Origin of the sequence: Quadrisphaera setariae (assembly GCF_008041935.1) — a bacterium.
GTDB lineage: Bacteria > Actinomycetota > Actinomycetes > Actinomycetales > Quadrisphaeraceae > Quadrisphaera > Quadrisphaera setariae.
The window spans coordinates 56,940-113,348 of the sequence record NZ_VKAC01000007.1 but is presented as its reverse complement, the minus strand read 5'-3'; the positions used below and the strand labels follow the sequence as shown (position 1 = coordinate 113,348).

The window sequence follows — 56,409 nt, the reverse complement described above, 5'->3', positions numbered from 1 at the left end:
CCGGCCTCGCCCTCGCGGTGCTCGTGGCCGACTGCGTGCCGGTGCTCCTCGCCGACCCGGCCGCCGGCGTGGTGGCCGTCGCCCACGCGGGCCGGCGCGGCATGGACTCGGGTGTGGTGGGGGCCGCGGTCGCGCTCATGGTGGAGGTGGGGGCGCAGCCCTCGCGGACGCGCGCCGTGCTCGGGCCGTCGGTGTGCGGCCGCTGCTACGAGGTGCCGGCGGCGATGCGCCAGGAGGTGGCGGAGCGGCACCCCGTGGTGGCGACGCGCACGTGGACCGGCACCCCCGCCCTCGACGTGGCCGCCGGCGTGCTGGAGCAGCTCGCCGACCTCGGGGTGGCCGCCGAGCAGCTGCCGGGCTGCACCGTGGAGGACGGCGCGCTGGGATCCGTGCGGCGTTCGGGGCCGCAGGCGCCGCGGTGGGCGGGCCTGGCCTGGAGGAGGGAGCGGGCGTGACCCAGGGAGAGGCGCGGGTGGACAGGGCGGCCGAGCTCGCGGAGAACCTCGCGGACGTGCGGCGGCGCGTGGCTGAGGCGGAGGCTGCAGCCGGCAGGCCCGCGGGGTCGGTGCACCTGGTGGTGGTGACCAAGACCTTCCCCGCCGAGGACGTGCGGCTGCTGGCCGGCTGCGGTGCCACCGACGTGGGGGAGAGCCGTGAGCCGGAGGCTGGCCTGAAGGCCCGCGCGTGCGCCGACCTCCCGCTGCGCTGGCACCAGGTGGGGCAGGTGCAGACCAAGAAGGCCGCCGCGGTGGCGGCCTGGGCCGACGTCGTGCACTCCGCGGACCGGGAGCGCCTGGTCGCGGCGCTCGCGCGCGGCCACGCCCGGTCCGTGGAGGAGGGGCTGCGCCCCGAGGGGCACGTCCTGGACGTGCTCGTGCAGGTGGACCTCGCCGACGACGAGGACCGCGACCCCGGCCGCGGCGGCGCAGCCGTCGGCGACGTGCCCGCTCTGGCGGAGGCGGTCGCTGCCAGCGAGGGGCTGCGGCTGGCGGGGGTCATGGCGGTGGCGCCGGCGGGGGTGGACCCCCGGGGGCCCTTCGAGCGGCTCGCGCAGGTGGCGGCCCGGGTGCGGGCGGAGCACCCGGGGGCGGCGGTCGTCTCCGCCGGCATGAGCGGGGACCTGGAGGAAGCGGTCGTGGCTGGCGCGACGCACGTGCGTGTCGGTCGCGCCGTGCTGGGCGCGAGGCCGCCGATCGTGTAACTTCTGTGACTAGCGAGACGAGTGAGGCTCAAGAGCCCGAAGGGGCAGGCGGGTCGCAAGGTGTCGCGCAGGCCGCCGGGGCGGGTGGCCGGAGCACGGACAGGAGGAGCGGGTCATGGCTGGAGCGCTGCACAAGTCGATGGTGTGGATGGGGCTGCGCGAGGACGACCCGCGCTACGCCGAGTCGCGCGACCTCGACGTCGACACCTGGGACGAGGGGGAGGACGAGGAGGTCGTGGACGAGTCCGAGTACCGGGCCGAGGTGACGCCGATCACGCGCGACCGCTCGGTCTCCCGATTCACCCCGGCTCCCGCGGCGGACCTGCGCCGCATCACCACGATCCACCCCCGCACCTACAACGAGGCCAAGGCCATCGGTGAGTGCTTCCGCGGCGGCGTGCCGGTGATCATGAACCTGACGGACATGTCCGACGCCGACGCCAAGCGCCTCGTCGACTTCTCCGCCGGCCTCGTCTTCGGCCTGCACGGCAACATCGAGCGCGTCACCAACAAGGTCTTCCTGCTCTCCCCGGCGCACGTCGAGGTCACCGGTGAGCCGGTCGGCCAGGTCAAGGCGGTCTTCAACCAGTCCTGACCTGCCGGCTCACCGGCGGTGGCGGGCGAGGCGCCCCTCATCCGCCCGCCACGAGGGGGCACCGCTGCCGCGGTGCCCCCTCTTCGGCGCGTCCAGGCGTGTCAGGCGCGCGTGCCCTCCCCAGCGCCCCGGGTCGGGGATGATGGTCCGGTGAGCCTGATCTTCCAGCTGCTGTACCTCGTCGTGCTGCTCTTCTTCGTGCTGCTGATCGGTCGGCTGGTGCTGGAGTGGGTGCAGGTCTTCTCGCGCGACTGGCGACCGCGCGGGGCGGTGCTCGTCATCGCCGAGACCGTCTACACGGTCACCGACCCCCCGCTGCGCGGGCTGAGGCGCGTGATCAAGCCCATCCGCCTCGGCAGCATCCAGCTCGACCTGGCCTTCATCATCCTCGCGCTGGGCTGCTCGCTGCTCATGAGCGTGCTGCAGACCGCGGCCCGCGCGTCGGCCTGACCACCGCGGACGCGCCGGCGCCACGCCCGGGCGCGACCGCCGTCCACACCGCGGAGCGCCTCGTCGGATGCGCTATCGGACACACCGCGTGCTGCTCCTGACCGCACCGGCGCGCGCCGTCGGCTACGGTGGCTGACGACTAGACAGCAGGCCCGGTGCGTGCCACCGCGGGAACTCTCGAAGAGGTGACCACATGGCGCTGACGCCCGAGGACGTCGTCAACAAGCGGTTCCAGCCCACCAAGTTCCGTGAGGGCTACGACCAGGACGAGGTCGACGACTTCCTCGACGAGGTCGTGGGTGAGCTGCGCCGCCTGACGGCGGAGAACGAGCAGCTGCAGCAGAGCCTGACGGCCTGCGAGCGGCGCGTGACCGAGCTCAGCCGGAGCGGCGGGGCCACCGGCCCCGTCCCGCAGCAGGTGGCCCCGGCGCCCGTCGCGGCCCAGGCCCCGCCGGCCCCCGTCATGGGCGGCCAGGGGCTGGAGTCGGCCACCGGCATGCTCGCGCTCGCCCAGAAGCTCCACGACGACTTCGTCCGCTCCGGTGAGGAGCAGCGAGACCAGATCCTCGGCGAGGCCAAGGAGCGCGCGTCGCGCCTGGTGCGCGAGGCCGAGGAGAAGCACCGCCAGACCCTCGGCAGCCTCGAGCAGGAGCGCTCGCTCCTGGAGCGCAAGATCGACGAGCTGCGGATCTTCGAACGCGACTACCGCAACCGCATGAAGTCGTACCTGGAGTCGCAGCTGCGCGACCTCGAGACCCGCAACAGCGCCGGGTCCCAGAACGGCCGCCCGGCTCCGCCGGCCGCCCAGGACGTGGGCTACGCCTTCGGTGGCGGTGCTAGCTGAGCGAGTCGTCCGCCGAGCGCCAGGCCGCTGCGACGCCGCCCCCGTCGGCGGCGTCGGCACCACCTGAGCGCACCGGCTCCAGCCCTTCCGTGCCCGCCGAGGGGACGGACGGGCTCGGCCACGCCCGGCGGGTGAAGGCGCGGCGCCTGCGCCGCTTCCTCGCCGCGGTGGCGCTGGTCGGCCTCGCGGCTGACCAGGTCACCAAGGCGCTCGCCGTCGCCCTGCTCACGCCGGGGGAGCCCGTGCCCGTGCTCGGGCAGGTCCTGCAGCTGGTGCTGCTGCGCAACCCCGGAGCGGCGTTCTCCTTCGCGACCGGGGCCACCTGGATCTTCACGATCATCGCGACCGTCGTCGTCGTCGCCGTCCTGCGGGTCTCCCGCAAGATCGGCAGCCGCGCCTGGGCGCTGGCGCTGGGGCTGCTGCTGGCCGGCGCCACCGGCAACCTCGTGGACCGCCTGGTGCGCGCCCCCGGTTTCGCCCGCGGTCACGTGGTCGACTTCCTGGCCCTGCCGAACTGGCCCGTGTTCAACGTGGCCGACTCCATGATCTGCACCGCGGCGGCCCTCATCGTCGTCCTCGCGCTGCGGGGCGTCGAGATCGACGGGCGGCGGGCCGGTGGCCGCAGCAGCCGCTCAGAGAGGGCGTGACCGTGCCCGACGTGCGCTCCCTCCCCGTTCCTGACGGGCTCGACGGCGAACGGCTCGACGCCGGCCTCTCGCGGCTGCTGGGACTGTCCCGCTCCCGCGTGGCCGAGGTCGCCGAGTCCGGGGGCGTCGAGCTGGACGGCGCGGTGGTCGGCAAGTCCGAGCGCCTGCGCGCCGGCGCGTGGCTGTCGGTGACCCTGCCCGACCCGCCGTCGGCGCCGCGCGTCGTCGCCGAGCCGGTGGACGGCCTGCGGGTCGTCCACGACGACGACGACCTCGTGGTGGTCGACAAGCCCGTCGGCGTCGCCGCGCACCCCTCTCCGGGGTGGACCGGGCCGACCGTCATCGGCGGGCTCGCCGCTGTGGGCTACCGCATCTCCACCTCCGGCGCCGCCGAGCGCCAGGGCGTGGTGCACCGCCTCGACGTCGGCACGTCCGGCCTCATGGTGGTGGCCAAGAGCGAGCACGCCTACTCCGTGCTCAAGGACGCCTTCCGCGAGCGGACGGTCGAGAAGACCTACCACGCGCTGGTGCAGGGCCACCCCGACCCGACGGCCGGCACCGTCGACGCGCCCATCGGCCGCCACCCCTCTTCGGACTGGAAGTGGGCCGTCACCGCTGAGGGCAAGCCCAGCGTCACCCACTACGAGACGCTCGAGGCGTTCCGCTCGGCCACGCTGCTCGAGGTGCACCTGGAGACGGGCCGCACCCACCAGATCCGCGTGCACATGAGCGCGCTGCGCCACCCGTGCTGCGGTGACCTCACCTACGGCGCCGACCCGGCGCTCGCGCAGCGGCTGGGTCTGACCCGGCAGTGGCTGCACGCCGTGGGCCTCGCCTTCCACCACCCGGCGACGGGGGAGTGGACGGCGTTCGCCAGCCCGTACCCGGCCGACCTGCAGGGCGCGCTCGACGTCCTCGCCGACCCCGTCTGACCGACCGCTCGACCCGGCGACCGCGCCGGGCTCGCGCGGCACCTGCCCCTTCTCCGCGACGGTCGAGGGGACTGAGATCGCCGTGGCCGCAGCTCCCTCGATCGACGCGAGCCTGAGGCGAGTGGGCAGGCTGGGACCCGGTGGGCAGTCCGAGACCCGCTTCCCTGCCTGGACCCGGGCCTGAGGCGGCCCACCGGGCCTCGACCTGCCCGGCCCGCTGCTGGGGAGGACCCACCTCCCGCTCGCGGCGGACCTCGCCCTCCACCGGTGAGGTGGGAGTTCGCTGTGGACGGCGATCACCGCGGGTGACAGGACCGGCGGGACGGGGGGAGACTGGTCACGTGCTGGTTGCTTCAGAACACCGCTTCAGGCGGGGGACGGCGCCGGCGCAGTGAGGGCGAGCAGGCGCACCCCGCGCCAGCGGGTCCGGCCCCGCACGCTCCGCCGCCAGGCCGCCCGCACCGCCCGCACCCGACCGTCGTCGTCGTCCTCCTCACCGACAGCCCCACCGACCACCGACCGCCCCGCCTCCACCGCGCGCAGCCTCCTGCGGCTGGTCGACTGGGCCCGCCCTGCCCTGCCCCGCATGGCCCTGGGAACGCTGGCGGCGCTGGTCGCCAGCCTCATCGCGCTCGCCGTGCCGCAGGTGCTGCGCGAGCTCGTCAACGGACCGCTGCTCACGTCGGGGTCGCGCACCGGCGTGGTGGAGGCCGCCCTGCTCGTGCTGGCCCTCGGCGTGGCCGAGGCCGTGCTCATCTGGAGCCGGCGCGTGTTCGTGGCCACGCCCGGCACCACCGTCGAGGCGACGATGCGCCTGGACCTGTTCCGCCACCTGCTCGAGCTGCCGCTGAGCTTCCACGACCGCTGGTCCACCGGGCAGCTGCTGCAGCGGGCCATGGCCGACCTGTCCACCGTCCGCCGCTGGCTGATCTTCGGGCTGCTCATGCTGGTGGTCTCCATCACCACGGTGGTGGTGGGCGTGGGCCTGATGCTGTGGACCGCCTGGCCGCTGGGGCTGGTCTACCTCGCCGGGGCGGTACCGGTCATGGTGCTGAGCCACCGGTTCGGCGGCGAGTACCGGGTGATCGCCCGCCGCGCCCGCGACCAGGCCGGTGGCCTCGCGGGACGCGTGGAGGAGTCCGTCCACGGCATCCGCGTGCTCAAGGCGTTCGGCCGCGGCGACGACGCCCTGGGCGACTTCACCCGAGACGCCGAGCACCTGCGCGGCACCGAGATCCGCAAGGCGCGCACCCTGTCCGGCCTCACCCTGGCGCTCGGGCTGATCCCCGAGGCCGCGACGGCCGTCAGCCTGGTCCTCGGGGTGTGGCTGGCGTCGCAGGGCGCGGTGTCGGTGGGTGCGCTGGTGGCGTTCTTCGCGACCGCCGCCGTGGTCAACGCCCCCGTGGAGCGGATCGGCCAGCTGCTGGCCATGACGCTGGACGCGCGCACCGCGACCGACAGGTACCTCGACGTCCTCGAGACGCTCTCCGACGTGCAGGACCCGCCCCGCCCGGTGGACCCGCCGGCGCCCGGTCCGCGGGGCTCGCGCGTGGAGCTGCGCGGCGTGGGCTTCTCCCACGACAACGGCGAGCGGCCCGTGCTCGACGGCGTCGACCTGGTGCTCGAGCCCGGGTGCACCACGGCGCTGGTGGGCCTGACGGGCAGCGGCAAGACCACGCTGGCGCAGCTGGTGCCGCGCCTGGTGGACCCGACGCAGGGCCAGGTGCTGCTCGACGGGGTCGACGTGCGCGACCTGCGCCGGGAGGACCTGCGCTCCGCGGTGGCGGTCGCCTTCGAGGACCCGGTGCTCTTCTCCGAGTCCGTCGCCGAGAACGTGCTGCTCGGGCTGCCCGCCGGGGCTTCCGGACCCGACGAGCGCGAGCGGGAGCGCCTGCTCGTCGAGGCCCTCCGGGTGGCCAGCGCCGACTTCGTCGACCACCTGCCCGACGGGGTGGACACCCGCGTGGGGGAGGAGGGGCTGAGCCTGTCCGGCGGGCAGCGCCAGCGCCTGGCCCTGGCGCGGGCGGTGGCCTCGCACCCGCGGGTGCTCGTCCTGGACGACCCGCTCTCCGCCCTCGACGTCACCACCGAGGCCGTGGTCACCGAGCGACTGCGGGAGGTGCTGGCGGGGACCACCACGCTCGTGGTCGCCCACCGCACCTCCACGGTGGCCCTCGCCGACCGGGTGGCCGTGCTGGAGGACGGGCGCATCACCGGCGTCGGCACCCACGACGAGCTGCTGCGGCAGCACCCCCACTACCGCTACGTGCTCACCGCCCTGGACGGCACGGAGGACGACGACGACGAGGAGGGCGCCGCATGAGCACCGCCGCTGCTCCGACCCAGGCTGCGCGACCAGCAGACCTCGACGACGAGCGCGGCCAGTCGCTGCCGCTGCTGCGCTCGGTGCTGCGCCCGGTCCGCAGCCGGGTCTGGCTGCTCGTGCTCCTCGTGGTGGTGAGCCAGGCGGCGGTGGTGGCGGGGCCGGCGCTCGTGGCCGTCGGCATCGACACGGGCCTGCCGGCGCTGCGCGACGGAGACGCCGTCCCCCTGGTCCTCGTCGGCGGCGGGTACCTCCTGGCCGCGCTGGTCGGCGGGCTGCTGTCCGCGGCGGTGGTGCGCCAGTCGGCGGCGGCCAGCCAGACGGTGCTGCTGGACCTGCGCCGACGCGTGTTCCGCCAGACGCAGCGGCTCGACCTGGAGTTCCACGAGCGCTACACCTCCGGGCGCGTCATCTCCCGGCAGACCTCGGACATCGAGGCCGTCCGCGACCTCCTCGACAGCGGCGTCACCGTGCTGGCCACCAGTGCGCTGTCGATGGTGCTCACCGCCGTCTCGCTCGTGGTGCTCGACGGCCCCTCCGGCGCGGTGCTGCTGGTGGCGGTGGTGCCCGGCGTGCTGCTGACGCGGTGGTTCCAGCGGCGCTCGCAGGAGCAGTACCGGCGCACGCGCGTGGTGGCCGCCCGCGTCATCGTGGCGTTCGTCGAGACGATGACCGGAGTCCGCGCCGTGCAGGCGTTCCGCCGCGAGCGCAGGTCCGCCGCTGCCTACGCCGCGCTGACCGAGGACTACCGGGCCGTGCAGGACCAGGCGATCCGCGTCAACGGGGTCTTCGACCTGTGGCTCACCATGATCGGCAACGTGACCGTGGCGGTGGTGCTGCTGGTCGGGGGCCTGCGGGTGCTCGACGGGGCCCTCGACGTCGGCGTGCTGGTGGCCGCGGTGCTGTACGCGCGGCGCTTCTTCACCCCGCTGCGCGACGTGGGGATGTTCTACAACTCCTTCCAGTCCGCGCAGGCGGCGCTGGAGAAGCTCGCGTCGCTGCTCGCCCAGGAGCCGCGCCTGACGGACCCGGCCCACCCGGTGCCCCTGCCGCACCCGATGGGTGGTCTGGAGCTCGACCACGTGACCTTCGGGTACGCCGACGGTCCCGACGTGCTCCACGACGTGCACGTGAGCATCCCCGCCGGGCAGACCGTGGCGCTGGTCGGCTCGACGGGGGCGGGGAAGTCGACGGTGGCGAAGCTGGTGGCGCGGTTCTACGACGTGCGCCGCGGCGCGGTGCGACTGGACGGCGTGGACGTGCGCTCCGTCGCCCCCGGCGACCTGCGGCGGGCGATCGTCATGGTGACCCAGGAGGCGTACCTGTTCTCCGGGTCCGTCGCGGAGAACATCGCCGTCGGCCGCCCGGACGCCACGCGCGCCGAGATCGAGGCGGCGGGGCGCGCCGTCGGCGTGCACGACCTCGTCATGACCTTCCCCCAGGGCTACGACACCCCGGTGGACAGCCGCGGCGTGCGGCTCTCGGCGGGGCAGCGGCAGCTGGTGAGCTTCGCGCGGGCGTTCCTGGCCGACCCCGCGGTGCTCGTGCTCGACGAGGCCACCAGCTCCCTGGACGTCCCGGGCGAGCAGCACGTGCAGGAGGCGCTCGAGCGGCTGCTCGCGGACCGCACGGCCGTGGTGGTGGCGCACCGGCTGTCCACCGTGATGACCGCCGACCGCGTGCTCGTGGTGGAGGGCGGTCGCGTGGTGGAGGACGGCTCGCCCGCCGAGCTGGTGGCGCGCGGTGGGCGGTTCGCCCGGCTCCACGAGGACTGGCAGGCCTCGATCAGCGCCGCCGTCTGACCTCCTCCGAGGCGGCGGTCGAGCGCGGTGCTCGACCACCACCTCACCGGCGCGCGCCTCCAGCGGCGACGTGAAGACCCCGACGCTGGTGACCTCGTCGCCGCCGAGGTCGACCAGCGTGCAGGACACGCACCGTCGACCTGCTCGACGAGGGGTACGTCCTCGGACTGGATGGTCCGGGCGACCTCCCGGGCCCGGCCGGGGGCGGTCTTGGTCCTGCGCATCGTCGCGAACACGGGCGCGATGCTCCTCGCGGACGGCGCCGCAGGCGACGTCCTCCTCCGGGGAGGCTCCGGCGGTGCAGAAGACGCCCCTTCGCGTGAGTTCCCGCCCCATCAGACCTGCCGATGGGGCGGGAACTGCGCTGAAGGGGCGGGAACTGCGCTGAAGGGGCGGGAACTGCGCTGAAGGGGCGTCAGCTCCCGCGATGCGGCGGTGACGCCGCCTCTCGGCGTGCGACGACGACACCCGCCACCCCTGCGCCCAGGCATCCCAGGGCCAGGTCGCCGAGGGTGTCGCCGTAGGCGGCGGCGAGCCCGCCGTCCACCTCTCCGAAACGGATGAAGGTGGCCCACTCGCCGAGCTCCCACCCGACGGCCAGCAGCGCCCCCACCCCCGCCGTGCACAGGGCCAGGGCCCAGCGCGGCTGCACGCCACCGTCGCGCAGGAGCAGGCCGGCGCCGCCGGACAGCAGGGCCCAGTTCACGAGGTGGTTGGCGTCGTCCCACCAGATGACGGCGTCGTACAGGTCGAGGGTGTTGCCGGTGACGTCGACGAGGAACGGCAGCGCGACGAGCAGCGTCGCCGCCCACGGCAGCGGCCCGGACCCCTCGTGGCGGTGGTTGCGCCGGGCGCGACGGACCACCGCCACGAGGGGCACCAGCAGCATGAGCACCGGGTAGGCGGCCAGTCGCGCTCCGAACCCCTTGCCCGCGAACTGCGGCAGGTCGCTGAACGCCCCCACCGCCAGCTGGACCACAGTCGTGAGCAGCACACCGAGCACGGCCCAGGGCACCCACCGGGCGAACCGCCCGGCCGGTGCGGTGTCCGACTCGTCAGCGCCAACGGTGCGGGTGGGCGTCGCCACGGTGTCGATCGTGGCGCAGGGGCGCCGCAGCCGGGGACCGCCGCGCCGCGAGGCCGCGACCCCACGGACTCGACGTGTCGGAACCCTGGCCGGACGTGTCGGAACGACGACCCGGTTCCGACACGTCTGGACGTGGTTCCGACGTCTCGTGGCGGGGTTCCGACCACTCGCGCGCGGCCCGTCCCGTTCAGCCGAGGGCGGCGAAGAAGTCCCGCGCGTGGTGGAGGCCCTCGAGGTTGCCCTCGGGTCCGTCGATGCCGGTGAGGTCGTCCACTGCCAGGCGCCGCGCGAAGTACGCGGCCTGCACCGCCTGGCGCAGCCCCAGCAGGACCTCCACCTGAGGCAGGAGCGCCGCCGCGTCTGCCTCCGGGGCCACCACCTCTGCGTACGCCTCCACCAGCGCCCGCCCGCGCTCGTACCCTCCGACGTACATCACCGCCGAGGCGACGTCGTAGAGCAGCGGACCGTGCTCGGCGCTCGACCAGTCGATGAGACCGCAGCGCGGGTCATCCCCGCTGACCGGGCGCAGGAACGCGTCGGGTGCCGGGTCGGCGTGCAGCAGCCCCACCGACGACCCTCCGAGGGCCCCGCCGCCGGAACCGGCCAGCAGGTCGCGGTAGGTGGCGAGCGCTCCGGCCACCGCCGGGCGCACCCAGGGCTCCACGTCGAGGTGGTCGCCCTCCAGCTCCGGCCAGGGCGGGAAGCGCGCCGCCGACCCGTCGTCCACACCCCGCAGCACGCGGTGCGCCGTTCCGAGGGCGGCGCCCATGAGCGCGGGCGCATCGTCGTCGTCATCGTCCAGCGGCGTGCCGTCGACCCAGCGCAGCAGCGCCAGCGGGCCGTCGGGCAGGTCGGCATGGTCCGCGCCGCCGACGGTCGGGCGCGGCACACCGGCACGCACCCCCGCCCCCTCCACGAGCGAGGCCGCGAGCAGCCCGCGGCGGAAGGGCGGGTGCAGCGCCGGCGCCACCTGCTTGGCGGCCCAGCGCCCCACCTGTCCGCACGGCGCCGTCACCTCCACCACCCAGGTGCGTGAGTTCATGCCGCCGCCCAGCGGCTGCACCACGGCGCCGGGCAGGCCCCACCGCTGGAGGACGACGTCAGCGAGCTCCTCCTCGTCCACGGCCGGTCACCCGTCGGTGCCGTCTACGGCGTCGAGGTGCGCCTCCACCGCGTCGAGCAGCGGCCCGACCACCGCCGCCGGCAGCGCGTGGCCCATCCCGGGCACGACCACCCGGCGGGTGGTCGAGGCGTCGCCGATCGCCGCCTCCAGCAGCTGTGCGCACGGCGGCGGGCAGGCCGGGTCCTGCGGCGCCTCGACCACGAGCACCGGCGTCCTTACGTCGCGCAGCTCCGCTCCGCGCGCCAGACCGGACGTGCCCGCGCGGGCGTGCGCGGTGGCCGAGCTCGCGTCCATCCGTCCGCCGTGCGCGACCACCCGCCCCTCGAGCGCCCTGAACTCCGCCTCGTCGAACGGCATCCCGTGGCCGTTGAGCAGTCGCCAGTGGCGCAGCCGGAAGTCCATCTCGGCGGACTCGTCGCGCTCCTCTCCGAGCTGCGCCCACAGCGCCAGCAGCTCGGGCGCCGGTGCTGGTGCTGCGTCGCCGGGAGCTTCCGCGCCTGGCAGCGGACCGGTGCAGAACAGCGTCGTCGACAGCAGCCGCTCGGGGTGGTCGAGCAGCAGGAGCTGGGTGAGCAGTCCGCCCATCGACATCCCCACCACGTGCGCCGCAGGCACCCCGAAGGCGTCGAGGACGACGACGGCGTCCGCGGCCAGGTCCGTCAGCGCGTACGGCTCGCGACCCGCTGAGGTGCTGGACCGCCCCGTGTCGCGGTGGTCCCACACGATGACGCGGTGCCGCCGCCCGAGCCGCTCGACCAGCCCCGGCGGCCACACCGCGCTGGAGGACGCCGCGCCCATGACCAGCAGCACCGGGCTGCCGCCGGGGTCACCGCTCTGCTGGGCCCACAGCTCGTGGCCGTCGGGCGTGGTGGCCGTGCACGAGGTCGCCACGGTCGCCTCCTCGGTGGTCGTCGGCGGTGATGACGACGACGACCGTCGCGCACCGACCGCCGCTCGCGCCAGTGGATTGACGCGGGGTCTTGATCGCAGCGTCGTGACCGATCACGCTGGGCAGACCTGCGGGAGGAGGAGGTGCCGTGAGACCGGTGGCCCGCCTCCTGCGTGCTGCTGCACGGCGCCTCCGGGATCTGACCGGGGACCTGTTCGCGCCGGGTGACGGCATCGCGCCGCGGGGCGCCGGGGTCCGTCGGACCCCGCTGGAACGCCTCGAGGAGAGCGGTGGCCTGGGCGGTGGGCTCGGGGCTGGCAGCGGAGACGGCGGTGGTGGAGGCGGCTGCTAGCGCCGCGCGCCTGCCGCGTCCCGCTCGCGGCGCAGCGCGGTGGCCACCCGCTCCAGCCGCTCGGCGACCAGGGCCGCCGGGGCGCCGTCGTCCAGCAGCGCCGCCGGCCCCTCCAGCGGGAACGTCGCGAACCACACCCGGGCCCGCTCCGCAGCGGTCGGCCACCCGCCGCCCAGGCCGGCGCACGCCGCGTCGACGGCGTCCCACCCGAACCAGACCAGGCAGCCCAGGTCGACGGCGGGGTCCCACGCGCTGGCGAGGTCCCAGTCGATGACGCCCGCCAGCGTCCCGTCGGCGTGCCAGCGCAGGTTGTGCCCGGCGAGGTCGCCGTGCACGAGCCGCGGCGGCACGGGCGGCAGGTCGACGGCAGCGCGCAGGCAAGCGGCAGCGTCGTCGCGCACGTCGTCGGGGAGCATCGCCACCACCCGGGCCATGAGCTCCGCCCACCGCCCGCGACCCGCGTACGCGTGCGGGACGTCCAGGCACCGGCCCACCGGAGTGCCCGCAGACACGTCCACCGCGGCCATCGCCGTGAGCAGCTGCTGCAGCTGCTCGACGCGCTGCTCACCGCCTGCACCCACCGGCGCCGGCTCGCCGGGGACCCACGACAGCGCCACCGCGGCGCTCGCCTCCCCGGTGCGGACCACCTCGCTCAGCGGCCGCGGGACGGCGAGCGGCAGTCCCGCGTCGGCCAGTGCGTCGAGCAGCGCCGCCCGCCGCTCCAGGTGCTGGGCGGCCAGGCCGCGCGCGACCTTGACCACCGCCCTGCCCGGCAGCAGGACGACGTCGTGGAACTCGCCGCGGACCACCTCCGCGGCGCTGACGTGGCTGGCGGCGGTGTCGGGGAGCAGCCGTCGGGCGGTCGCCCGCACGGCGTCGTCTCCGGTCTCAGGTCCCACGGCGTCACGGTAGGCGGGGCGATCACGGCAGCAGGTGAGCACCTCGGGCCGCCGCCAGTGCCGCCGTGGCGAGGAGCGCGCCGGGCGCGAGCAGCGCCAGCGCCCACACGCGCGTGAGGCGCTGCACCGGCACAGCGGTGGTGATCGCCAGAGCGACCACCACCGACACGACCAGCTGCACCGGCCGGTCGGGCATCGCGCCCTCGGCCAGCGCCAGCCCTCCCGCCAGGGCCAGCGCAGCACCGGCCAGCGGTGCGCGGTGGCGGCCGCCCGCCGAGTCCTGGGAGCTGGCCGCTGCGCGCACGGCCAGGGCGTACGCCGGGACGGCGGTCGCCGACAGCACCCACCAGACGAGTGCCAGCCGCCACACCCCGGGACCCGCGCCCTGCGCGAGGTCCGCCCAGCCGTAGTAGGCGGCCGTCATGGCCGCGAAGAACACCGCGGACCGCGCAGCCGCGCTCCCGGCCGTGGGAGACAGGCGCGCCACCGCGGCCACCGCGAGCAGCCACGCGGCGGGATGGTGGCCGAGGTCTTCGGCCCAGCGCCACGGCGACGCGTCAGCGGCCTTGGCGACGACCCCCGCCAGCGCCCCGCCCAGCCCGAGCAGCACCGCTGCGCGAGGTGCGGTCACGATGCCGCCACCTCGACCACGAGCAGGCGGAGCCCCTCACCCGGCTGCGGGGCGAGCACACCCACGGGCACCCGCAGCGACGCGCACGGCGCAGCCGGCTGCGGCCCGCCGGGCATCGTCGTCGTCCTGACGACCACGGGGTCGGGCAGTGCGTCGGGCGCGGGAGCGCACGCCCTGAGCAGTCCGGAGGCGAGCACCCCGGAGACCAGCAGGACGACGACGGCGCGCAGCAGCACCCGGCCACCGTGGCAGCAGCGTCATCACACGTCAGGGCCCTGCGCAGACCCCTGACGGAGCCTTCACACGGCCCGCACGTCAGTGCTTCGAGCCGGACAGCGCCAGCGTCCCGCCGAGCCCGATCATCATGACTCCGCCCGTGCCGGACAGCGTGGACATCCGCTTCGGGGAGCGCGCGAACCACGTCCGCGCCGTGCCCGCCGCCAGCGCCCACGTGCTGTCGGACACCACCGCCATGAGCTGGAAGACCACGCCGAGGACGAGCAGCTGCGCCCACACCGGCCCAGCCTCCACGGCCACGAACTGCGGCAGGACCGCCACGAAGAACGCGATCGTCTTGGGGTTGGTCGCTCCCACCACGAAGCCCTGCCGCAGGAGCTGTCCGGTGGTGGCGGCGTTCGGGGCGTCGACGCGGGCGTGGTCGTTGCGGTGGCGGATCGCCTGCACGCCCAGCCAGACGAGGTACGCCGCCCCCGCCAGCTTCAGCACGGTGAAGGCGACCACCGACGCCGCGACCACCGCCCCCACCCCGAACGCCACCGCGAGCACCGCCGGCACCGTGCCGAGGGCGTTGCCGAGCACGCTCAGCACCCCGGCGCGGCGGCCGTGCGCGATGGAGCGCCCGAGCACGAACAGCACGCTCGGGCCGGGGACCACGACGATCACCACCGACGCGAGGAGGAACGCCAGCAGGTGGTCGAGCGGGATCATGGACCGGAGGGTAGGGGCCCCGGCCGCAGCGCGACAGGGAGTTTCAGCCCTTCATCGCGACGAGCTCGAGGGCGATGCCGTCGGGGTCGCGGAGCTCCAGCAGATGCATGGTGCCGGCGTCCTTCACCCCGCCGTGCTCCACGCCCGCGGCGTCGAGGACGGCGACGGCGGCGTCCAGGTCGGCCTTGGCCGCCACGGAGAACGAGAGGTGGTCGAGGCCCACGCGGTCCTCGCTGAAGGAGTCGTCCGCGGGAGCCACGGGACGCAGCCCGAGCAGGCCGCCGGGGACCTTGTAGATCACGCCGTCGAAGACGAACCACAGCCGGTCGCGGGTGGCCTGGTCGGCGTCGGCGGGGACCTCGTAGGCCACCTCCCAGCCGAAGACCCGGTCGTAGAACCGCCGCGAGACCTCGATGTCGCGGACGGTGAGGCGGACGTGGCTGAAGCCGGTGGTCGCGATGGTCACGTCGGAACCGTCGCACGCGACCGGTCGCACGGCACCTCGGGCGCGACGTGCCGTGGACCTCGAGGACGCGCGCGACGTCGGCGTCCTGGTCGACGGGTTGTGCTGGTGGTGCCGGCGCGACCGGCGTAGCGTCCGATCATGGAGCGGATCGGGAGCGCGCTGACGTCGGTCGGTCGGTTCGTCGGGTGGCTCGTGCTGGGGTCGAAGCGCTTCCCGCAGCCGGGCGCCCGCTCACCGCGAGAGCTCGCCGAGAGGCAGTCGGAGGACCTCAACCTCGCTGGTCTGCGGATCGGCGGTCCTTCCGGCGGCTGACCGGCGGGTGCGGTCGCCTCAGCGGTCGACGGGGCGGCGCATCCGCAGCGTGGGCACGCGGTCGCGGAAGACGCCCGTCTCGCCCGTCGGCCTGAACCCGTGACGCCGGTAGAAGGGCACGGCGCGCACGCTCAGCGGTGAGACCTCCAGCCTGACCGCACGTCCGCCCGCCCAGCCCAGGGCGCTGCCCAGGAGCCTGTCGGCCAGGCCGGTCCCGTGCTCGGAGCGGAGCAGGTACAGCGCCTCGAGGACCGCCTCGCCGTGGTCGCCCTCTGCTGCGGGCAGGGACGCGTGCACGAAGCCGACCACCTCCTCGCCCCGGCGCGACGCGGTAGTGCGTGCGGACCGGGTCAGTGCGCTGCGCTGCGAGGACCTGGCGCCGGAACTCGTCCGCGGCAGGTGAGGCGATGAAGCCGATGTGCTCGTCCACCCAGGCCGCGTCGAGGCCGGGCGCCTCGTCGTAGGTCTCGTGCCACGCGCGCAGGTGCATGACGCCGACGGCGGACGCGTCGGCGTCGGACGGCTCGCGGAGGCTCGCCTGGACGGACACCCGGACCTCCCTGGGAGAGGGGTGGAACGACGCGCGGGAATGCTTGCTGCGGGCAACACTGTTAGTAGAAGGCGAACAGTAGAAACCCGCACGACCCAGGTCGGGACGTGCGGCCCGCACGAGGAGGAAGCATGGCCCAGACCACCGACAGCACCGTCAGCGCGCCCACCGCGACCGAGGACCTCGTCGGGCGCTACCGCGAGTACGCCGACGCGCAGCGCGCCGTCGACACGCTCTCCGACGCGGGGTTCCCCGTCGGCTCGGTGCGCATCGTGGGCCGCGACGTCACCATCGTCGAGCAGGTCACCGGCCGCCTCACCAAGGCCCGCGCCACCGGCCTCGGCGCCGCGAGCGGAGCCTGGTTCGGCCTCTTCATCGGCCTGCTCATGGCGCTGTTCTCCGTGGGCGGCTTCTCAGCGCTGCTGCTGGTCGGCCTGGTCATCGGCGCCTTCTGGGGCGCCGTCTTCGGTTTCTTCGGCCACCTGGCCACCGGCGGGCAGCGCGACTTCAGCTCCGTCCGCAGCCTCGCCGCCGGCTCCTACGACGTGCTCACCGACACCGGCCTGGGGGAGCGCGCCCGCGCCGTCCTGTCCGGCACCACCGCAGCGTGACCCCTCGCCGTGACCGCTGAGGACGACGACAGCGCCGGGGCGGCCCCCGCTGCGCCGGACCGCGCCGCCCTCGAGGCCCGGGTGCTGGCCGAGCAGGAGGCCGTCCAGCACCTGGCCCTGAGGGCCGGCCTGGACGACCTGCTGTCGCTGCCCCTGACCATCGTCCAGCTCAAGTGCCTGCTCGTGGTGCTCGCCGACGGCGGCTCCACGGGCCGCGCGCTCGGAGCCAGGCTCGGCGTCTCGCCGCCCACCGTCTCCGGCGTCGTCGACAGGCTCGTCGACGCCGGCTACCTGCAGCGCAGCACGGATCCCGGCGACCGCCGCGTGGTGCGGCTGGAGCCCACCCCGCGCACCCTGGAGTGGGCCGACGGCATCGCCCGAAGCTTCCAGGCCCGCGGCGCCGAGGTCACCTCGCAGCTCAGCGACAGCGAGCTGCGCCACCTCGCCATCGGCACGGCGGCGGTCCGCCGCGTGCTCGAGCAGCAGATCTCCCCACCGGAACACCCAGGAGGAACCCCGTGACGACCCAGCTCGAGAAGACCATCTACACCGCCGAGGCGCTGAGCACCGGGTCCGGCCGCTCAGGCCAGGTCCGCACCAGCGACGGCACGCTCGACCTGCAGCTCGCGTCCCCGAAGGAGGCCGGTGGCTCCGGGGAGGGCACCAACCCCGAGCAGCTCTTCGCCGCCGGGTACGCCGCGTGCTTCCACTCCGCGCTGCTCGGGCAGGCCCGCCAGCGCAAGGTGTCCGTGGAGGGCAGCAGCGTCGGCGCGCAGGTCAGCCTCGGTCCCGTGGCCGGCGGCGGCTACGGCCTGGCCGTCCACCTCGAGGTGACCATCCCCGAGCTCGACGCCGCCCAGGCCCAGGAGCTGGCCGACGCCGCCCACGCCGTGTGCCCCTACTCGAACGCGACGCGGGGGAACATCGAGGTGACGGTCACCGTCTCCGACGACTGAGCCCCACCCCTTCGTGGTCATGGGCGTCGTGCGCGACGTCCATGACCACGGGCGGGCAGGTCGGGATCAGCGCCGGCGCCCGGCGAGGAACCTCTCCAGCCGGTCGGCGGCGTCGTCCAGCACCTCCACCGGCGCCAGGAACACCATCCGCAGGTGGTCGGGCGTGGGCAGGTTGAAGCCCGTTCCGTGCGTGACGAGCAGGTGCTCGGCGTTGAGGAGGTCCATGACCAGCGCCTCGTCGTCGTCGACGGGGTAGACCGCGCGGTCGAGCCTGGCGAAGAGGTACAGCGCCCCCCGGGGCTCCACGCACGAGACGCCGGGGATGGCGTTGAGGCGCCGCAGCGCGTGGTCGCGCTGCTCGCGCAGCCGGCCGCCCGGCGAGAGGAGCGGGTCGATGCTGGCGCGGTCCGCCAGCGCCGAGGCCACCGCGTGCTGCGCGGGCACGTTGGGGCACATGCGCATGTTGGCGAGCAGCTCGAGGCCGTCGAGGTAGTCGGCGGCGCGCTCGCGCGGACCGGAGATCGCCAGCCACGCCGACCGGAAACCGGCCGCGCGGTGGTTCTTGGAGAGCCCGCACATCGTCAGCACCACGAGGTCGGGCGCGAGCGCCGCGGCGTGCTCGTGGACGACCGGGGCGTCGGGGGAGCCGAAGAGGATGTGGTCGTAGATCTCGTCGGCCAGCACCAGCAGCCCGTGCTGGCGGGCGACGTCCAGCAGCGCCAGCAGGGTCTCCCGCGAGTACACCGCACCCGTGGGGTTGTTCGGGTTGATGATCACCAGCGCCTTGGTGGCCGGGGTGACCTTGGCGGCGACGTCGGCGACGTCCGGCTGCCAGCCGTCTTCCTCGTCGCAGCGGTAGTGCACGGCCGTGCCGCCGGACAGGCGCACCGCGCCGGTCCACAGCGGGTAGTCGGGGGAGGGGACCAGCACCTGGTCGCCCGGGTCGAGCAGGGCCTGCAGCGTCATGACGATGAGCTCGGACACCCCGTTGCCGAGCATCACGTGGTCCGGCCCGACGCCGACCACGCCACGCCCGGTGTAGTAGTCAGACACCGCCTCGCGGGCGGACAGGATGCCGCGGGCGTCGCTGTAGCCCTCAGCGTCGTTGATGTGCTCGACCAGACCTCGGACGACGGCGTCGGGGGCCTGCAGCCCCCACGCGGCGGGGTTGCCGATGTTGAGCTTCACCACCTCGTGGCCGGCGGCCTCGATCTCGCGGGCCCTGCGCAGCAGCGGACCGCGGATGTCGTAGCGCACCGTGCGCAAACGGTCGGCCTGGCGGAGTGCGCTGCTCACAGGACCAACTCTGGCACGCGACGCTGCGTGACCTACCGGGGCTGGGGCACCCGCCCGGTGCGACGGTCGTAGGCCACCTGCGTGCGCGCCTCGCGCTGCGTGCGGCCCAGCCCGACGACGAGGGCCGCCAGCCCTGCCTCGGCGAGCAGCGCGAGCAGCCACAGGCCGGGCATCCCGTACCCGCGCCGGTCGAGCACCGCGCTCATGCCGACGGTGCAGACCGCCAGGTGCAGGCCGACGACGGCGACGGCCAGGCGCAGGCGCCGCAGCGCGCGCACCGCCTGCTCGGTCGGTCGGTCAGTTGCGGTGGCGAGGTGGGAGTACCGCCAGGAGAGCGCCGCCGCGACCAGGACGAGGGCGCCGCCGCCGGCGGCGGCGAGGTCGAGCGGGACGCGCAGCGGCTCGAGGTCGGGGGCGGTCTGCGCCGAGACCACCCCGAGGCGGTGCACCCCGAGGAGCCCGGCGACGACGACGGCGGGGACGAGCAGCAGCGCTGCGCGCAGGGCGCGGTGCCTGGTGGGGATCACGGACCGGACGCTAGGCGCCGGTGCGGTCGAGCAGGCGGATCTGCACGGTCCCTCCACACGACCCGCACAGGTCGAGCTGGGGCCGGTCCTGGCGGGCGGTGCGAGCGTGGCTCCGGAGCCTGTCACCCGCACCGCCCGAGCCTCGGGCGCCTCGCCGGAGATCAGTCGCGCGTGACGACGAGGATCCCGTAGATCACGCCCGGGATGTGGCCGAGCAGCTGCAGCAGGAAGGCGATGAGCACGCGGGGGCTCAGGCCGTCCTTGATGAGCACCGCGATGAACGGGAAGAAGAAGCACAGGATGATCAGCAGGATCTTCATGTCTGCAGCGTGATCCTGTCGGACACGATCCGCTCGCCGAGACCGGTCTGCTCCCAGGTGGACGTCGGTGTCCCGTCATGTGCGGGCGCGCGTCCCCACGCCGGCGCGGCTCGGGCGCTGACGAGGTGGCGCTCAGCCGCGTGGTCGTCAGGCGGGTGGGGGGTGCCTGCTCGCGCACGAGCGCCGCGAGCACCTCCGCCCCGGGACTGCCGGCTGCGGCAGCGCGCTCGGCGCTGCGGGCGGCCCACTGCCACGTGGCGGGGTTGGCGCTGGCGGCCTCGTGCAGCAGGACCCGGGCGGTGTCTGCGTCTCCGGCCAGCGCGGTGCGGATGGCCAGCAGGGGAGCGACCACCCGCTCGCCGGGCACCACCTCAGCCGCCCGGCGGACGTGCGCGAGGCGCTCGTCGTCGTCCAGGGCCGACCCGGAGGCGATGAGGTGGCGGTGGGCCCGGTGGACGTCGAGCAGGCGGGCGAGGTCCTGGGTGGGACGGGCGGAGTCGTCGACGCGGAGGTCGACGTGGGGGTCGTCGGCGTCCCCGGTGGGGACCCGGCCGCGCTCCGCGGGCACCACGCGCACGGCGGCGGACTGGCGGCCCCGGTGGTCCGGGCCGTGGTCGCCGAGGGCGTCGGCGGCCAGGAGCGCCGCGACGAGGCGGTGCTCGAGGGGGCCGTCGGCGCTGGTGAAGGCATCGACCAGGGTCTCGGGGACGCCGGGGACGGCCATCGTGTTCGCCTGAGCGCTGACACCGCCGCGCACGAGGTGGCTGGTGATCGGCGTGCTGCTCGGACCGGTGAATGCCGCCGCCGGGCCGGTGGCGCCGACGGCGGCGAGCTGGCTCGCCGGAGCATCGTCGGACAGCGCGATCATCGCGGTGGCCTCGGCGGGGGCCAGTCCGCGGTCGAGCAGGTCGAGGAGCGCGTCGCGCCAGTGCAGCCAGCCGCCGTCCTGCACGGCGACCGCACCGACGCCCGGGCGCGCGGCGCCGACGCGCGTGCCGACGGCCAGGCAGCACGACGCCACGGCGTAGCCGAACCGGCCGGTCTCCTCGCAGCGGGCGACGATCGACAGCGTCATGGCTGTGACTCTGCCTCACAGCGGGTCGGTCGCAGCGCAACAACAATGTTGAGAATCATTCTCATTAAAGCTACCGTCGTCGCCGTGCTCACCCATCCCCGGGCCGGGCGGCACCGCCGCCTCCTCGCCCTCACCCCCCTGACCGTCCTCCCGCTCGTCCTCGCCGGTTGCGGCGCCTCACCGGCCGCCGTCGACGCTGCAGCGCCTTCCACGGCTCCGACGTCCGCTGCTGCCGCGCCCACGGAGCAGGCCGCCTCCACCCCGCGCCTGGTCCTCACCCACCGCGGCGGCCTGACCGTGCTGGACGCCACCACCCTGGAGCCCGTCGGCGAGGTCCAGCAGGACGGCTACCTGCGGGTCAACCCCGCCGGTGACGGGCGGCACGTGGCGGTCAGCGGCAGCGGCGGGTTCCGGCTGCTCGACGCCGGGACCTGGGCCGAGCCCCACGGCGACCACGACCACCACTGGACCGCAGCCCCCGCCCTGACCGACGTCTCCTACACCGCCACCAAGCCCGGGCACGTCGTCGTCCACGAGGGGCGCACGGTCTTCTTCGACGACGGCACCGGCGCGTTCACCACCGTCGACTCCGCCGACGTCGCCGACCCCGCCGCAGCGCGCACCGAGCTGAGGACGCCCGCAGCCCACCACGGCGTGGCGGTGCAGCTCTCCGACGGCTCCTACGTCGTCTCCGAGGGCACCGAGGACGCCCGGACCGGCATCCGGGTGCTGGACGCCGCCGGGGCGGAGGTCAGCCGCAACGACTCCTGCCCTGGCGTGCACGGCGAGGCCGTCGCTGCCGACGAGGCCGTCGTCATCGGCTGCAAGGACGGCGTGCTCGTGCACACCGGCGGCCAGAGCGGGACCACCACCAAGGCGCAGGCCCCCGACGCCTACGGCCGCATCGGCAACCAGGCGGGCCACGAGGAGTCGCCGTTCGTGCTGGGCGACTACAAGTCCGACGGCGCCGCCGCCGAGGCCGAGACCCTCGAGCGCCCGACCCGGGTCTCCATCATCGACACCCGCGACGCCTCGATGCGCCTGGTGGACCTGCCCTCCTCCTACACCTTCCGCTCGCTCGCCCGCGGTGACGACGGCGAAGCGCTGGTGCTGGGCACCGACGGCTCGATCCACGTCATCGACCCCGCCACCGCCGCCGTGGTCCGGTCCGTCCCCGTGGTCGCGCCGTGGGAGGAGCCGGAGGACTGGCAGGAGCCACGACCCGCCATCCGCGTCCACGAGGGCACCGCCTACGTCACCGAGCCCGCGACCCGGCAGGTCCACGCGGTCGACGTCGCCACCGGCGAGGTCTTCGCCACGGGTGCGCTCGACGTCGTCCCCGACGAGCTGGCCATCGCCACCGGTGAGGCCCCGCACGGCGGCGACCACGCCCACGACCACGAGACCGCCTCGGCGTGACCCTCACCCCGCGGGTGTCCAGCGCCGCCGTCGCCACCTCGGCGGCGGCGGCGCTGCTGCTGCTCACCGCCTGCTCCGGCGCCCCTCCGCAGGACGACGCCCCTGCCGACGAGCGGCTCGACGTCGTCACCGCCGCCTACCCGCTGCAGTACGTCACCGAGCGGATCGCCGGCGACGACGCGACCGCCACCAGCGCCCTGTCTGCGGGCACGGACGTCCACGAGGCCGAGCTCGCCCCGTCGCAGGCGCTTCGGCTGTCCCGGGCCGACCTGGTGGTGGCGCTGCCCGGCCTGCAGGCGGGCGTCGACGCCGCGCTGTCGGACGCCGCACCCGAGCGCGTCGTCGACGTGACCGAGGCCGCTGCGCTGGACGGCGACGACCTGCACTTCTGGCTCGACCCGCTGCGACTGGCCGACGTCGGCGACGAGGTCGCCGGCGCGCTGGCTGCAGCGGACCCCGACCGCGCCGACGGCTACCGCCAGCGCGCCGCCCAGCTGCGCACCGACCTGACCGCCCTCGACCAGCGCTACGCCGACGGCCTCGCTCCCTGCCGCGGCGCCTCGCTGGTCACCTCGCACGAGGCGTTCGGCTACCTGGCCGACCGGTACGGGCTCCAGCAGCTCGGCGTCGCGGGCCTCGACCCCGAGGTGGAACCCACCCCGGCGCGCCTGCGGGCGGTCGTCGAGCAGGTCCAGGACACCGGCGTGCGGACCCTGTACTTCGAGACCGAGGCCACCGACGCCGTCACCCGCGCCCTCGCCTCGCGGCTGGGGACGGCGACCGGTGTGCTGGACCCCATGGAGAGCGCCCGCGAGCCCGGGGCCGACCTCGTCGCGACCGCCGACGCCAACCTGCGGGCGCTCACCGACGGGCTGGTCTGCTCGTGAGCGCCGGACCCGGCGCCTTCGACGCGGCTGCCGCCGACGCCGTGCTGCTGGCTCCGCTGCTGTGGGAGCCGGTGGCGGCCGCGACCGTCGCCCGCAGCGCCCCTGCCGCGGGGGAGCGCGTGCTGGACGCCTGCTGCGGCACCGGCCCCTCGGCGCTCCTGGCGGCGGCCGCCGTCGGACCGGCGGGCGCCGTCGACGCCGTCGACGTCTCGTCAGCCGCCGTGGCCCAGCTCCAGCAGGCTGCCCGGTCCGCGGGTGGTCTCCCCTGCCTCGAGGCGCACACCGCCGACGCCACCGCGTGGCCGGGGCGCGGGTACGACCTCGTCCAGGGCGTGCTCGGCGTCTTCTTCCTCCTCGATCCCGCGGCGGGCACCGAGCACCTCGTGCGGTGCGCCCGCCCGGGCGGGAGGGTGGTGATCACCACGTGGGCCACCGGCGCGCTCGCGGTCGCGGGGCGAGCGCTCGTGGAGGCGGTCGCCGCGGTCCGGGAGGAGGCGCTGCCCGCCTGGTCGGCCTCGGCCGCCGCCCAGCAGCTCGGAGAGGGAGCCGCTCTCGCCGCGTGGGTCGGGGCCCGAGGTCTGGACGACGTCGTCGTCACCCGTCACCCCCACGCCGTGCCCGCTTCCGCCGAGGAGCTGTGGCTGCTGGTGCTCGGGTCCGGCTTCCGCGGTCTGCTGTCGGGCCTGGCGGCGGCGCAGGTGGCGCGCGTGCGGGACCTGTACCTCTCGGGCCTGGCCGGCGGTGACGACGTGGACGCCACCTTCCTCGTGGCGACCGGCCACCGGCCCGAGGTCCCGGGGGTCCCCTCGGGCGCCTGAGCGCCACCCCGGCCGCCCTCCCCGCTGGGCAGCCCTCGGTCAGAGCCCGACGTGCCGCCGCACGGCGCCCGCGACCTGCGCCGGCGCCATCGCCGCCGTGTCGAGCGCCAGCTCGTCGAGGTCGGCGGCGCGCAGCTGCTCGGCCAGGGCCCGGTGGCGCTGCAGGTGCCAGTCCAGAGCGGTCTGCTGGTCGGCGCTGTACCGGCGGCGCAGGCGCTGCTCGCTGGTGGCCGCGTCCGCTTCGAGGCGCACCGAGCGGACCGGGAGCCCGGTGGCGCGCTCGTAGCGCTCGCGGTCTGCGCCGGAGCGGATGACGCCGCTGACGACCAGCTGCCGCGGACCCGCGTGGCGGTAGGTGGCCCAGACGGCGGCAATGTTCTCCGCCTCACCGAGCACGTTCTCGGGGTCGTCGGGGGCCGGTGGCCAGCTGCGGTGGAACCAGTCGACGTCCACCAGCGCGAACGGCGTGCCGGCCGCGGCGAGCTGGTCGCCAAGGTGCTCCAGCACCGTGCTCTTCCCGACGCCGAAGCTGCCGTTGAGGAAGACGGCGAACGCGCCGGTCACCGGCGGCGCTCCTCCCGCAAGGGCTTCACCGACGCCGGCACCGCCTCGCCGACCACGTCGGGGTAGGAGCAGGTGAACCACCCGCGGTACCCGACCAGCGGCCCGAAGCGCCGGTTGGTGACGCGCACGTCGATGGTGAAGCGCTGGTGCTCGTCGTCGTAGGCCTCCCGCAGCTCTGCCGTGCCCGAGGCGAGCATCGGGAAGCGGAACCCGACCGGACCCTCGTAGAAGCGCTGGCCGTGGGAGGTCAGGCGCAGCGCGCCGTGCTCGTCGACGCGCAGGCGCAGGTCCACGGCGAGGTGCTGGTGCGTGCCGAGGTAGTCGAGCACCCGGCCCGAGCCCGGTCGGCCGTCGGGGGAGCCGTCGACGAGCGTGGCGTCGAAGCGCCGCCGGCGCCCAGCACCGACCTCGAAGGTGCGCACCACGGTGAGCGTCTCGCGCCCGAAGGAGTCGGTGTAGGCGTAGTTCTCGACGGTGAAGGGCACGTCCGTGGCGGCGTCGGGGACCAGGATGTTGCGCCACGCGCCCACGTGCAGGAACGGCAGCGTCCACGCCGGTCCGTGCCACACCTCCTCCATGACCCCGCGCCCCACGCAGCTGTACCCGGAGGCCGTGCCAGCCCCGAACCTGCGGCGCAGCTGGGGGTGCAGGAGGGCAGCGTCGTCGCCGAGGGCGTGCAGCACCACGCTCACCGCTGCACCCCTCGGCCCGCGCGGCGGTCCGGGCGGCGGCTGCAGCGTCGCGCGCTCGGCACGCAGGACGGTGGTGGGAGCGCCAGAGCGCCCAGGGCCGCCAGGGCGAGCGCCGGCTTCCGCCTCCCCAGGGCTGCGGCCACCACCAGGACGACGACGCGTGCCGCCGTCCACGCCAGCGCGAGGTCGCGGCTGCGCTCGGGGGTCTGGTCGTGCTCGGCCCACAGCCGGAGCCTGTCGAAGCTCCACGCCGTCGCCCAGCCGACCAGCGGCCGGGTCAGCCACGGGTCGAGCGCAGCGCCGAGGCGGCCCCAGCCGGGGCGGTAGTCGTAGCCGGTGGTGAACCGGGTGCGGTCGGCCTGGGGCGCATAGCGCCAGAAGCCGGTGCCGCTGGCCAGCGGCGACAGTCGGTCGGCGGGGGCGTCGCCGGCGGTGAAGCGGATGGCGGAGGTGCCCGCGCCGTCGTCGCCGCGCCGCTCTGCGGTGCTCGTCCCGGTGCCGCGGACCGTCAGCAGGGGGAGCCGCGGGTGCGGCAGCGCCAGGGAGTAGGTGAAGCGCTGGTGGCCGTCGTCGTCGTGGCCGGCGGGGGTGATGGAGCTGAAGCGCAGGTCCCAGCGGGGGTGGTGGGCGGTGTCCTGCGTGAGGTGCCAGAGGCGGTCGGGCGGAGCGGCGACGGTGGCGGTCACCCAGACCTGGCGTCCCATGCGCCGACCCTAGTGACGCGCCGGGGTGCCGGTGCCAGGCTGGATCATGGCCTCGTCGTCGTTCTTCCCACAGTTCACGCCGTCCGAGGACCACGACGAGGAGGACCCGCCGTTCCAGCTGGCCGACTGGTACGGGCCGCCCCACGGCGTGCGGCCCGGCGTCGCGGACCTGGGCGTTGAGATCGGGCGCTCCGAGTCGACCGTCGTCAGCGTCCAGGGCGCCGATGCCTACCCCGCCGGCGTGGTGCTCGACCTGGCCGTCCACGTGCGGGAGGGGGGACGCGAGGCACGGCGGAGGCTGTTCGCGGCGCTGGGCCTCCACCACGGGCGCGGCCAGCTGGACCTCTGTCTGGGAGCCGGTGGTCTTCGCTGGGGCGTCGAGCTCGCCGACGGCCGTCGCGTCACGACGCTCGACGAGAGCCCCTGGAACGAGAGGCCGGAGGAGGCCGACCCCTCGGAGTGGAACCCGTCGCACCCGGTGCTGGACGGGGTCGGCCGTCCGCAGGTCTGGTACGACAGCTGGCGGCGGGGGATCTGGTTGTGGCCGCTCCCGCCGCTCCCCACGATGCGGGTGGTGTGCGCGTGGCCCGACCGCGGCATCGAGGAGACGTCCGTGGTGGTCTCGACGAAAGGGCTGCACGCGGCGGCGGCGCGGGCCCGGCCCGTCTGGTGAGGCGGCCGTGATGCCGGACGTGCAGAACCTGGCCGGACGGCGCTCAGGGCGGCGCGTCGCGAGGTTCTGCCCGTCCGGCGTCACGGGGCCTGCCCCGCCGAGCAGGCAGAAGTCGGCCGGAACCGCCTGAGAGGCCGTCCGTCCGGACTTCTGCATGCTGGACGGGACGAGTCGCCGCCCTGAACGCTGGTCGTGTGGCGGCCATCGCGATCAGGGCAGCTCTCCCAGAGGACCTGCCCGCCGTCGCGGCGCTCCGGTGGCGCTGGTGGGACGAGTGGGGCTCCGACGGGACACCGGACGAGGAGCCTGTCGCCTTCGTCTCGGCGTTCGTGACGTGGGCGGAGCGGAACGCCGCCACGCACCGCTGCACTCCGGCCGGCGTGCCCTCAGCCGCTACGAGCGGGCGGGCTTCCAGGTCACCCGGCACCTGCGGCAGGTCGACCTCTGACCGTCAGCCGCCCATCAGCCAGCGGCTCACGGGCACCTCGACGAGCGCGAGCGGCCCCTCGGGGCCCGGGTCGGTGATGTCCCAGCCGTGCCGCTCGGCGAAGGCGGCGACGACGTCGGGCGGGAAGTCGCTGGTCATCAGCCGCGCGGAGCCTTCAGCCACCAGCGGGTGGTCGCCGTCGGGCAGGGCGATGCTGACCCGCGGGTCAGCGGTGAGGTGGGCGACCTTCCGGTTGCGGGCGGCGCTGCAGACCCACCACGACCCCTGGACGAAGCAGAACCAGACGGGAGTGAGGTGCGGCGAGCCGTCGGGCCGCAGCACGCAGAGCCACGCCGTCCGCTCCTCCGCCAGCCGTCGCAGCGCTGCAGCGGACGGAGCGGGCACGTGACCTTGGTACCAGCCCGGACGGGGCGCCGGCCATGAGCAGGTGTCCCGCCGAGCATGCAGAAGTCGAGCAGACGGCCTCGTGGATCAGGGGTGGCCGACTTCTGCATGCTGGACGGGACGGCCTCTCACCTCAGGTGCTGGTGACCAGTGCCCCCGAGCGGGCGCCGCGCGCTGGAGCGGCAGCAGCCAGCGGGTTCTCGAGCTCGCCGACGACGCGGATGGCGGTGGCGGGGTCCGCGAGGTCGACCATCTGCTGGTTGTCGCGCAGCTGCAGCCGGTTGAGGCACGAGCGGGCGAAGGCCGGGGTGAACAGGTCGCCCCGGGCGTGCGCGGCGGCGTCCTCCGGGTGGGCGCGCTGGTGGTCGAGCACGCAGGCGGCGACCTCGTCCCAGAAGTCGGCCGCGGCCAGGACGCCGGCCTCGTCGAGCAGCGCGGACAGCTGCCGGAAGAAGCAGTCGAAGACGTCGGTCTGCACCGACAGCAGCCTCAGGTGCTCGGGGATGTCGGCGCGGATCCGCTCGACGTCGGCGGGCAGCGGCGCGACCGGGTCGAGCAGCGCCACCTCTTCGCCGACGTCCTTCATGAACGTGCTGACCACGGCGTGGTCCTCCAGCACGAGGATGAGGTTCTCCCCGTGCGGCATGAAGACCAGGTCGTGCGCGTAGTAGCAGCGCAGCACCGGCACGAGGTACGCCTCGAGGTAGCGGCGCCCCCAGTCGCGCGGGGCCAGGCCGGAGGCCCGCACGAGCGCGGCGGCGAAGGAGCGCCCGTCGTCGTCGCGGTGCAGCAGCGCCGCCATGGTCATGAGCCGCTGCCCCGGCTCGACCAGCGGGACGGGGCTCTCGCGCCACAGGGCGGCCAGCATCTTGCGGTACGGCGAGCCCTTCGGGGTGGCCTGCTCGTACAGCGGCGAGCGGTAGCCGACGGCGGCCCGCTCGCGCAGCACCCGGAACCCGCGTTCGAGCAGCACCGGGTCGGAGGAGACCACGTCGTGCACCCAGTCGTTGATGGCGGGCGTGACGCTCATGTACTCGGTGGACAGCCCTCGCAGGAAGCCCATGTTGAGCACCGACAGCGCCGTCTTCACATACCACCGCCGCGGGTGGGAGGCGTTGAAGGCGGTGCGCACCGACTGCTGCGCGCGCCGGGCGTCGCCGTCGGTGCCCAGGTGCACCAGGGTCCGGTCCGCCAGCTCGGGGGCGAAGGTGGTGAGCACCCGCCGGCGCCACTGCCACGGGTGCACCGGCACCGGCAGGTAGCCGGCCGGATCGAGCCCGTGCCCGCGCAGCACCTCCCGGAACCGCTCCCGCACCACCGCGTCCAGCTCGCCCGCGTACAGCGACTCCTCGTCCAGCCCGTCCCCGAGGGCCAGCACGCACCGGTCCCTGCGGACCGCCACCCACTCGACCTCGAACGCCGCACCCGACTCCGGCGCGTAGCGCCGCAGGTCGTCGAGGTCGAAGCCGATGCGCCCGCTGTTCGCCACGAACACCGGGTGCCCGGCGGTCATCGCCGCCTCGACCTCCTGGAACCCGGCCTCCAGCAGCTCCTCGCAGCTGGGACCGCCGCGGTGCAGCGTCCAGGCGCGAGCGGCGGTGCTCGCAGCGACCTCCTCCAGGTACAGCGGCAGCACCGCGTCGGTCAGGCCCAGCTCGTCACGCAGGTCGAGCACCAGCTGGGTGGCGCGCGGGCGGTCCGGGACGCCGGCTCCTGACCCGTCCGAGCGCTGCACCTGCACGCTGTCCGGGTCGACGGCCCAGTGGTCGAGCGGCAGCCGCCGGGCGGTGAACGAGTAGACGGCGGCGGCCGTGACCAGCCGGTAGCGGTCACCGTCCACGCGCTCGGGGCTGATCAGCAGCTCGTGGGCGTACTCGCCCAGCGCCTTGGCCACCAGGGCCCGGTCAGCGCGCTCCCACACCGCGGGGGTGAGGTGCTCAGCTGGACTCGGAACGGTCTCGTGGCTGCTCATGCGGTCCTCCCGTGGTCGGCGCGCGCCCTCTCGAAGGCGGCGCGGGTGCAGGTGCTGAGGCGTCCGGTCTTGCCGGGCAGGGTGACGTCGCGGTGCACCTCGAAGCCCCACCGCTCGTTGAGCCGCTGCACGGCGAGGTTGGCGACGTCGGGCTCCACCACCACCCGCTGCACCGCGCCGTCGGCGAAGAGCAGCGCGAGAGCGGCGTGCATCGCCTCGGACGTGTACCCGGGCTGCGGCGGTCCCGCGGGCGGGGCGACGAACAGGTGCATCCCCGCGTCCCCGGGCTGCACGGAGTAGGTCCCGCCCACGGGGTCCGACGCCGGGTCGTACCGCTCCACCAGCAGCACCGGGTCGGCGTCGGCCGCGTCCGCGAGGGTGCCGAGCAGCGCCTCGTGGGTGGCGCTCGCGGCGATGCGCCGGTACTCGGCGACCACCTGCTCGCGGGTCCAGCCCTGCATCATCCAGAACCGGGCCCGCGGTGCGGTGAGCCAGCGGTGCAGCAGGTCGCCGTCGAGGTCGGGGTCGACCGCGCGCCAGACCACCTCGCCCCAGCGCGCCACGTCCGCTGTGCTGTCGGAGGAGGACGACGACGACGACGCGAGCGCGCTCACCGCCGCCCCCCGACGGCAGCGCCCGCCCGGGAGCGGCTGGGACGGCCGGCTCGCGGGGTCGCTCCCGCCGGCGCGCCGCCGTTGCCCGAGGAGCGGGCGCGCGGTGTCCCCGAGAGCGGCGCTCCGGAGAGCGGTGGGTCGGTGGCGGGAACGCCGAAGTGCTGGAACGCGATGGCCCGTTCCACCGGGTACGGCTCCCGCCCGAGCACCGCGCGCAGGATGCAGCTGTTGCGGTAGGCGGCCATGCCGAGGTCGGGGGCCACGAAGCCGTGCGTGTGCGCCTCGGCGTTCTGCACGAACACCGACCCCGCGGGGGCGGGCGCCGAGGAGCCGCGCCCCTCGTCGTCGTCCTGATGACCACCGGCGAGGTCCACGCGGTAGTCGCGGGTGACGTCGAACCGCCCGTGCTCGTCCCAGCGCAGGTGCTCGGCGACGCCGCGGCAGAAGCCGGGCACCTGCTGGCGGTAGCCCGTCGCCATGACCACGGCGTCGGTGGTGAGCGAGGACCGGCGGTCCTGCTCGGCGTGGTGCAGGTGGAGGCGGTAGCCGCCGCCCTCGCGGACCACCCGCTCGCACGCGGTGCCGGTGAACAGGCGGGTGGGCGGGGGACCGTCGACGTCGAGCTCGTAGAGGAGGTCGTAGATCTCGTCGACCAGCTCCCCGTCGATGCCCTTGTACAGCTGGGCCTGGCTGACCAGCAGGTCGTCGCGCGTGCCAGCGGGCAGGGCGTGGAAGTAGTCGGCGTACTCCGGGGAGGTCATCTCCAGCGTCAGCTTGGTGTACTCCAGCGGGAAGAACCGCGGGGAGCGGGTGACCCAGTCGAGCCGGTAGCCGTGGGTGCGGGCCTCGGGCAGCAGGTCGCGGTAGACCTCTGCGGCGCTCTGCCCGCTGCCCACCACGGTGACGGAGCGGTGCTGCTGGAGGAGCTCGCGCGCGGCGAGGTAGTCGGCGGTGTGGACCACGGCGTCGTCGTCGGCGACGTCGGCGAAGGCGGCGGGCACGTGCGGCGGGGTGCCGGTGCCCAGCACCAGCCGACGCGCGTGGTCGGTGCGGTGCCGGCCTCCGGCGTCCACCGACTCCACGGTGAAGCGGCCCTGGCCGGTGGCGTCGAGCTCGGGGTGCCAGGTGACGTCGCGGACGTCCCAGCCGCACTCCACCGACGGCAGCTGGTCGGCCACCCAGCGGCAGTACCTGTCGAACTCCACCCGCAGCGGGTAGAAGCTCTCGCGGATGTAGAAGCGGTACAGGCGGCCCTCGCGCTTGAGGTGGTTGAGGAAGGAGTAGCGCGAGGTGGGGTCCGCCATCGTCACGAGGTCGGCCATGAACGGCACCTGGAGCGTGGAGCTGGGCAGCAGCATCCCCGGGTGCCACGCGAAGCGGTCCTTGCGCTCCAGGAAGAGGCAGTCCAGGCCGAGGGGCTCGGCGAGCGCGGCCAGGCCCAGGTTGAACGGGCCCAGGCCGATGCCGAGGAGGTAGTGCACCCGCTCGACGCCGCCGGCTGTGCTGGTGCTGCTGCTCGTGGTGCTGGTGGTGGTGCTCATGCCGTCGCCCCCAGCGGCTCCTCGTCGAGCACGAGCGGCTCGTCTGCGAGCAGCAGCCGCTCCGCGTGCTCGTGCACGAGGGCGATGACCTCGCGGACGTGCTCGACCGTCGTCGCCGGGTTGAGCAGGGTCAGCTTGAGGTGGGCGCGCCCGCGCACGGTGGTGCCCCCCAGCACCGCCAGGCCCTCGCTGCCCACGGACGCCCGCACGCGGCGGACCAGCCGGTCCAGCTCCTGGGGCCCCAGGTGGGCGTGCGGGCCCGCGCCGGGGCGGAACCTGAAGACGAGCGTGGACAGCTCCGGCGCCACGACCACCTCCAGACGCGGGTCGGCCGCGAGCACGCGGTGGGCGGCGGCGGCGGTGTCGACCACGGTGTCGACGAGCTCGCCGACCGCGTCGGCGCCCATGATCCGCAGCGTCAGCCACAGCTTCAGCGCGTCGAAGCGGCGGGTGGTCTGCAGGCTCTTGCCCACCTGGTCCGGCGCCACGGGCAGCCCGGCGTCGAGGAGCGTGCCCGGTTCGGGGTTGAGGTAGTCGGCGTGGTGGGCGACGTGCCGCAGCGACGCCGCGTCGCGCACCAGCAGCGCGCTGGAGCTGACGGGCTGGAAGAAGGTCTTGTGGAAGTCGACGGTGACCGAGTCCGCGCGGTCGATGCCGTCCAGCAGGTGGCGGCGGCGCCGCGAGGTGATCAGTCCGCCGCCGTAGGCGGCGTCGACGTGGAACCACGCCCCGGCGCTCGCGGCCAGCGCACCGACCTCGTGCAGCGGGTCGATGCTGCCGAAGTCGGTGGTGCCGGCGGTCGCGACCACCGCCGCGGGCACGAGCCCCTGCGCGGCGCACTCGGCGAGGGCGCACTGGAGGGCGTCGGGGCGCATCCGCACGGCCTCGTCCACGGGGACGGTGATGACGGCGTCGTCGCCGAGGCCCAGCAGCCGGCACGCCGTGGTGGTGCTGAAGTGGCCCACCTCTGAGACCAGCACGCGCAGCCGGCCCAGCAGCTCGGGCAGCCGGGCGCGGGGGTGCTCGGTGCGCAGCCGCTCGCAGGCCTCGTCGCGGGCGAGCAGCAGCGCCTGCAGGTTGGACTGCGTGCCGCCGGAGGTGAAGACGCCGTCCGCGGTGGCGGGCAGGCCGAGCCGGTCGGCGGTCCAGCGGACCAGGCGGCGCTCCACGTGCGTGGCACCGCTGCTCTGGTCCCAGGTGTCGAGGCTGGAGTTCACCGCGGCGATGACGGTCTCCCCGAGCACGGCGGGGACCACCACGGGGCAGTTGAGGTGCGCGAGGTAGGTCGGGTGGTGGAACCAGACCGCGTCGCGCAGGTAGAGGCGCTCCAGCTCGTCCAGGGCAGGCCCGACCTCCCCGAGCGGGGTGTCGAGGTCCACGGCGTCGACGGCGCGCTGCAGGTCGGCGGGGTCGGCGCCGGTGGTCGGCCGCTGGGCGGCCGAGATGTGGCGGGCGACGCGCTCCGCTCCCTGGGCCACCGCGCAGCGGTACTCCTCGGCGCTCCCGGCGTCGAGGAGGTGCCTGCGCGCCGGAGCGGTTCCGCCGAGGGCGGGCGGTGGAGCCGCGAGGCTGCGCAGCGGCGTCTCGGAGGGACGGGGGCGGTGCGTGGTGTCCACGGGTCTCCAGGGAAGGTGGTTGCCGAGCACCGGAGTCACTCCAGTGCTACTTAGGACAGCCTCACCTAAATAGATCTTCCAGACCACGTCAACCCGAGGCCCGGTGGGCCCCGCACCCGTCCCGTCGGACGTGCAGAAGTCGCGTCCAGGTGCCCCGCAGACCGGGCCACAGGAGTTCTGCCTGCTGGGCGGGACGCTGGGGATCAGCCGAGCCCGTGACGCCGGACGTGCAGAAGTCAGCTGGACCGGGTCCAGGACGGCGTGTCGCGGGGTTCTGCGCGTCGGGCGTCACGCCCCGATGGACCCACCAGCAGGTCCGTGGCGGCGCGCCGGACGGGTCTCGGGTGAGGCCCTCGTCGTCGTCCCCGGCGCCTACAGTGGGGCGTCTTCCCCGCGCCTGCTCCGCCTGCTCCACGGAGGTCCTCGCCCCATGCCCGCTGGTGACTCGTTCGTCCACCTGCACAACCACACCGAGTACTCGATGCTCGACGGGGCCGCGAGGATCGACGAGCTGTTCGCCACGGCCGCCGAGATGGGCATGCCGGCGCTGGCGACCACCGACCACGGCTACATCTTCGGCGCGTACGAGTTCTGGAAGGCCGGGCGCAAGCACGGGGTCAACCCCGTCATCGGCCTCGAGGCCTACCTCACCCCGGGCACCGCCCGCGGCGACAAGACCCGCGTGAAGTGGGGAGACCCGAGCGCCGGCCGCGACGACGTCTCCGGCTCCGGCGCCTACACCCACATGACGATGTGGGCGCAGGACACCGCGGGCATGCACAACCTCTTCCGCATGGCGAGCCTCGCCAGCCTCGAGGGGCACTACTTCAAGCCCCGCATGGACCGGGAGCTGCTCAACACCTACGGCGGGGGCATCATCGCGACCACGGGCTGCCCGTCCGGTGAGGTGCAGACCCGCCTGCGGCTGGGCCAGTACGACCAGGCGGTCGCAGCAGCCGCGGAGTTCCGCGACATCTTCGGCGCGGAGAACTTCTACTGCGAGATCATGGACCACGGGCTCGAGATCGAGACCCGCATCCAGAAGGACCTGATCCGCCTCGCCAAGGACCTCGGCATCCCGCTGGTCGCCACCAACGACCTGCACTACACGCGCCCGGAGCACTCCGAGGGCCACGCGGCGCTGCTGTGCGTGCAGTCGGGCTCCACGCTGGCGGACCCGAACCGCTTCAAGTTCGACGCCGACGAGTTCTACCTCAAGACCCCCGCGGAGATGCGCCACCTGTGGCGCGAGCTGCCCGAGGCCTGCGACAACACCCTCGCCATCGCCGAGCGCTGCTCGGTGGAGTTCTCCGAGGGCATCGGCACGTACATGCCGCGCTTCCCCGTGCCGGAGGGGGAGAGCGAGGACTCCTGGTTCGTCAAGGAGGTCGAGCGCGGCCTGCTCATGCGGTTCAAGGGCGAGGTGCCTGACGAGAGCCGCCGCGTCGCCGAGTACGAGATCGGCGTCATCACCAAGATGGGCTTCTCGGGGTACTTCCTCGTCGTCGCCGACTTCATCCGCTGGGCCAAGCGCAACGGCATCCGCGTGGGCCCCGGCCGCGGTTCCGGTGCGGGCTCGATCGCCGCGTACGCCCTGGAGATCACCGACCTCGACCCGCAGCGCCACGGCCTGATCTTCGAGCGGTTCCTCAACCCCGACCGCGTCTCCATGCCCGACTTCGACATCGACTTCGACGAGCGCCGACGCGGCGAGGTCATCAGGTACGTGACGGAGAAGTACGGCGAGAGCCGGGTCGCGCAGATCGTCACCTACGGCACCATCAAGGCCAAGCAGGCCGTCAAGGACGCCTCGCGCGTGCTCGGCTACCCGTTCGCCATGGGCGACCGGATCACCAAGGCGATGCCCGCCGCGGTGATGGGCAAGGACGTTCCGCTCACCCAGATCTTCGAGCCCACCCACAACCGCTACGCGGAGGGCAAGGAGTTCCGCGAGCTGTACGAGGCCGAGGCCGACGTGCAGAAGGTCGTCGAGACGGCCAAGCAGCTCGAGGGCCTGAAGCGGCAGTGGGGCGTGCACGCCGCCGGCGTCATCATGTCGAGCGAGCCGCTGATCGACCTCATCCCGATCATGCGCCGCGAGCAGGACGGCCAGGTCATCACCCAGTTCGACTACCCGAGCTGCGAGTCCCTCGGTCTGATCAAGATGGACTTCCTCGGCCTGCGCAACCTCACGATCATGGACGACGCCGTCCGCCTCGTGGAGCGCAACCGCGGCGAGAAGGTGGTGCTCGAGGAGCTCGAGCTCGACGACCCCGAGACGTACGCGCTGCTGCAGCGCGGAGACACCCTCGGCGTCTTCCAGTTCGACGGCGGGCCCATGCGCTCGCTGCTGCGCCTCATGCGCCCCGACAACTTCGAGGACATCTCCGCCGTCGGCGCCCTCTACCGCCCCGGCCCGATGGGCGCCGGGAGCCACACCAACTACGCGCTGCGCAAGAACGGCCAGCAGGAGATCACGCCCCTGCACCCCGAGCTGGCCGAGCCGCTCGCGGAGGTGCTGGGCACCACCTACGGCCTGATCGTCTACCAGGAGCAGGTGATGTCCATCGCGCAGACCGTGGCGGGCTTCAGCCTCGGTCAGGCGGACCTGCTGCGGCGGGCGATGGGCAAGAAGAAGAAGTCCGAGCTGGACAAGCAGTACGAGAAGTTCTCCGGCGGCATGCACGAGCGCGGCTTCTCCGAGGCCGCGGTCAAGGCCCTGTGGGACGTGCTGCTCCCGTTCTCCGACTACGCCTTCAACAAGGCGCACTCCGCGGCGTACGGCGTCGTCTCCTACTGGACCGCCTACCTCAAGGCGCACTACCCGGCCGAGTACATGGCCGCGGTGCTGACGTCCGTGCGCGACGACAAGGACAAGTCCGCGCTCTACCTCAACGAGTGCCGCCGCATGGGCGTCACCGTGCTCCCGCCGGACGTCAACGAGTCGATCGCCACGTACGCCGCGGTCGGCCCCGACATCCGCTTCGGCCTGGCGGCCATCCGCAACGTCGGCGAGAACGTCGTCGACGCGATCGAGAAGGCCCGCGAGGAGAAGGGCGCCTTCACGAGCTTCGGCGACTTCCTCGCCAAGGTCCCCGCTGTGGTGTGCAACAAGCGCACGGTGGAGTCGCTCATCAAGGCGGGCGCCTTCGACTCCCTGGGCGCCAACCGGCGGGCGCTGCTCGCCGTGCACGAGGACGCCGTCGACTCGGTGGTCGGCCTCAAGCGCCAGGAGGAGAAGGGCCAGTACGACCTCTTCGGCGGCCTCATGGGCGACGACGACGAGGACGGCGTCGGCCAGGGGTCGGCGCTGTCGGTGGCCGTCCCCGACCTGCCCGAGTGGGACAAGAAGGAGCTGCTGGCCCGCGAGCGCGAGATGCTCGGCCTGTACGTCTCCGACCACCCGCTCTTCGGGCTCGAGCACGTGCTGAGCTCCGCCGCGGACTGCTCCGTGGCCACGCTCCTCACCGACGAGTCCCGCCAGGACGGCTCGATGGTCACCATCGCCGGGCTCATCACGGGCCTGCAGCGCAAGATGACCAAGCAGGGCAAGCAGTGGGCCATCGCCACCGTCGAGGACCTCGGCGGCGCGGTGGAGGTGCTGTTCTTCCCCAGCAGCTACGAGCAGTTCGCGCACCTGCTCGCGCCGGACGCCGTCGTCGTCGTCCGCGGCCGGCTGTCGCGGCGCGACGACGTGCCCTCGCTGCACGCGCAGGACCTGTCGGTGCCCGACACCTCGGTGGCCGCCGACGGGCCCGTGGTCATCACGCTGCCCGAGCAGCGGTGCACCGAGCCCGTGGCCGACCGCCTGCGCGGGGTGCTGCAGGACCACCGCGGGCAGACGCTCGTGCACCTGAAGCTGCTCACCACCGACAAGCAGGTGCTGGTCTGCCTCGACGACGCGCTGCGGGTGACCCCCTCGCCGTCGCTGTTCGGGGACCTCAAGGCGCTGCTGGGTCCCAGCTGCCTGGTGTGAAGACCCGGCTGAGGTCTCCGCTGCCCGGCTGGGCTGGTGCGCTCGCGCCGGTGCTGGGCCCGGCGCTGCTGGGGCTGGTGGTCGGGGTGGTGTGGTGGCTCGTCGCACCGACGGGGCCGGTGGTGCTGCTGCAGGGCGGGTCCGTGCTCGGCGCCGCCGACCCCGAGCTCACCGCTTCCCAGGACGGCTGGCTCGTGGGGCTCGGCGCGGCGGCAGGGCTCCTCTGCGGTGTCGTCGCCGCGGTGCGCCCCGGGGACGCGCCCTCCCGCCGCAGCCTGGCCGTCGTCGCCGGCTGCCTGTTCGGCGCTGTCTTCGCCGCGCAGCTGGGGGCGTGGCTGGGCCCGCCGTCCGTGGCGGCGCAGCTGGCTGCCGGCGCTGACCCCGCCCGCGGGCTGGTCAGCCCGCTGCGCAGCCACAGCGCCGGGGTGCTGCTCGTCTGGCCGGCGGTGGCCGCCCTGGTGATGACGATGGGCCACCTGGCCGCCGCGTGGAGCGGCAGCAGGGTGGAGGGAGCCCATGATCACGAAGAGGAGCTCGACCCCCGTCCGTGATCATGGGGAGTCGGCCACCCGGGGGGTGGTCAGCGGCGGCGGAGCTGGACCAGCACCTCGGCGTGGGCGGTCTGCGGGAACATCGCGAACAGGCGCCCCCGCACCGGCTCCCACCCGGGCAGCGCCTCCAGGTCCGTCGCCAGCGAGGCCGGGTTGCAGCTGGAGTAGAGCAGGTGGCGGGTGCGCGGGGGAGCGGCGTCGAGCCACGCGCACAGCTGCGCGCCCAGCCCCCGCCTCGGAGGGTTGACGACGACGACGTCGGGCGCGGCGTGCCCCGGCTGCTCGCGCGCCCACGAGGTGGCGTCGGCGTGGATGAAGCCCGTCCCGCTGAGCCCCGCGGCGCCCGCGGCGTCCCGGGCGGCGGCGACCGCCTGCTCGCTCGTCTCCACCCCGACCACGTCCCGCCCGGGAGCAGCCACGTGCAGGGCGAAGCCGCCCGCGCCGCAGTAGAGGTCCCACACCCGCAGCCGGGTCGGCCCGTGGCCCGGCGCAGCGGCGGCCGCGCCGAGGCGCTCGTCGTCGTCGAGATCGGTCACCCAGGACGCGACCTGGGCGTAGAGCTGCCCGGCGACGTCGGTGTTGGTCTGCAGGAAGCCCTGCGGACGGGCGAGCAGCGTCACCGCGCCCTGGCGGACGGGCAGGCGCTCGGCGGGGGTGAGGGGCACCTCGACGTCGCCCTCGAGCAGGGCGGCGTGCTGGGGCAGCAGGTTCGCGGAGACCACGCGGGCGGAGGGGAGCTGCTCGAGGAGCCACGGGAGGTGCTTGCGGATCCGCGGCAGCGACTCGGTGGAGCGCAGCACGAAGCGGACCATGAGCTCGCCGGCGTCGTTGGTGGTGACGTGGACGTGCTTCAGCTCGCCACGGCGGGCGGCCACGTCGTAGGGGACCAGCGCGGCGCGGGTGACGAAGGCGCGCAGCGGCTCCAGGGCGTCGGTGGTGGAAGCCGGGTACAGGCCGCAGCGGACCAGGTCGACGCCGCGGCCGGCCTCGTCGAGGATCCCCAGCGTGGGGGTGTCGGTGGTGCCGGCGACCACCATCTTGGCGCGGTTGCGGAAGCGGCTCGCCGGACCGGTGGCCGGGGCGAGCCAGGTCGGGACGGTGGGCAGCAGCGTCTCGACGCGCGCCTGCGCGTCGGCCACCTGGACGTCCTCCGGGACGCCCATGAGGGTGCACGAGCGGCAGACCCCGGCGTCGTAGTAGTCGCACTGCACGGTGGTGAGGGTGCTCAGGGGGCGGTGACGGGCGCCACGGCGGCGCCCGTCAGGGAGACGAGGTCGGCGGGGGCGAGCTCCACGTCCAGGCCGCGGCGGCCACCGCTGACGAGCACGGTCGGCTGCTCCAGGGCACTGCTGTCGACGACGGTGGGCAGCCGCTTGCGCTGCCCCAGCGGGCTGATGCCGCCGCGCACGTACCCGGTGGTGCGCTCGGCGGCGGACGGGTCGGCCATGGCGGCGCGCTTGCCGCCCAGGGCCGCGCCGACGGCCTTGAGGTCGAGCTTGGCGCTGACCGGCAGCACGGCGACGCCGAGCGCGCCGTCCACCTCCACCACGAGGGTCTTGTAGACGCGCGCCGGGTCGATGCCGAGGGCGTGCGCGGCCTCCAGGCCGTAGCCGACCTCGGCGGAGACGGCGGCGTCGTGCTCGTAGGGGTGCACGGTGTGCGCCACACCGGCCTTGGCCAGCGCGGTGGTGGCCGGCGTGCTGCCGCCGGCGGGCTTCTTGGCCATCAGTTGTAGACCGGCGGGTCGTCGAGGAGCTCCTGCGCGGGCAGGGAGCGCAGCTCGGAGATCAGCACCTGCTCGCGGCGCAGGATCGCCCTCTCCTCGCGCAGCCGCGACGCCGTGTCGGGGAGCTCCAGCAGGCGCTGGCGCTCGGGCAGGTCGAGCACCATGCCCGCCATGACGAGGTAGCTCAGCACGGCCGGGTCCTCCGGGACGCCGCCGGGCACGCCCGTCGTGGCGATGCCCAGCTGCACGCGGTAGGCCGTCCAGGCGGCGGCGGTGGAGGTGGCGAGGTCGGCGAGGCGCTCCGGGTCGGCGCCGGCCCGCTCGGGGACCGGGCTGACCAGGCCGGTGAGGTACGGCGTGCCGGCGGACTCGTCGACGCCGTCGAGGCGGAACCTCACGGCGCCGGAGGTGATGAGCTCGTACCGGCCGTCACCGGGACCGTCGGGCTCGGAGACGTCGCGCACGACGGCCGTGCAGCCGACCTCGTGGAGGTCCACCGCACCGGGGCGCGAGCCGGCGTCGCGTCCGTGGCGCAGGGCGACCACGCCGAACGCGCGCTGCTCCTCGGGCAGGGACAGCAGGTGCTCCACGAGCGCGACGTAGCGCGGCTCGAAGATCGTCAGGGGCAGCACGAGACCCGGCACCAGCACGGTGCGCAGCGGGAACAGGGGCAGCCGCTCGCTCACCACCACAGCCTAAGCAGCCCCCCTGACAACCCCACCGTGATCATGGGCTTCGCCAACAGTGCCTGTCGGTGACGTCCATGATCACGGAGGCTGGTGGTGGTGGAGTCCATGATCACGGCCGGGGAGCGGGGTCAGGTGCCGCAGAAGGTGGTGTAGGGGCCGAAGGCGTCGGGGGCCGGCTCGGCGTAGCGCTCCCACCCGGTCCGCTCCACGTACGGGTGCGTCACGACCTCGACGAGGCGCTCCAGCGGCGCGAGGTCGCCGTCCGTCGCCGCGGCCAGCGCCTCCTCCACGAGGTGGTTGCGCGGGACGTAGACCGGGTTGGTCGCGTCCATCGCGGCGGCGTCGGGGGAGAGGACCAGCCAGCGGTCGGCCCAGGCGTCGAAGGCCTCCCGCGCCAGGAAGAGGTCGCGCGCGGGTGCGCCGCTGCCGGCTCGTGCCGCGTCGGCCAGGCGCCGGTACAGGCCGGTGTGGTCGACGTGGTCGGTCTGGGCCAGGCCCAGCAGGTCGGTGACGAGCTGGTCGACGGCGTCGTCGTCCCCAGCCAGGTGCGCGAGCCCGATCTTGCGGCGCATGCCGGCGCGCCACGCCCTCGCGAACCGGGGCCGGTACGCCCCCAGGGACTCCGTGGCGATGGCCACCGCGCGGTCGCTGCTGCCCTCGTCGTCGTCCTGCTCCTCCACGAGGAGGGGGAGGAGCGTCTCGGCGAAGCGGGCGAGGTTCCACTCCAGCACGCCGGGCTGCGCGCCGTAGGCGTAGCGGCCGGCGTGGTCGATGGAGGAGAAGGAGGCGGCCGGGTCGTAGGCGTCGACGAAGGCGCAGGGGCCGTAGTCGATGGTCTCGCCGGAGATCGTCGTGTTGTCGGTGTTCATGACGCCGTGGACGAAGCCCAGCAGCACCCACTGCGCGACGAGGTCGGCCTGGGCGGCGACGACGGCGTCGAGCAGGGCCTTCGCCTGGTCCTGCGGTGACCCCGCGGCCGCGGCCGCGGGGTGGTGGCGGGCGGTGGCGACGTCGGCGAGGCGGCGCAGCAGGCCGAGGTCGCCGGTGGCCCGGGCGTACTGGAAGGAGCCGACGCGCAGGTGGCTGCTCGCCGTGCGCGCGAGCACCGCGCCGGGCAGCACCACCTCGCGCTGCACGTCCCTGCCGGTGGCGACGACGGCGAGCGCGCGCGTCGTCGGCACGCCGAGGGCGTGCATGGCGCTGCTGATGACGTGCTCGCGCAGCATGGGCCCGACGGCGGCCAGGCCGTCACCGCCGCGGGACAGCGGCGTGCGCCCGGAGCCCTTGAGGTGGAGGTCGCGGACCTCACCGCTGCGGGTGGTCAGCTCGCCCAGGAGCAGTGCGCGGCCGTCGCCGAGGCGGGGGGAGTACCCGCCGAACTGGTGGCCGGCGTAGACCTGCGCCACCGGCTGAGCACCGTCGGTGACGTGCTCGCCGGTGAGGAACCGGACCCCGTCAGCCGTGCGCAGCCACGCCGGGTCGAGGCCCAGCTCGGCGGCGAGCGCCTCGTCGAGGACCAGGAGCTGCGGGTGCGGCGCCGGTGCGGCCTTCCACGGGACGGCCAGCTCGGGCAGCGCGTCGGCGAAGGCGTGCGTGAGGCGCGGCTCGCTCCCCGCGGGCGCGGAGGCGGTGGGCGTGGTCGCTGGAGCGCTCATCCCCTCCTCCAACGACCGCGCGCGCTGCCGCCTTCCCCGCGCGGCTCGGCAGTGTCAGGAGGAGGCCCAGCGGCAGGTCCTCAAGGCCGGATCCGGCCTTGAGGACCTGGCAGTGCAGGTGGACCTGGCACCGCGGTGTTCGCAACGTCCATGATCACGGGTGGTGGTGCTGGTGGCGTCCATGATCACGGAGGGAGGGCCTCAGGCGGTGAAGGAGCTCCGCCAGGAGTGCTGCGGCTCGTAGCCGAGCACCCGCCGGGCCTTCTCGATGCTCAGCAGCGTCTCGTGCTCGCCCAGCTCGCCGCGCACCTCGACGTCGGGGAAGACCTGCTCCATCAGCTCGGCCGAGGAGCGCTGCATGACCGTGTCGGCGTTGGCGATGATGAAGACGTCGGCGCCTGTGGTCTGCAGCTCCAGCGCCCTGCGCACCGCCTGGGCGCCGTCGCGGGCGTCGATGTAGCCCCACAGGTTCCACACGCGGGTGCCCGGGTCGGCGTCGTAGTCGGGGAACTCGGCGTACTGGTCGGGGTACATGACGTTCGAGAACCGCAGTCCGATGATCTTCGCCTCGGGGTCCCAGCGGCAGAACTGCACCGCCATCTCCTCCCCGAGCGCCTTGCTCAGCGAGTAGCTGGAGTTGGGCCGCGGGTGGTACTCCTCGTCGACCGGCGCGTACGGCGGCGGCTCCTCCTGGAACGGCAGCCCGAGCACCGTCTCCGAGGAGGCCCACACCACGTTGCGGACGCCCGCCGCGCGGGCGGCGGCGAACGCGCTGTAGGTGCTCATCATGTTGTTCTGGAACGTCACCGCGTCCGTGGCCAGGCCCGGAGCGGGGATCGCGCCGAGGTGGACCAGGGCGTCGACGCCGTGGCGGTGGTGCTCGTCCACGCCGAGCAGCGCCTCGAGCAACTGGCCGTGGTCGGCGAGGTCCGTCCTGAGGAAGCGGGCACCCTCCGGCAGGGCGCCCGGGCCGCCGGGCGGCGGGGCCTGGTCGAGGTTGACGACGGTGTGGCCGTGGGCGACCAGGTCGGCCACCACCACCCGCCCGAGCTTGCCGGATCCTCCGGTCACTGCGATGTGCACGGCTCCCACCCTGCCCGGTGCCCCTGGGGCGTGCACCACCGAGGTGCTGTGCGGCGGCTGTCGCCCGCCCCGCGCCCGACCGTGCCCGAGGTGGCGAGCAGCTCAGAGCGGCTCAGAGCCGCTCGGAGCCCTCGGACAGGTCGGCGCTGCGCTCGGGCTGGGGCACGCACAGCTCCAGCGCCCGCCGGTGCACGGTGATCGACAGCACCCGCGCCGGGTCGATGACGTCGCCGTCGAGCTCGCGGGGGTGCTCGCGGTCGGCGCGGACCACCACGCGGGAGGCGCGGTGCGCCTCCAGGTGGGGCACGTGCTCGTGGCGGCGCACCACGCCCCACGCCAGGCGCAGCCAGTGCAGGAGGCTGCGGGGAGCGAGGACGGCGACGTCGAGCTGCCCGTCGTCGGGGCTGGCCTGCTCCAGCAGCAGCACGCCGGCCTGCAGGCGCCCCACGTTGGCCACCACCACGCTGCGCGCGCGCCGCCGCAGCGGCGGCCGGTCGTCGAGCACGATCTCCAGGACCATGCTCCGGTCTCCCAGGTGCTTCAGCGCTGACAGCACGTAGGCGACCGGCCCGAGCGCGCTCTTGAGGCGCTTGTCGGCGTCGTCGAGCATCGCCGCGTCGAAGCCCATGCCGGCCATGACGGCGAAGGCGCTGCTGAACGGGGCGCCGCCGTCGTCGTCCTCGTCCGTGGGGGCGGCCACGCCGACGTCGATCTTCCGCCGGCCGCGCTCCAGCACCAGCCGCACGCCGGCGGTCGGGTCCTGCGGCACCCCGAGGTTCGTGGCGAGCAGGTTGCCGGTGCCGGCGGGGAGGATGGCGAGCGCGGTGGACGTGCCGGCCAGGCCCTCCACGCACGCCCGGACCGTGCCGTCGCCACCGCACGCGAACACCACGTCGAAGCCGTCGGCCGCCGCCTGGCGGGCCTGCTCGATCCCGGGACTGTCCGGCGTGGTCTCGATCCACTCCGGCGCGGGCCAGCCGGCGTCGGCGAGGGCGGTGTCGACGGCGGCGCGGCGCTGCTCGAGGTCGTCCACGCGGGCCGGGTTGACGACGACGGCGCAGCGCAGGGGCCCGTCCGGAGCCGACGTGGTGGCGTCGCGCGCGGCAGCGTCAGCGGTGGTCATGGGGGTCCTCACGGAGCGTGGTCTGCAGCAGCCGCACCGTTCTGGACGTCCGCGCCGACCATCCTGGCCGTCCCGCGCCGGGCCCGCCCGGTGGACCACCCGGGGAGACCCCGTCCGGGCTCAGGCGGGCAGGTGCGCGTCCAGCCAGGCGGTGACGTCGGCGGTGACCTCGTCGCGGTTGGTCTCGTTGACCAGCTCGTGGCGGGCGTCCGGGTAGAGCCGCACGGTCACGTCGGTCAGGCCCGCGGCCCGGTAGCGCTCGGCCAGCGCCGTGACGTTCCGGCCGCCGGGCCCGCCCACCGGGTCGCGGTCGCCCGAGACCAGCAGCAGCGGCAGGTCGGTGCGGATGCGCCCCAGCGCGGACGGGTCGGCGGTGCGCTGGGCGGTGGCGAGGATCCCCCCGAGGACGGCGTCCTCGGTGGCGAAGCCGCACAGCGGGTCGGCGACGTAGGCGTCCACCTCGGCGGCGTCGCGGCTGAGCCACTCGAAGCCGGTGCGCTGCTCGAAGCCGGCGTTGAACCCCGCCAGCCCCTCTCCGGCACCGGGGTCGGCGGCCAGGCCCTGGACCACCTCGATGAGCCCGTCGAGCGTCGTCGTGCCGGACAGCACCACCCCGGCGTACGGCACCGGTCCGGCGACCAGCACGTTCTGCAGGCACATCGACCCCAGGGAGTGGGCGAAGGCGAACAGGGGCAGGCCGCGGTGCTGGCGGGCCAGCTGGTCGCCGTAGGCGGCGGTGTCGGCGAAGAAGCCCTCCGCGCCGGGGGCGCCGAAGCCGCCCAGCGGCACCTCGGCGGAGACCGAGCCGCCGTGGCCGCGGGTGTCGGCGCCGGAGACCACGTAGCCGGCGGCGCCGAGGGCCCGGGCGAACCTGTCGTAGCGGCTGGTGTGCTCGGCCAGCCCGTGCACCAGCTGCACCACGCCGCGCGGGCGGCCCTCGACGTCGTCCCAGGTGGTGGTGGCCAGTGCGAGGCCGTCAGCGGGGGACGTGGTGCGGGCGGTGCGAGCGGGCACGGGGGCGACTCCTTCGTCGGGACGCGGCAGGTCCGGCTCATCATGGCGCCGCCTCCGCCGCCTGCCGCGCGCGCCTACCCTGCGGGCCGTGACGAGCCCCACTGGACCAGGGCGGACCCGGTTGCGCCTGGCGACCATGCGACCGCGCGACCCCCACGAGCAGGGCCGGTTGGCCAGCAGCCTGGAGCTGTTCTTCGACCTCGTGTTCGTGGTGGCGATCAGCGTGGCCAGCGTTTAGCTGCACCACGCCATCACCGGCGGCCACGCGCTGCAGGGGGTCGCCACCTACCTGCTCGTGTTCTTCGCCGTGTGGTGGGCGTGGATGAACTTCACGTGGTTCGCCACCACCTTCGCCGTCGACGACTGGCTCTACCGCGTCCTGACGGTGCTGCAGATGGCCGGTGTGCTCGTGCTGGCCGCCGGCGTGGAGCCCGTCTTCGACCGCGGCGACCTCCGCCTGCTCGTGCTCGGGTACGTCGTGATGCGGGTCGCGATGGTCGCGCAGTGGCTGCGCGCCGCCCGCACCGCCGGCCGGCTGCGTCGCACGGCGCTCACCTACGCGGTCGGCATCGCCGCGGTGCAGGTGCTCTGGGTGGGCGCGCTCGTGCTGCACGGGACGGCGCTGTGGGTGGCGGCGGGCGTGCTCGTCGTCGCCGAGCTGGCGGTGCCCGTGGTGGCCGAGCGCCGCGGGAACACCACCTGGCACCTGCACCACATCACCGAGCGGTACGGCCTGTTCACGCTGATCCTGCTCGGGGAGTCGCTGCTCGGCTCCGCCAACGCGATCATCGAGGCGCTCCACGACGAGCACGCCCTCGGCGCGCTCGTCTCGGTCTCGGTCCTCGTGCTCGTCAGCACGGCGGCGCTGTGGTGGGTGTACTTCTGGCCCCCGCACCACCGCGTGATCACCGACCTGCGCAGCTCGCTGCGGTACGGCTACGCGCACTACGCGGTCTTCGCGGCGGCCGGCGCGCTCTCCGCCGGCGTCGAGACGGAGATCAGCTCGATGACCGGGGAGTCGGGGCTCAGAGACCTCGGCACCTCGCTCACCGTGACCGTCCCCGTGGCGGTGTTCCTCCTCGGGGTGTGGTGGGTGGCGCTGCGCGCCAGCGCCGACCGCACGGTCCGGCTGGCCGTCCCGGTGGCCGCGCTGCTCGTGCTGCTCGACCCGCTGGTGCCCGTGCCGGTCACCCTCACCACGGTGGTGCTGGTGCTGCTCGTCGTGGTGCTCGTGGTGCACCCGCCGCTCAGCGCGCCGGGCGCCGCCGCCCGCGGGGCGGGGTCAGCGGAGGGCTGACAGGCCCGGCACCGGCGGGTGGTCGAGCAGCGCCTCCAGCACGGCGGCCACTCCCGCCCTCCGGCGCGCGCCCCGCCGCAGCACCGCCGCCACCTCGCGGTGCGCGGGCGCCGCCAGCTGCCGCACCGCCACGCGTCCGTCCTGCGGCACAGCCAGCGCCGGAAGCACCCCCACCGCCAGGCCCGCGGCCACGTGCTGCACGAGCAGCAGGTAGGTGCTGAAGCGCGCGGCCACCCGCGGGGCGAAGCCGGCGGCGCCGCACAGCCGCCGCACCTGGTCGTCCATGTACGAGCCGGGCCGGTCGCACGCCCACCACTCGTCCGCACACGCGGCGAGGTCCACCGGAGCGGTGGCGCTGCTCGCGCTCGGCGTCGTCTGCGGGGTCTGCGGGGTGGGCGCTTGGGCGAGCGGGTGGTCGGGCGGCAGCAGGAGCACCAGCGGGTCGGACCCGACGGGCACCACCTCGAGCTCGGCCGACCACGGGTAGCGCGGGTCGTCGGTGGTGGTCACCACCACGTCGGCGGTGTCGGTGAGCAGCGCACCCGGCGCCTCGTGCGGCTCGAGCTCCGCCAGCTCCACGTGCAGGCGCGGGTGGCTGACGCGCAGGGTGGCCACCGCGGGCAGGCACAGGGGCGCCACCGCGCTCTGGAACGCCGCCAGCCGGACCGTGCCGGTGGGCTCGCCGTCGAGGGCGTCCAGCTCGGCCCGCGCCGACGCCATGCCCGCCAGCAGGTCGCGCCCGCGCGCCGCCAGCACCCTGCCGGCCTCCGTCAGCCGCACCCGCCGCCCGGAGCGCTCCAGCAGCGGTGCCCGGACCTCCCGCTCCAGCGCCGCCAGCTGCTGGCTCACGGTCGACGGGCTCAGGTGCAGCGACTCCGCCACCGCCCGCACCGTGCCGAGCGCGTCGAGCTGCACGAGCATCCGCAGCTTCCACGGGTCGATCACCGCACCGATCATGCCAGCGCTGTGCGGCTCCGCCGAACAGCAGCGTCGAGCAGATCCGCTGGACGACGACGACCACCCGTCCCTAGCGTCACCGGGTGTGACGAACCTCCGCCCCCACGAGCAGCACCTGGTCCGCTACTCCGGCCGCGGCGGCTTCAGCCCGGAGCTCGTGGAGCGCGCAGCAGGCACCACGCTGGTCACCGCCAGCGGCCACGAGCTGCTCGACTTCACCTCCGGGCAGATGAGCGCGATCCTCGGCCACTCCCACCCGGAGGTCGTGGCCACCGTGCGCCGCCAGGTCGGCGAGCTCGACCACCTCTACTCCGGCATGCTCAGCCGGCCCGTCGTCGAGCTGGCCGAGCGGCTGGCCGCCACGCTGCCCGCACCGCTCGACAAGGCGCTGCTGCTCACCACCGGAGCCGAGGCCAACGAGGCGGCGCTGCGGATGGCCAAGCTCGTCACCGGCGGCCACGAGGTGCTGTCCTTCTCCCGCTCCTGGCACGGCATGACCGCCGGCGCCGCGGCCGCCACCTACAGCGCCGGCCGGCGCGGTTACGGGCCCGTCGCGCCGGGCAACCTCGCGCTGCCCGTGCCGCACCGCACGGGCGCGCCGCTGACCGAGGCCGAGTGGCGGGCCCAGCTCGACCTCGCCTTCGAGCTGGTCGACGCGCAGTCCGTGGGGGCGCTCGCGGCCTGCATCGTCGAACCGGTGCTGAGCTCCGGCGGCGTGCTCGACCTGCCGCCCGGCTACCTGGCAGCGCTCGCGGAGCGCGTGCGCGAGCGCGGCGGGCTGCTGGTGCTCGACGAGGCCCAGACGGGTCTGTGCCGCACCGGCGACTGGTACGCCTTCCAGCGCGACGGCGTGGTGCCCGACGTGCTCGTGCTGTCCAAGACGCTCGGCGCGGGGCTGCCGCTGGCCGCCGTCGTCGTCAGCGCCGAGCTGGAGGCCCGGGCCCACGAGCTGGGGTACCTCTTCTTCACCACCCACGTCAGCGACCCGCTGCCCGCGGCCGTCGGCGTGACCGTGCTCGACGTGCTGCAGCGCGAGGGGCTCGACGCGCGGGCCCGCGAGGTGGGCGGGCGGCTGCGGGACGGGCTGTCAGGGCTCGCGTCGGCGCACGCGTGCGTGGCGGAGGTGCGCGGCCGGGGGCTCCTGCTGGGGCTGGAGCTGGCGGGCGACCCCGACGGGCGCTGGACCGCCGACGAGCTCGGCGCCCGGGTGACGCGCCGCTGCTACGAGCTGGGCCTGCACGTGAACATCGTCCAGCTGCCGGGCATGGGTGGGACCTTCCGGATCGCGCCGCCCCTGACGGTGGCCGAGCACGAGGTGGACCGGGCGCTCGTGGTGCTCGACGAGGCCCTCGGAGACTGCGCCGCCTGAGCTGGCCCTGACCGAGGGGCGGCGCGCGGGGGACGTCAGGCCGGGTCGTGGTGCTCGTCGACGAGCTGGTGCAGGTGGTGGTCCTGCCACCGCCCGGCGATCCTCAGGTAGCGGGGCGCCGTCCCGATGCGGACGAACCCGTTGCGCGCCAGGACCGCCTGCGACGCGGTGTTGTGCAGGAGCGTGTCGGCCTGGAGCCGGTGGAGGTGCAGCTCGTCGAAGGCCAGCCGCACCGTCGCCGCGACCGCCGCGGTCGCCACGCCTCGACCCGTGTGCCCGGCGCCCACCCAGTAGCCGATCGACGCCGACTGGAACGCCCCGCGCACGACGTCGTTGACGGTGATCCGGCCGACCACCTCGTCGTCGTCGACGATGACCAGGGGGACGTGCGTGCCGGCGGTGTGCCGCTCGAGCAGCGCGGCGGTGGTCGCGCGCTGCGACGCCTCCGTGAAGAAGGAGTCCTCCCGCAGCGGCTCCCAGGGGGCGAGGTGCTCGCGGCTGCGGCGCAGGAGGTCGGTGATGGCGGGGACGTCGTCCTCGGTGACCAGCCGGACGGAGATCATCACGGCACGCTACTCGGCAGGTCGACGGCGGTGTGACGAGCGCCACAGGGGTTGTTCAGGAGTGGTGCATCCACGGGCGGGGTTCCGCGCGCAGTAGGGGCAGGAGCGTCGCGACGGGCGGCGCCCGGACCACGGAGGACCCTCGTGCGCAAGACCACCTGCACCGCCGCCGTCGCCACGACCGCTGCCGCCCTCGTGCTCGTCCCCGCAGCCGCCGCCTCCGCGGCCGGCGGCGCTGGCGGCACGGCGACCGTCAGCGTGCTGCACGCCGTGCCCGGCCTGACCGTCGACGTCTACGCCAACGGCTCCGAGCTCATCCCCGACTTCACCCCGGGCACGCTCACCGACCCGCAGCAGCTGCCCGCCGGCAGCTACGACCTCGCGGTCTTCCAGGCTGGCCAGCCCTCCACCGGCACCCCCGCCATCAGCGCGAACGACGTCGAGGTGCCGGCGGGGGCCGACGTCACGCTGGTCGCCCACCTCGACGCCCAGGGCCAGCCCAAGCTCACCCCGTTCGTCAACGACACCACCGCGGTGCCCGCTGGTGACGCCCGCGTCACCGTGCGCCACGTCGCGGCGGCCCCCGCGGTGGACGTCCGCGCCGGTGGTCAGCCCCTGGTGCAGGACCTGTCCAACCCGGACGAGGCCAGCGCCGAGGTGCCCGCGGGCACGGTCAGCGCCGACGTGGTGGCCACCGGCACCACGAACGTCGTCGCCGGCCCGACCGACCTGTCGTTGCCCGCCGGGACCAGCACGATCGTCTACGCCTGGGGCAACCCCACCGCCGGTGGGGTGCAGCTGGCCGTGCAGCGCATCGAGGACCTCGGTGGCGCCCCCGGTGGCGTCGCCGCGGGCACCGGCGGCTTGCTCGACGAGGGCGGCGCGCCCGCCTGGCTGGTGGCGACGTCCGCCGGGGCGCTCGGCGTGGCCGTGGCCGCTGGTGTGGGTGCCGCGGCGCTGCGCTCGCGCCGCACCGCGACCGTCACCACCGCCACCGGCACCGGCACCGGCACCGGCGACCGCGCGTTGTGAGCGCTCGGCCCGACCGCGGCGGCCGGGCCGGGCGCGCCCTGACGGCGGTGGCGGTGGGCGGCCTGGCCCTCGCCGCCACCGCCCCCGCGGCCTGGCTGCTCACCGGGGCGAGCAGCCAGGCCGCCCCCCTGGCCGGCGCGCTGCCCGAACCCTCGGCCAGCACGACGACGAAGAGCGCGCCGGCGCCCGCTGCTGCGCCGCCGTCGTCCTCGACGACCGCCCAGCCGACCGCCCAGCCGACCGCCCAGCCGACCGCCTCGAGCACGCCGGCCCTGCCACGTCTGGTCCCCTCCGACCCGGCTCCGGCCGTGGTCGTGACCACGCCGGCGCCGGTGCGCCTCCAAGTGCCGGCGCTCGGGGTCGACGCGCCGGTCGACGCCGTGGGGGCGGCCGAGGACGGCTCCGTCGTCGTCCCCGACGACGGCGCCCGCACGGGCTGGTGGGGCCCCGGTGCCGCGCCGGGGGACGGCGACGGGTCCGTGGTGCTGGTCGGGCACGTCGACACCCCCGCTGGCCCCGGCGCGCTGTTCCGGCTGCGCGAGTCCGAGGTGGGGCAGGACGTGGTGGTCACCGACGCCGCGGGCGAGCAGCACGTCTACCGGACCAGCGCGAAGGCCCAGTTCTCCAAGGCCGAGCTGCCCACCGCGGAGCTGTTCACCAGCGCCGGACCGGCGCGGCTGGTGCTCATCAGCTGCGGCGGGGCGTTCGACAGGGCCTCGCGCCACTACACGGACAACGTGGTGGTGGTCGCGGACCGGGTCTCGTGACGCGTCTCGTGACAGCTCGCGCTCAGCGCGCTGCCAGCCCCGGACCCGCTTAGCGTTCGAGGGTGGATCCGGTCGAGACCGCGGACGGAGCGCCCGGGGGCCGCGCCGCGCGCGACCGCGCCGTCGAGCTCGACTTCGCCGCCGGCCACGAGGAGGCGCTGGCCCGCGCCTACGAGAGGTGGGGCACGCTCGTGCACGGCCTGGCGGTCCGCGCGGTGGGACCCGTCGACGCCGACGACGTCACCCAGCAGGTGTTCATCAGCGCCTGGAAGGACCGCGACCGGTACGACCCCGAGCGCGGCCCTCTCGCCGGGTGGCTGGTGGGCATCACCCGCCACCGGATCACCGACGCCCTGCGCCGCCGGGCCGCGCTGCGCGAGCAGCCGTGGGACCCCACTCACCCCGACGGGCCACCTGCCGGGCCGGGGCCGGGGGCCGTGGTGGAGGGTGCTGACCGCAGCGTCGAGACCATCGACGTGCGCGAGGAGGTGGAGAGGTTGGAGCAGCCGCAGCGCCGCATCGTGGAGCTGGCGTACTGGGACGACCTCACCCACGCCGAGATCTCCCAGCGCACCGGCCTGCCGCTCGGCACCGTCAAGAGCCACCTGCGCCGCACGCTGGTGCGGCTGCGCGGACGCCTCGGAGGTGCCGGTGGCACCGCCTGAGCAGCACCCCGCCACCGACGAGCTGGCCATGGTGGCCGTCGCCCCCGACGACCCCCGCCTCGAGCGCGTCCGCGCCCACGTGCGCAGGTGCGCCGCGTGCGCGGAGGAGGTCGCGCAGCTGTCCGCCGCGGTGGCGCCCGGACCCAACGGCCCGGCGCGGCGGTTGCCCGCTCCGTCGGTGTGGGAGGGCATCGCCGCAGCGACCGGGGTGCGCTCCGCGCCGGACGAGGCAGCGGTGCTGCGCTCCCTCGACGACGGCGACGGCAGCGCCCGGTCCGGCTCCGCCGGGGCGCGCGCGGTCCCCGCGCCGGACCCGGTGGGGACGTCGCTCACCGCGCCCCCGGCCGGGACGGGGCAGACCACGCCGCCGTCGTCGTCCTCACCGGCGGTGCCGGGGCTGCCCGCCCAGCGCTCGCGGCAGCGCTGGTCGACGCCCGTGCTCCTGGGCGCCGCCGGGCTGGCGCTGGTGGTCGGGGCGACCTCGGGGGCCCTGGTCGCCTCCCGCACCCGCGACCCGGGTGCAGCCGTCAGCGACCCGGTGGCGGGCGCCGTCGTCGTCTCCACCGCCCAGCTGCGCCCGCTCGCCGCCGACCAGGGAGCGTGGACGGGCACCGCTGAGGTGGTCACCCGCGAGGACGGCCAGGGCCGACGCGTGCTCGTCAGCACCGAGGGCCTCCCGCCGGTGCAGGGCGCCGCCTACGAGGTGTGGCTGCTCGACGCCACCACCGGCGGGGTGGTCTCCCTCGGGGCGCTCGCCGAGGGCCGGAGCCCGCAGGGCGGCTACGTCCTGCCCGACGGCGTGGACCTGGCCCGGTTCAGCGAGGTGGACGTGTCCGCCGAGCCGCTCGACGGCCAGGCGGGGCACTCCGGGGTCAGCGAGCTGCGCGGCGCGCTCACCACCGACGCGACGGCGTCCACCGTCTCCGCCTGACGCACCTCAGCGTCCGCTCCCGCCCGCTTCCGCCCACCGGCACTGAGCCCGCCCAACCCCAGCGCGACGACCAGGCACCTGCGCGTCGCCTCCGGGGCGCCAGGGCTCTCATGAGGCGCTCAGGCGCGTGGTCGTGCGGGAAGGGCGTGCGCGGACTCCTCGGACGTCGTGAGGGGGTGGGGGGTGCAGGCGTCAGCGCTCCGGGGGCGTGCTGGGGAGGGCCTCGGCGAGCAGCTCCACGAGGTGCTTCGGGCGACGACCGGCCAGCGCGTCCGTCTGCGTGCGGCAGCTGAAGCCGTCCGCGACCACCGGCACCGCGTCACCGGCCTTCCGCAGCGCGGGCAGCAGCTGCTGCTCGGCCACGGCCACCGACACGTCGCGGTGGCCGGCCTCCGCGCCGAAGTTGCCGGCCAGGCCGCAGCACCCGCCGAGCTGCGTGGCGTCCACGCCCGCTCGGGCCAGGAGCGCCGCGTCGGCGCTGAAGCCCATGACGGCGTGCTGGTGGCAGTGCGGCTGCACCACGGCCTCGGTCTTCAGCTGCGGCGGCGTCCAGTCGGGGCGGTGCTCCGCGATGAGCTCGGCCACCGTCCGCACCCGGGAGTGCAGGGCGGCGGCGCGCGGGTCGTCGGGCAGCAGGCGGGCGGCGTCCTCGCGCAGCAGCGCGGTGCAGCTCGGCTCCAGACCGACCACCGGCATGCCGGCCAGCGCTCCGTCACGTCCGTCCAGGGCGTCCAGCGTCGCGGCCAGCTGGCGCTTGGCGCCGTCGAGCTGACCGGTGGAGACCCACGTGAGGCCGCAGCAGACCTTGGCCGTGGGCAGGTGCACGCGGAAGCCGAGGTGCTCGAGCAGCTTCACCGCGGCCACGCCGACCTGGGGGTCGAAGCCGTCGGTGAAGGTGTCGACCCACAGCACGACGTCGGTGACCGCCGAGGGTGGCGGAGTCCTGTGACCACGGTGAGAGGAGCGGAACCAGGAGCGGAAGGTCTGGCGGGCGAACGTCGGCACGGCCATCGACGGGTCGATGCCCACGGCCTTCATGCCCGCGCGCCGCAGGGGAGCCACCTTCGCGGCGACGTTGACGAGCGCCGGCAGCACCGGCTGGCCCAGCGCCACGAGGCGGGTCCAGCGCGGCAGCCACCCCAGCGCGTAGTGGTTCAGCGGGCGCCGCCGGCCGCGGTAGTGGTGGTCGAGGAACTCCGCCTTGTAGGTGGCCATGTCCACGCCGGCGGGGCAGTCGACCGAGCAGCCCTTGCACGACAGGCACAGGTCGAGCGACTCCCGGACCTCCTCCGAGCGCCAGCCGTCGGTGACGAGCGTTCCGTTGGCCATCTCCTGCAGCAGCCGTGCGCGGCCGCGGGTGGAGTCCTTCTCGTCGCGGGTGGCGATGTAGCTCGGGCACATCACGCCGCCCGAGCCGCTGGCCGGCTCCGCGCGGCACTTCCCGACGCCCACGCACCGGTGCACGGCCGCGGTGAGGTCGCCGCCGTCCGCGGGGTAGGCGAGGGACAGCGGGCGGGTGGGGGAGATCTCGACGGCGACGCGCGCCGCCGGCACGCGCAGGTCCGCCTCCAGCGGAGCCGGCTTCACCAGCACGCCGGGGTTCAGCAGCTCGGCGGGGTCGAAGGCGGCCTTGACCTCCTCGAAGGCGCGCAGCGCGTCGTCGTCGTACATGAGGGGGAGCAGGGCCGACCGGGCGCGGCCGTCGCCGTGCTCACCGGACAGCGACCCGCCGTGCGCGGCGACCAGGCGCGCGGCAGCGCGCAGGAACTCCCCGGACCTGTCCACCCCGCCCGGCTCGGACAGCGGCAGGTCGAGGCGCATGTGGATGCAGCCGTCGCCGAAGTGTCCGTAGGCGTGCCCGTCGACGCCGTGCGCTCCCATGAGCGCCTGCAGGTCGCGCAGGTAGGTCCCCAGGCGGGCGGGCGGCACGGCGGCGTCCTCCCAGCCCGGCCACGCGGGCGTGCCGGAGGGGGAGCGGCCGGCGTACCCGGCGCCGTCCTCGCGGATGCGCCACAGGGCCCGCGCCTGCGCGCGGGTGGGGATGATGACGTGCTCGCGGGTGCCGGAGGCCGTCACGAGCGCCGTGGCGCCGGCGAGGGCCTCGGCGTCGGTCTCCCCGCCGACCTCCACGAAGAGCCAGCCGTTGCCGTCGGGCAGCCCGTCCACATCCCCGCCGCGGGCGCGGACCACCTCGACCAGGCGCCGGTCGAGGCCCTCGACGGCGAGGGGGCCGTGCTCGAGCAGCGCGGGCGTGTGGTCCGCGGCGGTGGCCATGTCGGGGTAGCCGAGGACGACGAACGCCGTGGCCGGCGACTCCCGCACCAGCCTCACGCGCGCGCTGGTCAGCACCGCGAGGGTCCCCTCGCTGCCGGAGAGCAGGCGGGCGAGGTTGGAGCCGGTCGCATCACCGCGGCCGCTGTGACCGAGCGGGCCGCCGTGCTCGGGCAGCAGCGTCTCCAGGGCGTACCCGGAGACCTGCCGGCCGAAGGTGGCGAACTTCGTGCGGAGGGTCGCGAGGTGGCGGTCAGCGACGCCGCTCAGCGCGGTGACCAGCTCGGGCGGCGGCGCCGTCGTCGTCCAGCGGCGCCCAAGGCCGTCGACGACGTCGAGCTCCAGCACGTTGGCGCTGGTGCGGCCGTACGCGAGGGCATGGGAGCCGCAGGCGTCGTTGCCGATCATCCCGCCGATGGTGCAGCGGGCGTGGGTGCTCGGGTCGGGCCCGAAGCGCAGGCCGTGCTGGCGGGCGTGGCCCTGCAGCGCGTCGAGCACGATGCCGGGCTCCACCAGTGCGGTCTGGGAGGTCGGGTCGAGCTCGAGGACGCGGTTGAGGTGCACCGAGGTGTCGACGACGATGCCGGGGCCGCACGCGTTGCCCGCCACCGACGTACCGGCGCCGCGCAGGGTCAGCGGCACCGACTGGGCGCGGGAGACGTCGACGACGGCGGCCAGCTCGTCAGCGGAGCGCGGGAAGACGACGACCTGCGGCACCACGCGGTAGTTGGAGGCGTCGGAGGTGTACTCCGCGCGGCGACGGGTGGAGGCGTCGACCACGCCGTCGCCGTCCTTCGCGCCGAGGGCGGAGCGCAGGGCGCGCAGCAGGTCGGGGGTGGCCACCTGGGCCGCGCCGGCGCGGGGGGAGCCGTCGGCGGGCCTGTCGAGCTGGGTCGTCACGCGGTCATTCTCCCCGCAGCGCCGCGTGCTCCCGGTCCGCTGTGACCACCACCACCGTGATCATGGGAGTTGCGCTCGCCACCCCTCGTGATCATGGGAGTGGCGGACGCCACACCCCGTGATCATGGGAGTTGCGCACAGGCGGTCCGGAGCAGTGTCAGGGCAGGGCGCACCGTCAGCCTCTCGAGGCCGCATCCAGCCTTCACGGCTCGACGGAACGGGCCGTCCTGGCGGTGCCGTGCGTGTCACACCCATGATCACGGAGGTGCCTGTTGGCAACTCCCATGATCACGACGGGTCGTGTGTGCAACTCCCATGATCACGGTCGCAGGGGCGGGGAAACGAAGGCGAAACGCGGCGGTGCCACAGTCCGCCGGGTGAGCACCGAGGCGCTGCTGCCGGACACGTCCACCCCGCCCGAGCTCGAGCGGATCGTCAGGGGCCTGCCCAAGGTGTCCCTGCACACCCACCTCATCGGGTCCGTGCAGGCCACCACCGTCGTCGAGCTCGCGCGCAAGCACGGCGTCACCCTCGACGGCGGGCGCTCCACCGAGAACCTCTACGACCACGCCAGCTACGAGGAGCTCGGCGAGTTCCTCCGCGTGCTCGACGTCGTGGGTGCCGTCATCCGCGACGTCGACGACTTCCACCGCGTCACCTACGAGTCGTTGA

55 protein-coding genes and 2 pseudogenes (2 of these 57 running past the window's edge) are annotated in these 56,409 nt (G+C 74.8%); 26 read left to right on the top strand and 31 right to left on the bottom strand.

What is annotated here, in order from left to right; translation table 11 throughout:
• From FMM08_RS12880 to FMM08_RS12840, 9 genes are all read left to right on the top strand, one after another.
• On the top strand, positions 1-455 hold the 3' portion of the coding sequence (locus FMM08_RS12880; protein WP_147926778.1) for a purine nucleoside phosphorylase YfiH/LACC1 family protein. The gene continues 328 nt to the left of window position 1, outside the view; 455 of the gene's 783 nt are visible here — the last part of the coding sequence; its start codon lies off the left edge, out of view; the stop codon is at positions 453-455.
• Positions 452-1,201 (top strand): YggS family pyridoxal phosphate enzyme, encoded by a 750-nt coding sequence (locus FMM08_RS12875; RefSeq protein ID WP_255472353.1) that lies wholly within the window; start codon positions 452-454, stop codon positions 1,199-1,201. Before FMM08_RS12880 ends, FMM08_RS12875 begins: the two co-directional genes overlap by 4 nt.
• Before the next feature lie 115 nt (positions 1,202-1,316).
• The gene (locus FMM08_RS24135; RefSeq protein WP_147926777.1) at positions 1,317-1,796 is read left to right on the top strand and encodes a cell division protein SepF; all 480 of its coding nucleotides are present in this window, start codon (positions 1,317-1,319) and stop codon (positions 1,794-1,796) included.
• Positions 1,797-1,946: 150 nt separating this feature from the next.
• Positions 1,947-2,246, top strand: coding sequence for a YggT family protein (locus tag FMM08_RS12865; RefSeq protein WP_147926776.1), 300 nt, complete (start codon positions 1,947-1,949; stop codon positions 2,244-2,246).
• 193 nt (positions 2,247-2,439) lie between these two features.
• Positions 2,440-3,090, top strand: coding sequence for a DivIVA domain-containing protein (locus FMM08_RS12860; protein ID WP_147926775.1), 651 nt, complete (start codon positions 2,440-2,442; stop codon positions 3,088-3,090).
• 89 nt (positions 3,091-3,179) lie between these two features.
• A complete protein-coding gene (gene lspA, locus FMM08_RS12855; protein WP_147926774.1) occupies positions 3,180-3,737 on the top strand; it encodes a signal peptidase II in 558 nt (185 codons plus the stop codon).
• Between the two features lie 2 nt (positions 3,738-3,739).
• Entirely contained in the window at positions 3,740-4,669 is a 930-nt protein-coding gene (locus FMM08_RS12850; protein ID WP_147926773.1) for an RluA family pseudouridine synthase, read from the top strand.
• A gap of 586 nt (positions 4,670-5,255) precedes the next feature.
• Positions 5,256-6,992: an ABC transporter ATP-binding protein gene (locus FMM08_RS12845; RefSeq protein WP_147926947.1), complete on the top strand. Its 1,737-nt coding sequence runs from the start codon at positions 5,256-5,258 to the stop codon at positions 6,990-6,992.
• The gene (locus FMM08_RS12840) at positions 6,989-8,794 is read left to right on the top strand and encodes an ABC transporter ATP-binding protein (protein WP_147926772.1); all 1,806 of its coding nucleotides are present in this window, start codon (positions 6,989-6,991) and stop codon (positions 8,792-8,794) included. Before FMM08_RS12845 ends, FMM08_RS12840 begins: the two co-directional genes overlap by 4 nt.
• A gap of 415 nt (positions 8,795-9,209) precedes the next feature.
• Here the strand turns inward: FMM08_RS12840 and FMM08_RS12835 are convergent, their stop codons facing one another.
• The 8 genes from FMM08_RS12835 to FMM08_RS12805 all read right to left on the bottom strand — a co-directional run bounded on the left by FMM08_RS12835 (position 9,210) and on the right by FMM08_RS12805 (position 15,189).
• On the bottom strand, positions 9,210-9,881 hold the full coding sequence (locus FMM08_RS12835; protein WP_255472352.1) for a DUF2238 domain-containing protein: 672 nt from the start codon (positions 9,879-9,881) through the stop codon (positions 9,210-9,212).
• Between the two features lie 187 nt (positions 9,882-10,068).
• A complete protein-coding gene (locus FMM08_RS12830) occupies positions 10,069-11,004 on the bottom strand; it encodes a phosphotransferase enzyme family protein (protein ID WP_147926771.1) in 936 nt (311 codons plus the stop codon).
• Positions 11,005-11,010: 6 nt separating this feature from the next.
• Positions 11,011-11,895: an alpha/beta fold hydrolase gene (locus FMM08_RS12825; RefSeq protein ID WP_222710732.1), complete on the bottom strand. Its 885-nt coding sequence runs from the start codon at positions 11,893-11,895 to the stop codon at positions 11,011-11,013.
• A 346-nt stretch (positions 11,896-12,241) separates the two neighbouring features.
• Positions 12,242-13,144, bottom strand: coding sequence for an aminoglycoside phosphotransferase family protein (locus FMM08_RS12820; RefSeq protein ID WP_187279741.1), 903 nt, complete (start codon positions 13,142-13,144; stop codon positions 12,242-12,244).
• Positions 13,145-13,166: 22 nt separating this feature from the next.
• Positions 13,167-13,775 carry a hypothetical protein gene (locus FMM08_RS23065; RefSeq protein WP_187279740.1) on the bottom strand — a complete coding sequence of 203 codons (609 nt, stop codon included), beginning with the start codon at positions 13,773-13,775 and terminating at the stop codon, positions 13,167-13,169.
• Positions 13,772-14,011, bottom strand: coding sequence for a hypothetical protein (locus FMM08_RS12815; protein WP_147926769.1), 240 nt, complete (start codon positions 14,009-14,011; stop codon positions 13,772-13,774). Before FMM08_RS12815 ends, FMM08_RS23065 begins: the two co-directional genes overlap by 4 nt.
• Positions 14,012-14,090: 79 nt before the next feature.
• Positions 14,091-14,723 (bottom strand): LysE family translocator, encoded by a 633-nt coding sequence (locus tag FMM08_RS12810; RefSeq protein WP_147926768.1) that lies wholly within the window; start codon positions 14,721-14,723, stop codon positions 14,091-14,093.
• A gap of 43 nt (positions 14,724-14,766) precedes the next feature.
• On the bottom strand, positions 14,767-15,189 hold the full coding sequence (locus FMM08_RS12805; RefSeq protein WP_147926767.1) for a VOC family protein: 423 nt from the start codon (positions 15,187-15,189) through the stop codon (positions 14,767-14,769).
• Positions 15,190-15,327: 138 nt separating this feature from the next.
• On the opposite strand from FMM08_RS12805, the gene FMM08_RS23060 reads away from it, so the two are divergent.
• Positions 15,328-15,501, top strand: coding sequence for a hypothetical protein (locus FMM08_RS23060; protein ID WP_187279739.1), 174 nt, complete (start codon positions 15,328-15,330; stop codon positions 15,499-15,501).
• An 18-nt stretch (positions 15,502-15,519) separates the two neighbouring features.
• On the opposite strand, the gene FMM08_RS23685 is transcribed toward FMM08_RS23060, so the two are convergent.
• A complete protein-coding gene (locus tag FMM08_RS23685; RefSeq protein WP_255472351.1) occupies positions 15,520-16,110 on the bottom strand; it encodes a GNAT family N-acetyltransferase in 591 nt (196 codons plus the stop codon).
• 72 nt (positions 16,111-16,182) lie between these two features.
• Here FMM08_RS23685 and FMM08_RS12795 point away from each other — a divergent pair, with 72 nt between their 5' ends.
• Genes FMM08_RS12795 through FMM08_RS12785 form a run of 3 tightly spaced genes read left to right on the top strand, consistent with a single transcriptional unit; the run spans position 16,183 to position 17,618 of the window.
• Positions 16,183-16,662 carry a general stress protein gene (locus tag FMM08_RS12795; RefSeq protein WP_147926765.1) on the top strand — a complete coding sequence of 160 codons (480 nt, stop codon included), beginning with the start codon at positions 16,183-16,185 and terminating at the stop codon, positions 16,660-16,662.
• Between the two features lie 9 nt (positions 16,663-16,671).
• Positions 16,672-17,184 (top strand): MarR family winged helix-turn-helix transcriptional regulator, encoded by a 513-nt coding sequence (locus FMM08_RS12790; protein ID WP_147926764.1) that lies wholly within the window; start codon positions 16,672-16,674, stop codon positions 17,182-17,184.
• On the top strand, positions 17,181-17,618 hold the full coding sequence (locus FMM08_RS12785) for an organic hydroperoxide resistance protein (RefSeq protein ID WP_147926763.1): 438 nt from the start codon (positions 17,181-17,183) through the stop codon (positions 17,616-17,618). The genes FMM08_RS12790 and FMM08_RS12785 overlap by 4 nt, the downstream gene beginning before the upstream one ends.
• Before the next feature lie 66 nt (positions 17,619-17,684).
• Here the strand turns inward: FMM08_RS12785 and FMM08_RS12780 are convergent, their stop codons facing one another.
• The 4 genes and pseudogenes from FMM08_RS12780 to FMM08_RS24130 all read right to left on the bottom strand — a co-directional run.
• Complete coding sequence (locus FMM08_RS12780; protein WP_147926762.1) at positions 17,685-18,914, bottom strand: pyridoxal phosphate-dependent aminotransferase; 1,230 nt, start codon at positions 18,912-18,914, stop codon at positions 17,685-17,687.
• Between the two features lie 32 nt (positions 18,915-18,946).
• Entirely contained in the window at positions 18,947-19,441 is a 495-nt protein-coding gene (locus FMM08_RS23050) for a hypothetical protein (protein ID WP_187279754.1), read from the bottom strand.
• A 161-nt stretch (positions 19,442-19,602) separates the two neighbouring features.
• Positions 19,603-19,761, bottom strand: a complete 159-nt coding sequence (locus FMM08_RS23045) for a YqaE/Pmp3 family membrane protein (protein WP_186720399.1) — start codon at positions 19,759-19,761, stop codon at positions 19,603-19,605.
• Positions 19,762-20,293: 532 nt separating this feature from the next.
• A pseudogene (locus FMM08_RS24130) lies at positions 20,294-20,836 on the bottom strand (DUF1028 domain-containing protein); the annotation flags it as partial.
• Positions 20,837-20,881: 45 nt separating this feature from the next.
• Between FMM08_RS24130 and aztD the strand changes: the two are divergent.
• The 3 genes from aztD to FMM08_RS12760 are packed head-to-tail and all read left to right on the top strand — an operon-like array spanning position 20,882 to position 23,960.
• Positions 20,882-22,255, top strand: a complete 1,374-nt coding sequence (aztD, locus tag FMM08_RS24125; RefSeq protein WP_369431716.1) for a zinc metallochaperone AztD — start codon at positions 20,882-20,884, stop codon at positions 22,253-22,255.
• Entirely contained in the window at positions 22,252-23,142 is an 891-nt protein-coding gene (locus tag FMM08_RS12765) for a metal ABC transporter substrate-binding protein (protein ID WP_147926760.1), read from the top strand. The genes aztD and FMM08_RS12765 overlap by 4 nt, the downstream gene beginning before the upstream one ends.
• The gene (locus FMM08_RS12760) at positions 23,139-23,960 is read left to right on the top strand and encodes a class I SAM-dependent methyltransferase (protein ID WP_147926759.1); all 822 of its coding nucleotides are present in this window, start codon (positions 23,139-23,141) and stop codon (positions 23,958-23,960) included. The genes FMM08_RS12765 and FMM08_RS12760 overlap by 4 nt, the downstream gene beginning before the upstream one ends.
• A gap of 39 nt (positions 23,961-23,999) precedes the next feature.
• Here FMM08_RS12760 and FMM08_RS12755 read toward each other — a convergent pair whose 3' ends face one another.
• The 3 genes from FMM08_RS12755 to FMM08_RS12745 are packed head-to-tail and all read right to left on the bottom strand — an operon-like array spanning position 24,000 to position 25,920.
• Positions 24,000-24,524, bottom strand: a complete 525-nt coding sequence (locus FMM08_RS12755) for an AAA family ATPase (protein ID WP_187279737.1) — start codon at positions 24,522-24,524, stop codon at positions 24,000-24,002.
• The gene (locus tag FMM08_RS12750; protein WP_147926757.1) at positions 24,521-25,216 is read right to left on the bottom strand and encodes a DUF4166 domain-containing protein; all 696 of its coding nucleotides are present in this window, start codon (positions 25,214-25,216) and stop codon (positions 24,521-24,523) included. The genes FMM08_RS12755 and FMM08_RS12750 overlap by 4 nt, the downstream gene beginning before the upstream one ends.
• Complete coding sequence (locus FMM08_RS12745) at positions 25,213-25,920, bottom strand: SRPBCC family protein (protein ID WP_147926756.1); 708 nt, start codon at positions 25,918-25,920, stop codon at positions 25,213-25,215. Before FMM08_RS12745 ends, FMM08_RS12750 begins: the two co-directional genes overlap by 4 nt.
• A gap of 46 nt (positions 25,921-25,966) precedes the next feature.
• Here FMM08_RS12745 and FMM08_RS12740 point away from each other — a divergent pair, with 46 nt between their 5' ends.
• On the top strand, positions 25,967-26,593 hold the full coding sequence (locus tag FMM08_RS12740) for a hypothetical protein (RefSeq protein ID WP_147926755.1): 627 nt from the start codon (positions 25,967-25,969) through the stop codon (positions 26,591-26,593).
• 451 nt (positions 26,594-27,044) lie between these two features.
• Here the strand turns inward: FMM08_RS12740 and FMM08_RS12735 are convergent, their stop codons facing one another.
• From FMM08_RS12735 to FMM08_RS12715, 5 genes are all read right to left on the bottom strand, one after another.
• Complete coding sequence (locus tag FMM08_RS12735; RefSeq protein ID WP_147926754.1) at positions 27,045-27,425, bottom strand: pyridoxamine 5'-phosphate oxidase family protein; 381 nt, start codon at positions 27,423-27,425, stop codon at positions 27,045-27,047.
• Between the two features lie 133 nt (positions 27,426-27,558).
• Positions 27,559-29,397 carry an IucA/IucC family protein gene (locus tag FMM08_RS12730; protein ID WP_147926753.1) on the bottom strand — a complete coding sequence of 613 codons (1,839 nt, stop codon included), beginning with the start codon at positions 29,395-29,397 and terminating at the stop codon, positions 27,559-27,561.
• Positions 29,394-30,011, bottom strand: coding sequence for a GNAT family N-acetyltransferase (locus FMM08_RS12725; protein WP_222710730.1), 618 nt, complete (start codon positions 30,009-30,011; stop codon positions 29,394-29,396). Before FMM08_RS12725 ends, FMM08_RS12730 begins: the two co-directional genes overlap by 4 nt.
• On the bottom strand, positions 30,008-31,552 hold the full coding sequence (locus FMM08_RS12720; protein ID WP_147926752.1) for a lysine N(6)-hydroxylase/L-ornithine N(5)-oxygenase family protein: 1,545 nt from the start codon (positions 31,550-31,552) through the stop codon (positions 30,008-30,010). Before FMM08_RS12720 ends, FMM08_RS12725 begins: the two co-directional genes overlap by 4 nt.
• Positions 31,549-33,129 (bottom strand): pyridoxal phosphate-dependent decarboxylase family protein, encoded by a 1,581-nt coding sequence (locus FMM08_RS12715; RefSeq protein WP_147926942.1) that lies wholly within the window; start codon positions 33,127-33,129, stop codon positions 31,549-31,551. Before FMM08_RS12715 ends, FMM08_RS12720 begins: the two co-directional genes overlap by 4 nt.
• A gap of 469 nt (positions 33,130-33,598) precedes the next feature.
• Here FMM08_RS12715 and dnaE point away from each other — a divergent pair, with 469 nt between their 5' ends.
• Both dnaE and FMM08_RS12705 read left to right on the top strand, forming a co-directional pair.
• Positions 33,599-37,144 carry a DNA polymerase III subunit alpha gene (gene dnaE, locus FMM08_RS12710; RefSeq protein WP_147926751.1) on the top strand — a complete coding sequence of 1,182 codons (3,546 nt, stop codon included), beginning with the start codon at positions 33,599-33,601 and terminating at the stop codon, positions 37,142-37,144.
• Positions 37,141-37,695 (top strand): hypothetical protein, encoded by a 555-nt coding sequence (locus tag FMM08_RS12705; RefSeq protein WP_147926750.1) that lies wholly within the window; start codon positions 37,141-37,143, stop codon positions 37,693-37,695. The genes dnaE and FMM08_RS12705 overlap by 4 nt, the downstream gene beginning before the upstream one ends.
• A 29-nt stretch (positions 37,696-37,724) precedes the next feature.
• Here FMM08_RS12705 and FMM08_RS12700 read toward each other — a convergent pair whose 3' ends face one another.
• From FMM08_RS12700 to FMM08_RS12670, 7 genes are all read right to left on the bottom strand, one after another.
• Complete coding sequence (locus FMM08_RS12700) at positions 37,725-38,906, bottom strand: methyltransferase domain-containing protein (protein WP_147926749.1); 1,182 nt, start codon at positions 38,904-38,906, stop codon at positions 37,725-37,727.
• 14 nt (positions 38,907-38,920) lie between these two features.
• Positions 38,921-39,421, bottom strand: a complete 501-nt coding sequence (ybaK, locus tag FMM08_RS12695; protein WP_147926748.1) for a Cys-tRNA(Pro) deacylase — start codon at positions 39,419-39,421, stop codon at positions 38,921-38,923.
• Entirely contained in the window at positions 39,421-40,107 is a 687-nt protein-coding gene (locus FMM08_RS12690; RefSeq protein ID WP_222710729.1) for an LON peptidase substrate-binding domain-containing protein, read from the bottom strand. The genes ybaK and FMM08_RS12690 overlap by 1 nt, the downstream gene beginning before the upstream one ends.
• A gap of 131 nt (positions 40,108-40,238) precedes the next feature.
• Positions 40,239-41,765 carry a protein adenylyltransferase SelO gene (locus FMM08_RS12685; RefSeq protein ID WP_147926747.1) on the bottom strand — a complete coding sequence of 509 codons (1,527 nt, stop codon included), beginning with the start codon at positions 41,763-41,765 and terminating at the stop codon, positions 40,239-40,241.
• A gap of 201 nt (positions 41,766-41,966) precedes the next feature.
• Positions 41,967-42,848, bottom strand: a complete 882-nt coding sequence (locus FMM08_RS12680) for an NAD-dependent epimerase/dehydratase family protein (protein WP_147926746.1) — start codon at positions 42,846-42,848, stop codon at positions 41,967-41,969.
• A gap of 112 nt (positions 42,849-42,960) precedes the next feature.
• The gene (locus FMM08_RS12675) at positions 42,961-43,971 is read right to left on the bottom strand and encodes a diacylglycerol/lipid kinase family protein (RefSeq protein WP_147926745.1); all 1,011 of its coding nucleotides are present in this window, start codon (positions 43,969-43,971) and stop codon (positions 42,961-42,963) included.
• Between the two features lie 120 nt (positions 43,972-44,091).
• Complete coding sequence (locus tag FMM08_RS12670; RefSeq protein ID WP_222710727.1) at positions 44,092-44,985, bottom strand: alpha/beta fold hydrolase; 894 nt, start codon at positions 44,983-44,985, stop codon at positions 44,092-44,094.
• Between the two features lie 136 nt (positions 44,986-45,121).
• On the opposite strand from FMM08_RS12670, the pseudogene FMM08_RS12665 reads away from it, so the two are divergent.
• Positions 45,122-46,282: pseudogene (locus FMM08_RS12665) on the top strand (low temperature requirement protein A).
• Here the strand turns inward: FMM08_RS12665 and FMM08_RS12660 are convergent.
• Complete coding sequence (locus FMM08_RS12660; RefSeq protein ID WP_187279736.1) at positions 46,268-47,227, bottom strand: LysR family transcriptional regulator; 960 nt, start codon at positions 47,225-47,227, stop codon at positions 46,268-46,270. The pseudogene FMM08_RS12665 and the gene FMM08_RS12660 sit on opposite strands and share 15 nt — an antisense overlap.
• 97 nt (positions 47,228-47,324) lie before the next feature.
• On the opposite strand from FMM08_RS12660, the gene FMM08_RS12655 reads away from it, so the two are divergent.
• Positions 47,325-48,608, top strand: a complete 1,284-nt coding sequence (locus tag FMM08_RS12655) for an aspartate aminotransferase family protein (RefSeq protein ID WP_222710725.1) — start codon at positions 47,325-47,327, stop codon at positions 48,606-48,608.
• 35 nt (positions 48,609-48,643) lie between these two features.
• On the opposite strand, the gene FMM08_RS12650 is transcribed toward FMM08_RS12655, so the two are convergent.
• The gene (locus FMM08_RS12650; RefSeq protein ID WP_147926741.1) at positions 48,644-49,171 is read right to left on the bottom strand and encodes a GNAT family N-acetyltransferase; all 528 of its coding nucleotides are present in this window, start codon (positions 49,169-49,171) and stop codon (positions 48,644-48,646) included.
• A gap of 144 nt (positions 49,172-49,315) precedes the next feature.
• On the opposite strand from FMM08_RS12650, the gene FMM08_RS12645 reads away from it, so the two are divergent.
• From FMM08_RS12645 to FMM08_RS12630, 4 genes are all read left to right on the top strand, one after another.
• Entirely contained in the window at positions 49,316-50,203 is an 888-nt protein-coding gene (locus tag FMM08_RS12645; RefSeq protein ID WP_147926740.1) for a DUF4397 domain-containing protein, read from the top strand.
• Positions 50,200-50,970 (top strand): class F sortase, encoded by a 771-nt coding sequence (locus tag FMM08_RS12640; RefSeq protein ID WP_147926739.1) that lies wholly within the window; start codon positions 50,200-50,202, stop codon positions 50,968-50,970. Before FMM08_RS12645 ends, FMM08_RS12640 begins: the two co-directional genes overlap by 4 nt.
• A 62-nt stretch (positions 50,971-51,032) precedes the next feature.
• On the top strand, positions 51,033-51,635 hold the full coding sequence (locus tag FMM08_RS12635) for an RNA polymerase sigma factor (protein ID WP_147926738.1): 603 nt from the start codon (positions 51,033-51,035) through the stop codon (positions 51,633-51,635).
• On the top strand, positions 51,622-52,566 hold the full coding sequence (locus tag FMM08_RS12630; RefSeq protein ID WP_147926737.1) for an anti-sigma factor: 945 nt from the start codon (positions 51,622-51,624) through the stop codon (positions 52,564-52,566). Before FMM08_RS12635 ends, FMM08_RS12630 begins: the two co-directional genes overlap by 14 nt.
• 192 nt (positions 52,567-52,758) lie before the next feature.
• Here FMM08_RS12630 and FMM08_RS12625 read toward each other — a convergent pair whose 3' ends face one another.
• Entirely contained in the window at positions 52,759-55,737 is a 2,979-nt protein-coding gene (locus tag FMM08_RS12625) for an FAD-binding and (Fe-S)-binding domain-containing protein (protein WP_147926736.1), read from the bottom strand.
• A 377-nt stretch (positions 55,738-56,114) separates the two neighbouring features.
• Between FMM08_RS12625 and add the strand changes: the two genes are divergently transcribed.
• Positions 56,115-56,409, top strand: partial view of an adenosine deaminase gene (gene add, locus FMM08_RS12620; RefSeq protein WP_255472348.1) — the 5' end (the start) only. It continues 788 nt past the right edge of the window; only the first 295 of its 1,083 coding nucleotides appear in the window; its start codon is at positions 56,115-56,117; its stop codon lies beyond the right edge, outside the window.

Excerpts from the sequence above, each read along its gene's own strand:
- FMM08_RS12745 (WP_147926756.1), bottom strand. The coding sequence starts at position 25,920 with ATGGGACGCCAGGTCTGGGTGACCGCCACCGTCGCCGCTCCGCCCGAC.
- FMM08_RS12810 (WP_147926768.1), bottom strand. The coding sequence starts at position 14,723 with ATGATCCCGCTCGACCACCTGCTGGCGTTCCTCCTCGCGTCGGTGGTG.
- FMM08_RS12740 (WP_147926755.1), top strand. The coding sequence starts at position 25,967 with ATGGCCTCGTCGTCGTTCTTCCCACAGTTCACGCCGTCCGAGGACCAC.
- FMM08_RS24135 (WP_147926777.1), top strand. The coding sequence starts at position 1,317 with ATGGCTGGAGCGCTGCACAAGTCGATGGTGTGGATGGGGCTGCGCGAG.
- FMM08_RS12845 (WP_147926947.1), top strand. The coding sequence starts at position 5,256 with ATGGCCCTGGGAACGCTGGCGGCGCTGGTCGCCAGCCTCATCGCGCTC.
- FMM08_RS12675 (WP_147926745.1), bottom strand. The coding sequence starts at position 43,971 with ATGACCACCGCTGACGCTGCCGCGCGCGACGCCACCACGTCGGCTCCG.
- FMM08_RS12685 (WP_147926747.1), bottom strand. The coding sequence starts at position 41,765 with ATGAGCGCTCCAGCGACCACGCCCACCGCCTCCGCGCCCGCGGGGAGC.
- FMM08_RS23060 (WP_187279739.1), top strand. The coding sequence starts at position 15,328 with ATGGAGCGGATCGGGAGCGCGCTGACGTCGGTCGGTCGGTTCGTCGGG.
- FMM08_RS12650 (WP_147926741.1), bottom strand. The coding sequence starts at position 49,171 with ATGATCTCCGTCCGGCTGGTCACCGAGGACGACGTCCCCGCCATCACC.
- FMM08_RS12730 (WP_147926753.1), bottom strand. The coding sequence starts at position 29,397 with ATGAGCAGCCACGAGACCGTTCCGAGTCCAGCTGAGCACCTCACCCCC.
- dnaE (WP_147926751.1), top strand. The coding sequence starts at position 33,599 with ATGCCCGCTGGTGACTCGTTCGTCCACCTGCACAACCACACCGAGTAC.
- FMM08_RS12720 (WP_147926752.1), bottom strand. The coding sequence starts at position 31,552 with ATGAGCACCACCACCAGCACCACGAGCAGCAGCACCAGCACAGCCGGC.
- FMM08_RS12795 (WP_147926765.1), top strand. The coding sequence starts at position 16,183 with ATGGCCCAGACCACCGACAGCACCGTCAGCGCGCCCACCGCGACCGAG.
- aztD (WP_369431716.1), top strand. The coding sequence starts at position 20,882 with ATGTTGAGAATCATTCTCATTAAAGCTACCGTCGTCGCCGTGCTCACC.
- ybaK (WP_147926748.1), bottom strand. The coding sequence starts at position 39,421 with ATGGCCAAGAAGCCCGCCGGCGGCAGCACGCCGGCCACCACCGCGCTG.
- FMM08_RS12860 (WP_147926775.1), top strand. The coding sequence starts at position 2,440 with ATGGCGCTGACGCCCGAGGACGTCGTCAACAAGCGGTTCCAGCCCACC.
- FMM08_RS12840 (WP_147926772.1), top strand. The coding sequence starts at position 6,989 with ATGAGCACCGCCGCTGCTCCGACCCAGGCTGCGCGACCAGCAGACCTC.
- FMM08_RS23045 (WP_186720399.1), bottom strand. The coding sequence starts at position 19,761 with ATGAAGATCCTGCTGATCATCCTGTGCTTCTTCTTCCCGTTCATCGCG.